Genomic DNA, 56815 nt, shown 5'->3' with positions numbered 1-56815 from the left:
CAGCGCAGCGAGAACCGTGGACCACCGTCGAGGAGCTTCGAGAACTCCGGTTCCGAGGCCCCGAACACGATGCGTGTGACGCCGGCCCACACCATGGCGGCACTGCACATGGGGCACGGCTCGCCACTGGCGTATATGGTTGCGTTCTCGGCCGTCGCGGCGCCGCGGATCGCGACCAGCTCGGCGTGGGCGGTGACGTCACCGCCCGACGCGACTTCGTTGCGGCCCTCGGCCAGCACGGTGCCGTCGGCGCCGACGAGCACCGCCCCGAACGGCCGGTTCCCTGCCTCGCCCGCCTCGACGGCGAGTTCGATCGCGCGGCTCAGGTGTGTGCTCATGCCGAAAGGTCCACGGTCGTACCTACTTTCAATTCGTATGCTCTGTCGATCAGCGTGCGCGCCGACACCAGATCCTGCAGTCCGATCCCGACGGAGTCGAACAGCGTCACCTCGAACATTCGGCCTGTCTCGAAGACTACGACGAACAGCGGACTTCAGTCCGAGTCTCGACGCGGACGAACCTTCGCGGAATCCGTGGATTTTCTGAAGCGCATGTGTTTCACTTTTGGCTGTGACTCAGGCCACCCCGAGTTCTGCGGACATCGAAAGAGAGTGCACACGGTGAAGAGACTTGCGACGGCGCTTCTGCCCGTCGCGCTGGTCGGTCAGCTGATGGCGGCAACGCCCGCGTCGTGGACGGGGTCGACACGATCGCGGAGAGCACGAAGGCGCAGGTCCCCGCCTGGTCGGAATTGATCGACTCGATCCGAGCGAAAGCGCCCCACGCCCGCATCGTCCTCGTCGGGTACGGCACCTACATCAGGCCGGGCGGCTGCTTCCCCGACCAGCCGATGCACCCGGCCGACGCGGATTATCTACAGGCGAAGGTCGACGACATGAGCGACACCCAGCGCACCCTCGCGGCGGAGAAGGGCATCGAATTCTTCGACACCCGCCCTGTCACCGAAGGCCACGATTCCTGCGCGGCGCCGGAGGACCGGTATCTGGAAGGGCTCGTTCCCACGCATCAGGCATTGCCCTTGCATCCGAACGCTCTCGGAGCGGACGCCGTCGGGACAGCGCTGGCCGATTACCTGCGCTGACCGCAGCGGCAGGGATGCGAGAATTCGACGTGTGCAGCCCACTCCATCCCGCGCCTACGGCGGACGCTCGGCCGACGACAGACGGGCCGAGCGGCGGAGTCGATTCGTCGACGCGGCCTTCACCGTGTTCTCGACGACCGGGTACGCCCAGAGTTCGGTACCGCAGATCTGCGCGGAGGCGCGGCTGTCCTCCCGGCAGTTCTACGCGGACTTCTCCAGCCGAGAAGCGTTGCTGAGGGAGGCATACGACCAGGTGAACGAGGCGGCGCGGGCCGCGGTGACGGCTGCTGCGGCGGCGTCCGTGTCCGAGCCGTTCCAGGCTCGGGTGCGGGTGTTGGTCCGGGCGTACCTCGAGTCCGTACTGTCCGATCCGCGTCGACCTCGCTTGGCGTTCGTCGAAGTGATCGGCGTCAGTCCGGAGATGGAAGAGCACAGGAAAGTTCAGATCTCCGAGTGGATCGACGTGCTGCAATCGATCTTCCGCAGTGCCGTGGACCGAGGCGAAATCGACGACCGCGACTTCCGGCTGACGTCGACGGCGCTGATCGGGGCGACGAATGCTCTCGTGAATCTGAGCACCACCGCCTCACCCGCGCTGCCCGTCGACGTACTGGTCGACGAGCTCAGTCGCATCGCCGCCGCCTCCACGCTGCCCCCTCCGTTGTGATTGGAAATGCGCACTGGACTTCACACGCACTGGGGTGCGCATTTCCACTCACGTAGGGAGCGTCAGCGCAAGTGATGCACTTCCTGTAGGCCGTAGACCGGGGTGTCGATGCCCTCGTACCTGGCCTTGATCTGCAGAGCGAGGTACAGCGAATAGTGCCGTGACTGATGCAGGTTGCCGCCGTGGAACCACAGGTTCTCCTGCTGCGTCGGCTTCCACATGTTGCGCTGCTCGCCCTCCCACGGACCCGGATCCTTGGTGGTGTCCGAGCCCAGGCCCCATACCTTGCCGACCTTGTCGGCCGTCGCCTGGTCGATGAGGTCGGCGACCCAGCCGTTCATCGAGCCGTAGCCGGTGGCGTAGACGATCACGTCGGCCGGCAGTTCCGACCCGTCCTCCAGCACAACGCTGTTCTTGCCGATCCGTTCGACCTGTCCGGCAACGAGTTCGATCTTGCCGTCCGCGACGAGCTCCGATGCGCCGACGTCGATGTAGTAGCCCGATCCGCGGCGCAGGTACTTCATGAACAGGCCCGAGCCGTCGTCACCGAAATCGTGCTGGAACCCTGCCTTCTCCAACCGGTCGTAGAAGTCCTTGTCCTTCTCGGCGATCTGTTGGTACACCGGGATCTGGAACTCGTGCATGATCCGGTACGGCAGCGACGCGAACGTCAGATCGGCCTTGCCCGTGGTCATTCCGGATTCCACAGCCCGCTCGGAGTACAGATCACCCAAGGCGATCTCGCACAGTGAATCCGATTTGACGATGTGCGTCGAACTGCGCTGCAGCATCGTCACGTCCACGCCGGTCTCGTACAGCGCTTTGCAGATGTCGTGCGCCGAGTTGTTGGAGCCGACGACGACGACCTTCTTGCCGACGTAGGCGTCGGGACCCGGGTGCTCGCTCGAATGGTGTTGCTCGCCTTCGAAATCCTCCATCCCCGGGAAGTTGGGTACGTTCTTCTTGCCGGACATGCCGGTGGCCATGATCAGCTGCGTGGGGTGCAGGATCACTTCCTCGCCGTTGCGGTCGAGGACCACGGTCCATTTCTTCGCCGCCTCGTCGTAGGTCGCGGTCTTGGCTGTGGTGCGGCTCCAGTACGGAACTTCCATGACCTTGGTGTACATCTCGAGCCAGTCGCCGATCTTGTCCTTCGGTGCGAACACCGGCCAGTTCGGCGGGAACGGCAGGTACGGGAGATGGTCGTACCAGACCGGGTCGTGCAGACAGAGGCTCTTGTAGCGTCCGCGCCACTGGTCTCCCGGCCGGTTCGCTCGATCGACGACGATGGCAGGGACACCCAGCTGGCGGAACCGGGCGCCGAGAGCGATACCGCCCTGGCCGCCACCGACGATCAGCGCATACGGCTGCACGGTGTAGCCGAGCTCCTTCTCCTCGATCTCCTTCTTCTCCGCCCAGTTCTGGGTGTCGGCGTTGGAACCGTGGACTGCTCCCTTGATGCGGGTGTGCCCTTGACGCTCCTCGTGGCCTTTGAGCTCCTGCATGGTGGTGAGCAAGGTCCACCCTTCGTCGCCTCTCAGGCGGAGGTGCCCCTTGCCGCGGCTGGTGGCGGTCTCGAACTCGATCCACGCCGACGTCACCCCGTCGGCCTCGTCGGGTGTCTCGGTGGTGTGGAACCCGGACGGATCGGTGTCCTCCAAACGTTCCGCGAGCATCCCCTCGATTCCGTCTCGGCCCTCGACGGTCTTGAGGTTCCAGGTGAACGTCACCAGGTCGCGCCAGAAGCTGTCGACGGCGAACTTGGCCGCGACACGGCCCGGGTCACGAGCCTTCAGCGCGGCTTCGAAATCCGCGAGCCAGGCGTCGACCCGCTGCTGCGGTGTCTGCGAGAGAACGGGCGGTTCGATGGTCTGGGTCATGGAGACTCCCTTGTCGTTCGTTCGTGTGCTGTGACCCAGCACACTCCTTTCTACGACGAGCGGTCGAGAGTTGCAGTGGGTTGCATGTGACCGGCGTCACCGACGAAGCGCGTGATCTCCGACGCCAATTCCTCCGGCCGGTCCTCGGACACCCACGTACGAGACCCCTCGATCACGGCCAGCGTCGAGTTCGGAAAGTCCCGCGCCAGGCGCTCCGCGTGCTCGAACGGAAAGAACTTGTCATCCGACGCCCACGCCACCAGGACGGGTTGCTCGACGCCGCCGAACCGTCGGGCAGCGTCGAGCGTGTACGTCGTGTCGACGGATCGGAGGAACGTCGCGATGTCGCGGCGGATACCAGCGTCGAGGATGGGCATCGCGAAGTGATCGAGGAGCTCGTCACCCAGTCTCGCGTGGCTCAGCCAGCCGAACCCGATCGGTGAGCGTCCGTACAGCCGGCGCAGCCACGGCACCCGCAGGGCGAGGGCAATGAGGTCGAGGGTGATCGGGACCCGCGCCAGCCGGCACAGGTAGGCGAAGAACGGCGGCGGAAAGTTCTCGTAGGCGTCGCACGGCGTGAGGACGACGCGACCGATGCGCTCCGGACGACGCGTGATCACCAGCTGCGTCAGCATTCCGCCGCCGTCGTTTCCGACGAGAGTCACATCGCGCAGATCGAGTCGCTCGATGACGTCGGCGACGACGTCGGCAATACCGGTGGCCGTCATGTCACCTGCGGGACCTACCGGGATCGCGTGACTGCCGAAGGGCCAGTCGGCGGTGATGCACCGGTGGTTCGCGGCGAGCAACGGAACGACCTTCCGCCAGATCGCGGCATTGGCGAACAATCCGTGGACGAACACGATCGGGGATCCGCTCCCTCGCTCGTACACACGGACTCCGTCGACGATCCTCGAATCACCCAAAGCAGAAACGGTGCTCATGTTCCAGACCTCTTCCCTGTTGCCGGATGTGGTGCAAGCATGTCCGGCATGCGAGATGCGGCGCTTCCAGAAACGTGCTGTACCGAGCCGACGCTGTGGCTGTGGGCGGGCAAAGCCGTGTACGTCGGGCCGTCTCTGAACATCGACTACCACTCCGGTTCGATCCTGTGCTTCGCGGTCGGGGCGGACGCGCCGTTCACGCTGCGCGACGAGCACGGCGAACAGTGGAGTGTGCGCAGTGCAGCCGTCGCGCCTCGGACGGTCCATCGTGTGGAAGCGCACGGTGAGCGAATGGTGTTCGCCTACAGCGATCCTGGCGTATCCAGATCCGACCGTATCCTGGATGCGGCGAGTACCCGTACCGGCGGATTCGGCCTTCGACTTCCCTCCGAATCAGCACTGTTATAACTCGCGGCCGCGGGCTCGCCCGACCCGCGGGCACTCGTCGAGACGCTGTGCGGCCCCGAGCCGCGGCAAGTCGACGAGCGCATCCGTGCGGCCGTACGCATCGTCCGCGAGAAACCGGGCGCCGTTGTCGCAGCAGCCGACCTCGCCGCTGCCGTCAACCTGTCGACGTCCCGATTTCTGCATCTGTTCTCCGCCGAAGCGGGTACGAGCTTCCGGCGGTACCGCCTGTGGGCTCGGATGCTGCACGTCGGCGAAGCCGTGGCGCGAGGAAGCGATCTCACGACCGCATCGGTCGAAGCCGGATTCTCGTCACCCTCCCACTTCAGCGATTCCTTCCACTCGATGTTCGGCCTGTCGGCCGCAGCGCTTCTGGCCATGGGAACGCGCATCGAGATCCTGGACAGCGAACCCGCACCCTGACACTCGAATCGTGCTGATCGAAAGGGTTTCCCGCAGGCCCGAGTCCTCCTAGTCTTGCGAGGCAACGACGTCGGACAGAAAGTGACTCACTGCTGTGCCAGTATCGAGAACCGTTCCTGTGGGAGTGCGTCTGCGCGACGTACCGTCCGGCGGGGTAGCAGAACTCGCGCGGGCTGCATCCGCTCTCGACGCGTCGGGCACCGGGTTCGTGGTCCTCGGCACGCAGGTGGGCGGACTCGATCCCAGCACGGTCGCAAGCTTTCTCGCACGACGCACGTTCGGACTGGGGCTGGTGGGTGTTGTCCGACGACGATTCCACCGAACTCGGACTGGGGGTGCGTAGTTCGTGGGTCGATGCACCACGGTCGACGCGGAATCCGGACGCCGTGACGGCGGTACGAGCACTGTGGCGGACGTGGCCGGCGGCCGCGGTCGTCGGTGATGTCGAGTCCAACATCTTCACTCGTGCCGAGGACATTCGGTACGCCGACCACCGGGGGGTCTTCGCCACGGCCGGTCCGCTCACCGTGCCGACCACCCCGCAGGGGGAGCCGGTGATCTTCGGACCGGGCACGTCGGACATCGCCGTCGAGGGAGACACCGCCTTCGCCTCGGTGTCCGTGGACGCGATCGGCAGTGCACTCGACGCCGGCGCATCGGGCGTCGTCGTCGACGTGCACGACCTCGATGCTTGGTTGCACGACGTCCTCCCCGGTCTGATCCAGGACGGCGTCGTACGTCCCCGGCGATCGACGACGACGCTGCGTGGCTATCTGAACATCGGACTACCCGCGGAACCGGACCTGTCCGCGAACAGGCCCGTCTACACCTGACGACAGGGAGCAGTGACACATGTCAGCGGAACACGTCGTTCTCAACGTGAACGTCCTCGATATCGGCATTCACCTCGCCGCGTGGCAGAATTCCGGGTTGGCGCCCACGGCGTTCGTCGACCCGGACTACTTCGCGGACATGGCGCGTCTGGCAGAGCACGGAACCCTCGACGCCTTGTTCCTCGCCGACGGCCCTGCGCTACGAGAAGACCCACGGCTCAAGCCGTCCCGTGCGCTGGAACCGTCCGTGATTCTGGCTCTGGTCGCCGCGGAAACCGAGTACCTGGGCGTCATCGGAACCCTGTCGACCACGTTCAACGATCCCGTCGAACTGGCACACAGGTTGTTGTCGCTCGACCACCTCAGCAACGGACGAGCCGCGTGGAACGTCGTGACCACGTATTCACCACAGGCCGGCCACAACTTCGGCCTGAACGACTATCCCGAAAGGAGTGTGCGGTACCGCCGCGCCGCCGAGTTCGTCGACGTCGTACTCCAGTTGTGGAGTGCGGCAGGCACTGCTGTGCCCGTCGCGCATCACGGCGAGTTCTTCGACGTCGAGGGTCTTCTTCCGCTCGGGGCGTCGCCGCAGCGGCATCCGTTGATCGTGCAGGCAGGTGGATCACCACAAGGCCGCGCACTGGCCGCACGTTCGGCGAACGCGGTGTTCAGTGCCGAGTTGACGCTCGATGCAGGACGTCACCACTACCGTCAGGTCAAGGACGACGCGCGGGGGCAGGGGCGCAGTCCGGACGACGTGGCCATTCTTCCCGGCCTGATCACGGTGTTGGGCAAGACCCGAGAGGAAGCGGTCCGCCGCTTCGAACATCTCGAAAGGTATCTGCCCGAGTACTATTCGCTCGATCGCTTGTCCACCGTGTTGGGCTACGACCTACGCGGTCACGACCTGGACGCTGCGGTGCCCGACGAAGCGTTGGCCGACGTCGACCCGGACAACTTCACCGCCTCGTTGGGGTTTCGCGAGTCCATCGTGCGTTCGATCCAGGAGAGCGGTGCCACCGTCCGCGACGCAGTTCGCGAGTTCAGCGGTGGAGGTCACCGCATCGCCGTCGGTTCCGCCGAGGACGTGGCCGACACCATCGAGACCTGGTTCCGCGCAGGCGCCGCAGACGGTTTCAACCTGATGCCCGACGTGTTTCCCTCCGGTCTGGAGGATTTCGTCGAACATGTCGTGCCGATTCTGCGCGATCGGGGCCTGTTCCGGCGGGAGTACGCCGAAACGACACTACGAGAGCGGTTCTCCTCGGTGAACAGCCTCGATCGCGCAGTCGGCTAGAAGAAGCCGGCTTCGGGGAGTTCCGCGTCGTTGACGACGATGTCGCCCAGGACCCGAGCTTTGTACGACGTCGGGTTGTGCGAGAACAGTGTGCGCAGATTTCTCCAGTGCACGTCGAGCGCGCGACCCTGCCGTGTGGCCGATGCGCCGCCGACCTCGAACAGTCGACCCGCAGCCGACAGTGCAAGCTCTTCGACGGCTACTTTCGTCTTGGCGGCAGCGATGGATGCTCGCTCCTCCAGCGTTCGGTCGACGCCGGCGGTCCGAGCAGCGTCGGCGGCGAGATCCTGTGCCGACGCTGCGGCGGCGACCGCCGATTCGACGACGAACGCAGCCGAACTCAACCTGCCGACGACCTCCAGCAACTGTGGATCGTGCCGGGGCGACTCGGCGGCCGCGTAGGTGAACGTGCGCTTCCTGCTCCGCAACAGCTCGGCGGCGTCGTCGGTCACCGACCGGAGAATACCCGCGGCAATGGCGTGCAGGAACAGTTGGACGAGCGCCTGGCGAGGTCTGCGCTCGATGGGTTCGTTCCGGAACGGCAACGTGTCACCTTCGGCCACGGCCACGGCCGAGAACACAGTGGTACCGCTGCCGGTGTGACGCTGACCGATGCCGTCCCAGTCGTCACGGTGTTCCACACCGGGGCCGTACGACTCGACGATCGCCGAGAGCACGTCACCGTCCGGCGTGTTGGCCGAGACCCTGATGAAGTCCGAGTAGATCGAGCCGGTGCTGTAGAACTTCACACCGTCGACGACGTAGCCGCCGTCGGCGGGTGTGAGAGTGGTGTCGAAGGTCCCTCCGCCGACGTTGTGTGAGCTCAGCTCGGAGTTGGCTCCGCCGAACAGCTTTCCGTCGACCACGTGCGGTAGCCATTTCAATTTCGTCTCGGACGACGGAACGCGCAGAATGTCTTCCACGAAGGCCAAATGGACACGCAGGATGTGCGGCACGTCCGGGTCGGCTTCGGCCAGGTCGATCACGAGATCGAACAGCTGGGCCAGGGTGTACCCAGCTCCGCCGAGCTGGGTCGGTACCCGCACCGCACCGAGCCGATGCTCCTTGACCAGTTCGATCGCAGTGGTCGGAGGTTCGTGTCCGCCGTCGGATCGGCGTCGCCGGGCGTCCTCGGCGATGGCGGACACCAGCTGCCGCAATTCGTCCGAGCCGTGTGCCGGTGGGGTGCGCCGGAGTGTGGAAGTCATGGTCGAGGTCCTCTCTGTCGTGATGTGGCGTGGCTGGTGGTCACTGTTCGATCCAGGTGTCGTAGAAGAACGGCGGTGAGTTGGCCGCATTGCGGAATCCCCGAACTTCGGGTGCCACGCCGAAGATCTGAGTGTCGGCCAGTAACGGAATCGTGTATGCGTTGTCGATGATCCGGTTCTGGGCCTCGCGCAGAATCGTTTCTCGCACCAGTGGATCGGTCGCGGTGATGTGGTCTCGAAGCAAACCGTCGAGCACGGGGTCCTTGCCCTGTAGTTGAAAGAGGTCGCCTCGATCACTGTCGTAGTTGACCGACAAGCGCACGGGGTCGGGTGCGGGCCAGCCGTTGCGTCGCAGGCTCAACTCGGGGGCCGTCGTCGCCTTCGGGTAGTTGGCGAAGTCGGTCTGTTTGATCGTCAACGAGATTCCGATTCTGCGGAGCTGCCGCTGGACGAACTCGTACAGCGGTTTCGACGTGTGGTCGTACACATCGACGTAGACGCTCAGATCGAGCGGCCGACCGTCGCGGGTACGGATTCCGTCGGCGTTCCGGTCGGTGAATCCTGCGTCGTCGAGGAGCCGGTTGGACTCGTCCGGATCGAAGCGCACCTCGTCGGATCGATCGGTCCACCCCTGCACACCTTCGGTGGTCACGTTGGTGGCCACTTTCCAGTTGTCGGTGTAGAGCGTGTCGATGATCTCGTGACGATCGATCCCGTACATCAACGCTTTGCGCACCCGGATGTCGTCGACGAACTCTGCGGTCTGACGCACGTCGAGGACGTTGGCCAGACCCGGGTTTCGAAGTCCGAGAACGGTGAAGCCGCGATCGGACAACACCTTCTCGTCCGGTGGCTGCGTGTACCGCAAGGCGTGAGCCTGACCGGACAGCAAGGCTCCGACGCGGACGCTGTCCTCGCGCACCGGGACGATCGTCAGCGAATCCAGGTACGCCTCACCCTGATGGTCGGCAGTCGGGGGTGCCCAGTCGTATCCGCGGCGCTTCACGAGCCTGATCTCCTTGGCTGGAATCTCCGATTCCGCGACGAAGGGGCCGCTGCCGATCAAGTTCGTCACCACGGACTGCTGCTCGTTGGACGCGTCGATCGTCGCGTCGGCGACCAGCCCTGCGGTGTTCATCGACAACGTCGGAACGAACGGTGCATCGGGTCTCGCCAACGTGACGACGACCGTGCGCGCAGCGTTGTCGGCGTCGGCGGACAGTACTTCCGGGAAGATCGAGTTCCGCGGAATACCCTTGTCTGCATCGCCATTGGCGAACCACAGGAGGTTTCGGGCTACGGACGCGGCGTCCAGTGCCTGACCGTTGCTGTAGCTGACGCCGTCGCGGATCACGAAGGTGTAGACGGTCCGGGTCGGATCGACACTCCACGATTCGGCGATCCAGGGAACGAACTCGAACGTCTTCGGGTCCTGGTACACCAGGCGGTCGAGCATCTGGTCCTTCACCGCGGAGTTCTGCCAGTAACTGACCTGAACCTGCATCGACGCGGTGACCTCTGCGTCCAGGTAGACGAAGTCGCCGCCGCGCGTTCCGGTGCCCGCGGTCGGTCCGGCCGAGGCGTCGGAGCAGGCGGTGGCGGCGAAGAGCGATGCTGCGCCGAGGCCGAACGTGCGCAGCGCAGTCCTTCGGGAGATCGGGCTGGACATGACATCCTTTTCGGGAGAAACGTTCACGCGCGTACGTGCGCGCGACCGGGAATGGACTCGATCAAGCGCTGGGTGTACTCCTCGCGCGGGTCGCGGAACAGATCGGCGGTGTTCCCCGACTCGACGTTTCGTCCGTGCTCGAGGACGGTCACGGTGTCCGATACCTGGCGCACGAGGGACAAGTCGTGCGAGATGAACACGTAGGTCAGTGACAGATCACGCTGCAGTTCCACCAGTAGGTCCACGATCCGTGCCTGGACGCTGACATCGAGGGCCGACGTGGGCTCGTCGAGTACGAGGATGTCCGGTGCCAGAACCAGCGACCGAGCCAGCACCACACGCTGACGCTGTCCGCCGGAGAGATCGAACGGTCTACGCTCGAGAATGTCTCGCGGTAGGGCGACCTTGTCGAGCACATCGTGGACCCGATCTCGCCGCTCGGCTCGCGACCGAACGCCCGCGATCGACAGCGGCTCTGCGACGATGTTCTCGACGGAGTAACGAGGATCCATCGCCGCCAACGCATTCTGTTGGACCAGCTGCAGTCGTCGGGCGTTGCCGCGGCGTGCTCGCCGCGAGGTGTCGAGCGGCGAGCCGTGCACGAGCACCTCACCGGAGTCCTGCCGCTCCAGTCCGCTGACGATGCGCGCGGCTGTGGTCTTCCCGCTTCCGGACTCACCGACGACCGCATGGGTGGTGCCCCGAGCAACGGTGAAGGACACACCGTCCAACGCGGTGGATCGTTCGGTACGAGAGCCGTTGACGGCGAACGTCTTCACGAGGTCTCGCACTTCCAGTGCGGTCTCGACGCGTGCAGCCGGGCGCGAGGCGTACTTGTCCAGCGACGGCGCCGGCGCGTCGGCGATCAACCGACGCGTGTAATCGTCGGACGGTGACGCGAGAACCTCGGCGGCGCGGCCCTGCTCGCGGACGATTCCGTGGTTCAGAACCAGGACGTCGTCGGCATGATCTCGCGCCAGAGCCAGATCGTGGGTGATGAACAGGACGCCGAGACCCAGATCGCGGCGAAGATCGTCGAGCAGGTCGAGGATGCGCGCCTGTACCGTCACGTCGAGAGCCGACGTGGGCTCGTCGGCCACCAGGATCGACGGCCTGGCCGCGATCGCAATGGCGATCAGGACCCGCTGCAGTTGCCCGCCGGACAGTTGATGAGGGTAGGCGCCTGCCCGCTCGGCGGGGTTGCGGATGCCGACTCGATCGAGCAGGGCCACGGTCTCGTCGACGACGCGGCGGCGCTGGACGATCCGATGCAGCAGAAGTGTTTCCGCGATCTGATGGCCCACCTTCTTCAGCGGATCGAGGGAGCCCAGCGGGTCCTGAGGCACGAACCCGATGGTCGAGCCTCGTAGCCTGCGCCAACTGGACTGGGTGTACCGGGTGACGTCGGTACCTGCGATCCGCACCGACCCCGACGTGATCCGCCCCTCTCCTGCAAGCATGCCGATGGCCGCGCGGGCGATGGTCGTCTTGCCCGAGCCCGATTGTCCGACGACAGCGAGCGTCTCACCGTTCCGGAGTTCGAAATCGACGTCGGTGACCACTGGATCTGCGCCGTAGGAAATGGTCAGGCCTTCGACGGATACAGCGGTGGCGGTGCGAGCAGTTACCGGGCTGTCGACAAGTGTCACTATCCCACTCTCTTTCGGACGATGTGGCTGACTCGGCTGATGCTCAGAACCGTGATCACGATGGCGGCGCCCGGCGCGACGATGAGCCACGGCGCGGTGTGGATGTAGTTACGCGCCTCGGAGATCATCAGTCCCCATTCGGCGGTCGGGGGATTGGCGCCGTATCCGAGGAAGCTGAGTGCCGCGATGGACAGGATCGCGGTCCCGAACTGCAGTGCGGCCAGGGCGAGCACCGAAGAGTAGGCGTTGGGCAGTATGTGTCGTACCAGTAGGCGGCCACTACCTGCACCGAGGTGTTCGCTCGCTTCGACGAACGGAAGGTTGCGCACCGTCAGAACTTCCGAACGCATGAGTCTGAAGAAGACGACGATCGACGACACCCCTACTGCGATGGCAGCGTTGACGGTACCGAACCCCAGAGAGACGATGATCGTGATCGACAGCAGCAGAGTCGGAATGGACAGCAGCACGTCGGCGATTCGGCTGGAGATCGCGTCGACCACCCGGCCGAAGTACGCGGAGACGAGTCCCAGCGCGGTTCCGAGGACGAGTCCGATGACCACGGCGATGACCGAACCCAGCATTGTCACGGCGGTTCCGTGAATCAGCCGACTGAGCTGGTCGCGGCCGAGGTAGTCGGTCCCCAACCAGTGGACGGCACCCGGTCCTTGCAATGCGGCGTCGGGAAACTCCTGAAGGGGATCGAACGGGGCGATGACCGACGGTGCGACGACGAAGGCAGCGACGACGAGCAGGGCGGCGACCGCCGCCACGTCGCCCGGTGTCCACCCGCGCAGTCGGGAGCGCACCGTGATGGGGCTCGCGAGGGTGGGAAGTGCGAGAGTCATGCCGGCACAGCCTCCTTGGTCGGTGCGGCGGAAATACGTGGATCGATCACGGGATAGACCAGGTCGACCACGAGGTTGGTGATGACGAAGACTGCCGACACCGCGATGACGATGGCTTGGATGACCGGGAGATCTTGATTGCGTACCGCGTCTTCGACCAGATAACCGATTCCGGTCCGCGAGAAGATCGTCTCGGTGATCACCGAACCCGCCAGCAGCTCACCGACGGTGATCGCGGCGATGGTGAGAGTGGGAATCGATCCGTTCTTGGCGATGTGGCCGAACACGATGCGGTCCTCGCGCAGGCCTTTGGAGCGCAGAATGTCCACGTACGGCTGACGCGCCGCTGTGGACAGTCCCTGGACGAGCACCTGGGCAATCGGCGCGGACACCGGAATCGCCAACACAACCGCGGGCAGCCACAGAGACTTCACCCCTTCGTCGGAGACAGCGGAGACGAGCCCGAGCTGGAACGAAAAGACCTGCAGAAGAACGAGTCCGACGATGAACGACGGCACCGACAGGAAGATCGGCGGAACGGCCCGGGCCGTCTCACGCACCGTGGACGACGGTGCGAAGACCGCCGTGAAGGCGATCACGACGGCCAGCGCGGCCGCGACGAGGAAGGCGAGTGCGGCCAGCGAGGCTGTTTGTGGAATCGCGGTGCCCAGCAGAGAGGACACCGATTTACCGCTGGTCAACGAGTATCCGAGGTCACCGTGTGCGAGCCGCTGGACCGAGATCCAGAACTGTTCGAGTGCCGACTTGTCGAGCTTGTAGTACGCGGTGAGAACCTCGGCGTCCTTCGCGGAGATGGGGTTCTCCGGACTGCGTATCCGACTCTCGATCGGGTTGCCGGGCAGGACGTTCAACACGAAGAACACGAACGTGTAGGTCAGTGCAACGACTATGAACGCCTGAGCAATTCGGTGCAGCACGTAGCGTGCGCGTAATGACATCGAAGGAGTACCTGTCGTAGAAGACGATTGCGAGTATTCAACAAGACCGAGGTTGCCGATGTCGACGGATCGGATCGCCGTGATCTTTTCTCGCTGTCACCGACTCGGCCGCAGCGAATGCAACGCTCTGCAACCCTGTCCCCTGTGGCTGGGGTCACATAGACATGACTGCATCGTTCAACGCTAGGAGAAACACGATGCGCGCAGCTGTCTACTACGGTCCGAACAAGGTCGAGATCGCCGACGTACCCGAGCCGTCGCCCGGGGAAGGCGAGGTCAAGGTGAAGGTCGGCTACAACGGAATCTGCGGCACCGATCTGCACGAGTACTACGCAGGACCGATCTTCGTTCCCACCGAGCCGCATCCGTTGACGAACCAGCAGCTGCCGCTCGTCCTGGGGCACGAATTCTCCGGCACGGTCACCGAGATCGGTACAGGCGTGACGGGAATCGAGGTCGGGGACCGCGTCGCCATCGAGCCGCTGTACCGCTGCGGACACTGCGGACCGTGTCGCGCCGGGAACTACAACATCTGCCAGCAGATCGGCTTCCACGGACTCATGTCCGACGGTGGCATGGCCGAATACACCGTCGTGCCGACGAACATGATTCATCACCTGCCGGAGAACGTGTCCCTCGAACTGGGCGCACTCGTCGAACCGATGTCCGTGGCCTTCCACGCTGCGACACTCGGCGATCCCGATCCGGACGACACCGCAATGGTGTTCGGCGCAGGCCCCATCGGGATCGGGCTGTGGTTCGCGCTCCGCGGTAAAGGCCTCGAGAACGTCTTCGTCGTCGAACCGTCACCGACGCGCCGCGCCTCGATCGAAGCGCTCGGTGCCAGAACCCTCGATCCGACGTCGCTCGACGTACCGGAGTTCGTCGCCGACTTCACGGACGGCCGCGGCGCCGACGCCATCTACGACGCGGCGGGCGTTCAACCTGCCGTCGAGACGGCACTCGGCTGCATCGGAGCTCGCAAACCACTCGTCAGCGTCGCGATCTACGAAAAGCCTTTGACCACACCGCTGCAGAAGCTCGTCATGAACGAATCCCGCATCCAGGGATCGCTCTGCTACACCTCGGCGGACTACGACGCCGTCATCGAGCTCATGGCCCAGGGCAAGTACGACACGACGGGATGGGTGGACAAGATCGCGCTCGAATCGGTCATCGACGACGGATTCGAAGCTCTTCACGCAGGCACCAAGATGAAGGTTCTGGTGGATCCTGCAGTGGGACGCGGCAGCGAGGGTCTGGCATGAGCGTCGCACTCGTCACCGGAGCCGGCCAGGGCATAGGCCGCGGTATCGCACTGCGGCTCGCGGCCGACGGCCACGATGTCGCGCTCGTTGATTTGGGCTCGGACAAGATCGAGCAGGTCGCCCGCGAGATTCGGGAAATCGGCACCGACGCAACCACGTTCGTGGCCGACGTCAGTGATCGCGATCAGGTCTTCGCAGCCGTCGACCATGCGCACGAGGCCCTCGGCAGCTTCGATGTCATGATCAACAATGCCGGCATCGCACAGGTCGCCCCGCTCGACGACGTCCGTCCCGAGGACACGAAGAAGATCTGGGCCGTCAACGTCGACGGTGTGTTGTGGGGAATTCAAGCTGCGGCAACCAAATTCAGGTCACTGAGCCAGAAGGGCAAGATCGTCAACGCCTCGTCCATCGCGGGTCATGACGGCTTTGCCATGCTCGGTGTCTACAGTGCGACGAAGTTCGCCGTTCGTGCCCTCACCCAAGCCGCGGCCAAGGAGTACGCCGTGCACGGCATCACCGTCAACGCGTACTGCCCGGGCGTCGTCGGAACGGACATGTGGGTGACCATCGACAAGCGTTTCGCCGAGCTGACCGGTGCTGCCGAGGGCGAGACGTACGACAAGTTCGTCGGTGGTATCGCGCTCGGTCGAGCCCAGACGCCCGAGGACGTCGCAGCCTTCGTGTCCTACCTGTCGGGTCCTGATTCGGACTACATGACTGGTCAGGCGGGGTTGATCGACGGCGGCCTCGTGTTCCGCTGACCCGGCTTTGCATGTTCTGAGTGATCTGGAGCACAATTGTCGGTGATGACGCAGACGACAGGACCGGAACCTGCGCTGGCGGCCGGAGAGGACCCGCGCCGCTACGCGCAGATTCTGACTGCCGTGTACGACGCGACGATGGCGGGCGGCAAATCCCCCGCTCGTCCCCGCGACGTGATAGGTGATTCGTGGCGACGCCTGCAGACCCTCGGTATCGACCCCGAGCAACGCAGCGTGGCCTCACCGCAGATCGACGTGTCCGATCTGGAGCTGAGCCGTCGGGAATCGGGCTTGTTCGACATCCTCGACGACCTGGGTCGCGGACTCGAATCCGTCGTGCAGGACGGCGACAACATCCTCGTCGTCGCCGATCGACACGGACGGGTCCTGTGGCGGAGTGGGTCGACGTCGGTGCTCGACCGCGCCGACGGCCTCGGGTTCGTCGAGGGTGCCAGCTGGGCCGAGGATTCGGTCGGAACCAACGCGATCGGCACCGCGTTGGTGTCGCGGCGGGCGGTACAGATCTTCTCCGCGGAACATTATGTGCGCAGCCACCATCCGTGGACCTGCGCGGGTGCACCGATCAAGGACCCGCGTACCGGACATGTCATCGGGGCCGTGGACGTCAGCGGGCCCGCCAACACCGTCCACCCGACGACCCTCGCGTTGGTCGACGCCATCGCTCGACTAGCGGAATCTCAACTGCGCGAACATCACCGGCAGAACCTCGACCGTCTCCGGTCGGTCGCAGCGCCGATGCTCGCACGCCTGCAAGCGCCCGCACTCGCCGTCGACGCCAACGGATGGGTCGCTGCCGTCGAGTCCGTGGCGCTGCGCAACCGAGTACTGCTGCCCGAGGACGTCGTCGCCGGGCGGTTCTGGCTGCCGACCCTCGGGGTGTGCGACTTCGAGCCGCTTCCCGGCGGGTGGCTCGTCCGCCCGACCGGAGACGAGGCGTCGGAAACCGGTAGAACGACTGTGTCCCTGGATCTTCGGCACCACCAGCACGTGCGGGTGCAGATACGAAGCGAGGTGGGGGAGTGGACGCACGAACCCACTCCCCGGCACGCCGAGATCCTGTATCTCCTCGCGTCGAGCAGGGAAGGCCGAAGTGCAGCACAGCTGGCCGCGGACCTGTTCGGCGACGACGGCCGAGCCATCACCGTCCGCGCCGAGATGTCCCGGCTGCGCAAGCACATGTCGGGAATCGTGCAGACGCAGCCCTACCGGTTCGACGAGACCGCCGTCGTGGACGTGCTGCTGCCGGAAGACCCGAGCCGACTCCTCCCGCACTCGACGGCGCCTGCCGTGGTGCGGATGCGTCGCTCCTGAATCCATCCGTTCACGGCCGTAAGCTGGCCGAATGGGTTATCGGATCGTATCGGAGACGCTGCGGTTCCTCGCAGTCTCCGACCCCGGCAGGCTCCGGCTACGGGCAGCCGCGACGACGACGATCACCGTCGTCCTCGCGATGGCGATTCTGATTCCCGGGTCTCATCTCGTCGGCCAGCCGTTGACGGTCGCGCTGCTGGGCGCTGTCGTCGCCATGCAGTCCTCGGCGGCGGTGAAGGACAAGGACCAACGCAGCCGAGTGATCACGACACTCCTACTGGTGTTTCCGGCGATCCTCGCAGTGTCGCTGTCGGCGGTGCTCTCCCAGTTCGGCAAGGTCGCCGACGTCGGGTTCATCGTCGTGCTGTTCGCCGCAGTGTGGGTGCGGCGGTACGGCCCGCGCGGCACTGCGCTCGGCATGGTCGCGTTCATCTGCTATTTCTTCGCACTGTTCCTACGCGCTCAACCGAGCCAGATTCCTGTCCTCGCGGTGTCCATCGTTCTCGGCGTCGGGATCTCGCTCGCCGTGCGCACTCTCGTCCTTCCCGAGCGGCCGGGGCTGGAACTGCGGCGTCTGGTGCGAGCACTGCGAGCCGCGTCGATCGACGTCCTCGAGGTCGCGTCGAACAGAGTCGATCGCGATCTGGACCTGCTCCGCAAGCGTCTGGACCGGCTCGGCAGTACAGCGCTGATGATCGACGACTGGCTCGACCGCAACGATGCCTCGCAGCTGCTGAGCGTCACCAACGAGGACCTCTCGCTCCGCATCTTCGACGCGCAGATAGCCACCGAACAACTCGTGAGCGCGCTGTGGGCCCTCGACCCGATCCCATCGGGGGTCACCCCGCAGGCTGCGCTCCCGCCCAATTCTTGGCCCTCGTCGCTCGTCCAGGCCACCACCGCCCTCTCGTCGTGTCTGCAGAACAACCCGTCCGACGACCAACTCCGTGCGGCCAGGCGCCTCGCTGCCGCCGCCGCGGACGAAGCGGATCCGTCCACCCAGGCGGGCATCGCCACGACGGTCGCGATGCGAGCAGTGCAGGCCCACATCGCCATTCACCACATCACCAGCAATGCGCTGCACACCGAATCCGCACCCAAGGAAAAGCCGGAGAAGGACGGCGACACCGATTCGGGGCTGAACCCCAGCACCAAAGCGGCGATCCAAGTTGCCGTCGCGACCAGTGCGGCGACCGTACTCGGCGAAATCATCTCACCGGACCGCTGGTACTGGGCGGTCCTGACGGCATTCCTGGTCTTCACCGGGGCGTCGACTCGCGGTGAGATCCTCTCCCGCGCCGGACACCGCGTCGTCGGTACCGTCGGAGGTGTGCTGGCCGGAGTTCTGCTGTCCGCGTTGGTCGGTCGCAATCAACCGCTGCAACTGCTCCTGCTGGTCGTCTGCATCTTCTTCGCGTTCTACCTCGTGACGGTGGCCTACGCGTTGCTGTCGTTCTTCGTCACCGTCATGCTCGCGATGCTGTACGGACTGCTCGGCACCTTCAGCATCGAAGTGCTCGAACTACGAATCTACGAAACCGCGGCAGGAGGACTCGTCGGGATAGCGTCGGCGTACTTCGTCTTCTCCACCGGCACCAGATCGACGATGGTCGAGAAAGTCGACGACTACCTCGAACAGATGACGGCCATCATCGACACCGGCATCGACGCCGTCATCACGCCCGGCCGCCCGACGGACCTCGTCGTCGACATGCGCAAACTCGACAACGCGTTGAAAGACCTCGTCGCGGCCGGAAAACCCCTCGAGATGGGGCCCACGACACGCACACGCAAAGGCGTCAAACGGCTGCTGCGCATCATGACCGTCAGCAACCGATCCAGCCACGCCCTGGCCCGCGCCGGTGTCGGCGCCTCTCACGCCGAACCCGACACCGGTCCGTCACAGGAGACCGCCGACGCACTACGCCGGGCCGCCGAGGTAACCAAAGCCACCATCGCCGACGTCGGGCGTGCACTCGCAGGCGAACACGTCGACCCACCGGAAAAGTTGACGGAGACCTCGGCCCCCGACGTCATGCTGAAGTCCACCACGACCCCCGGTCCCGTCCGCAGCGCCGTCAGGTCACTGAGCACCCTCAACCGCACCATGGGTGAGGCGCTGACACGCGTCTGACACCGTCCGTGCATACTGCGATGCGAAGCACGAAGCTGACCTGACGCAGGGGGAAGCCGGTCCGAATCCGGCGCTGACCCGCAACGGTAGGCTGCCCTCGCCAGAGGGCAGCGAGCCCGATTACCCGGCGTCGAGGTTGTGCGACAACCCATTCGTCGTGGTCTACGAATCGGAAAGTCCAGCGCGTGGCGTTCCATGCTGCGCACCGGGCCGAACATTTCGTGGCTCTGAGCTCCAAGAGGTACTCATGTCACGCTCCATCGCCTTCGGCGCCATCGCCGCCGCAACCATTGTCGCCCTTACTGGCTGTTCCCGCGGTGACACCGCACAGGACGCTCGGCAGGCGGACTCGTTCGACGACCCGGTCTCCATCACCAACTGCGACAGCACCCAGCAGTTCGACTCTCCACCTCAGCGCATCGTGTCCATGAACGACCACGTCACCGAGGTGCTCATCGAGATGGGCGTTGCGGACCGCATCGTCGGCATGGGCTATCGAAACGCAACGCCTGCGCCCGAGTTCGCCGAGGATTTCGCACAGATCCCCGGCCTCGCCGACGAGTACCCGACGAAGGAACAGATCCTCGATCTGGACCCGGACTTCGTCGTCGGCGGCATGCGGAGTGCATTCAACGACAAGGAAGGGCGTTCGAGAGAGTCGTTCACCGAGGCGGGCATCCCGACCTTCCTGTTCTCCGAGTACTGCGGATCCGGATTCCCGGACATCGGCATGCTCGAGAACGACTACAGCCAGCTCGGTGGCGTCCTCGGCGTTCCGGAGGAGGCTCAGGCCGTCACCGACGGCGTCCTCGACGGTTTGGCGGCCATCGGTGCCGAACTCGGCGACGCGGAGCCGACGCCGACCTTCTTCTACGACTCCGGTGAGGACGTCCCGACGACCATCGGTGGTGTGGGCGTCGGACAGTTGATCGCCGATCGGTCCGGCGCATCGAACATTTTCCCCGAGGGTGAGCGCCCCTACCTGGACACGACGTGGGAGATCGTCGGAGAGCGCGCCCCTCAGGCCATCGTCGTCCTCGATTACGGTGACACGCCGGCGCAGGGAAAGATCGATTTCCTGAAGAGCCAGCCGATCATGGCGACCACTCCGGCTGTGCAGCAGGACAACTTCATCGTCGTACCGCTCGACGACTTCTTCGAAAGCCCGCGACTGGTCACGAGCGTGGACACCATCGCCCGTGCATTGCATCCCGACCGGTTCACCTCCTGATGGTCACCGTTGCCGACACCGACAGGCCCAGGGCCACGGCGAAAGCGGAGGTGTCCACTCGGTCGAGAATCGGGTTCGGTGCGTTGATCGCAGTTCTGACGGGCGCCTTGCTGATGGTGATCGCCACTGCGGTGTCGTTCGGGTCCGTACAGATTCCCGTCGGCGACGTCTGGGCGATCGTCGTGCACCGGTTGATGCCGGGCGCATTCGACTCGTGGTGGTCCGAGGCGAGGGCGGTGATCGTCGTCGACTCGCGGTTGCCGAGATCGCTGACGGCGGCCGTCGTCGGCGCGTCGTTGGCGATCGCGGGTGGTGTGGCGCAGGCAGTCACGCGCAACCCGTTGGCCGATCCCTATCTGCTCGGAGTGTCGTCAGGTGCCGGATTCGGCGTGGTGCTCGTGATGGCGATGGGAATCGGGGCCGGGGCCCTCGGGGTGTTCACGGTCCCGACCGCCGCGTTCGTCGGGGCCATGATTCCGCTGTTTCTGGCTCTGATGATCGGCGGGCGATACCCACAATCGACAGCCATCGTTCTCGTCGGCGTCGCACTGGGCAGTATCTTCTCCGCTCTGATCACCTTCACACTCCTGGTCTTCGCCGACGAACACACGCTCAGTGGCGTGATGCACTGGCTAGCCGGTGGATTCGGAGACGCGCGGTGGTCCACGTTGACACTGCCCGCACTCGCGCTGCTGATCATCGGCACTGGACTGCTGCTGAGTGCACCCCGGATGGATCTGTTGAAAACCGGTGACGACGGTGCCGCTGCCCTCGGTCTGAACGTCCGACGCTTCCGCGTCGTGCAACTCCTGGCGATCTCCATGCTGGCCGGCGCAGCGGTATCCGTCGGCGGCGGAATCGGATTCGTCGGTCTGCTGGTGCCACACCTCGCCGGATACATCGTCGGGACGCGAGCGATCAGACTTCTGCCGGTCGCCGCGCTGCTGGGCGCGATCGCATTGGTCGGCGCCGACACGCTGGCGCGGTCGGTTTCACGGAGCACAGAGGTGCCCGTCGGGGTCGTCACCGCGCTCGTCGGCGCACCGATCTTCGTCTTCATGCTCTACCGCCAGTACGGAAGGGCGGCTCGATGACACTCGTGGCCAATGCCGTCACCGCCCGACTCGGATCACGGGAGGTGTTGCACGGAATCGATTTTCGAGTTCGACCGGGTGAAGTTCTCGGACTCGTCGGACCCAACGGGTCCGGGAAGACGACGGCGCTCCGGTGCTGCTATCGCGCGCTGACGCCGACCGCCGGGACCGTTCTAGTCGACGGCGTCGACGCGCATGCGATGAAGCGCTCGGAACTTGCGCGCACCGTGGGCGTCGGCACCCAGGAGCCGGAAGCGTCGGTGGGACTGACAGTTCGGCAGTCGGTTGCGCTGGGCCGTGTCCCACACCGGGGCTGGTTCGACCGTCCGACGGGATCCGACGCGGACATCGTCGAACAATGCCTGGACCGGGTCGACTTGACCGGGCTCGCGGAGCGCGATGTCGGGGCACTGTCCGGCGGCGAACGTCAGCGTGTCGCCATAGCTCGGGCACTCGCACAGCAACCTCGCATACTGCTGCTCGACGAGCCCACGAATCATCTGGACCTGCGCCACCAACTCGTCGTCATGAACGCAGTCCGTGATCTCGCCGCGGAGGGCCTGGCCGTCGTCGTCACCGTGCACGATCTACGGCTGGCCGTCGAATACTGCACCTCGCTCGCCGTGCTCGACAACGGATCCGTGGTGGCGACGGGGCCGACGGCCGAGGTTCTGACCGATAACCTCCTCTCGGACATCTTCGGAATCCGAGCCATCGTCTCTGCGGTCCCACGCCCGTCCATCGACATCATCGGCCTCGCATGAGCGTCTACACCGAAGCTGCGGAGAGGGTTCCCGGACTCGCGGAGTTTCTGCACGGCCCGTTCGATCTGCCGGCGTCGGCGATGACCGATGCGGACTGGCTGCGGGAGCGGATTGCCGACACAGGCAGGCGCTGGAACTGCACCGACGACCGGATCAACGGGACGCTGTGGTGGTACTCCGCCAGCTCGACGATTGCCTTGCTGGCGGTGTCGACGGCGATGGTGACGGGAACGGCGGCCGATCCGTCGCTCGAGCATTCTCGGTGTTTTCTGCGCGGCGACGGTTACCTCGGCGGGGTGCGGAGCGATCGCACGGTGACGCCGGAGCAGTTGCCCGGTGCCCTTGCCGGCACGTTTCGCGCGGTCGTCGACGCTCTCGCGGCGGCGTCGGGAGCGACGACCAACGCGCTCTGGGCGATCACGTCGGACTCGATAGCCAACCGGTGCCTCGACGTCGGCACGGCCCTCGGAGACCGAGAACGAGGCAGCGCGTTCGCCCAGGAACTCGTGGCCGCGATGTCCTCGCCGCTACCCGCTCCCCGGTTCGTCGACGTGGGAGGCCGACGCTTCACACGCCGCAGCTCGTGTTGCCTGTTGTACCTGACGTCAGCGTCGGACAAGTGCACCAGCTGCCCACGCCGGACACCGTCGGATCGGCTACGAGGGCTCCGCGCCGCCGCGCAATACTAGGAAGCGTAGTAGTCGTCTAAGGTGTCCCCATGACTTTCCGCCCCGACGCTCGTGCGCGTATGCGCGGCGCGTTCGTCGGGGCTGCCTCCGGTGCGCTGAGCATCGCAGCACACGGCGTGGGCGGCGGAGTCATGGTGCCGAGCGAATCGGCCCTCGTACTGCTCGTGGTCGTCAGTGCGGCGCTCGGCGTCCTGACCGCAGCCCTCGGGGACCGCGTCCCGACGACGGTCGTGCTCGTGCTCGGCCAAGTCGTCGGACACACGGTGCTGACGGCGGCGAGTGGGCATCACCACGGCTCGTCGCTCAGTCCGTCGATGCTGGCGGCGCACGCATGCGCGACGGTGGTGTGCGCCCTGCTCATTCGTGGTGCCGTGCTCGGGCACAGTCGAGCGTTGGCCGTGTTGCGCCGGATCCTTCCCGTGTTGTGTCTGGTTCTGCCCGTGCAGGATCGGGCTCGCACCGAGAGCACCGAATACCGGCCGAACGTCGTACTCCGACTGTTGGTGTCGTCGGGAACAGGAACTCGCGGGCCTCCCTGCCCTGCTTGATCTTTCGTTCCCTCACACCCGGTGATCCCTCGCGCGTGAAGCGCCGTCGATCACCGGGGTCTTGCGACACCCGACAGAACTGGAACACCTATGTCCACAACCGGCACAGTCGTGCCCGACATCGGGCCGGGCCGACCCGATCGATCACCGCCACGTCCCTCTCTGGTCATGCGCCTGCACTTCTACGCAGGCATCTTCGTCGGACCGTTCATCCTGATCGCCGCGCTCACCGGTGGTCTCTACGCGCTCGCGCCGACGGCCGAGAACATCCTGTACTCCGACCTGCTGACCACCGACTCGGCTGGGCCCACCGCCTCGGTGGCCGAGCAGGTCACGGCCGCGACCCAGGTCAGGCCCGACCTGACCCTCGACGCCGTACGCCCGGCAACAGAACCCGGCACCACCACCAGGGTCATGTTCACCGATCCCTCACTCGGCGAGTCCGAACGGCGAGCAGTCTTCGTCGACCCGGTCACCGCGGAATCCGTCGGCGAATCGGTGGTGTACGGCAGCAGCAACGCACTGCCGGCCCGCACCTGGATCAGCGGATTCCACCGGCATCTTCACCTCGGCGAACCCGGCCGCATCTACAGTGAACTCGCCGCATCCTGGATGTGGGTCGTCGCCCTCGGCGGCGTCGTGCTCTGGGTGCGACGGTATCGACGCGGCGGACGACTCCTCACCGTCGACCGATCGTCGAAAGGTCGAGCCAGGAACCGCAATTGGCACGGAAGTGTCGGTATCTGGATAGCCATCGGTCTCGTTTTTCTGTCCGCAACGGGACTGACCTGGTCCAAGTACGCCGGTGAGAACATCACCGAACTGAGGTCCTCCTTGAACTGGGCCACGCCGGGAGTGAGTTCGTCGATCAGCGGTGACGCGCCGGCACCGCCCGGCGACCACGCAGGCCACGACATGTCGGCCATGGCACCGGAGGCCGACGTGGTGTCCGCTGGAATCGGCCGCCTCGACGCCGTCATCGGAACGGCTCGGGCGGCGGGGCTCGCCGGCGCAGTGGAAGTCACCATCCCTGGTACGGCCGACACAGCCTTCGTCGTCGCGCAGACGCGTGGGCCGTGGGTGTTCTCCACGAGTTCCCTTGCCATCGACGGAAATACCAACTCGATCGTCGATACCAACTGGTTCTCGGAGTGGCCGCCGGCCGCGAAGCTGGCCGCCTGGGGCATTGCGCTGCACATGGGCATTCTGTTCGGGATCGCCAACCAGATCGCGCTGGCACTGCTGGTCGTGGCCTTGGTGACGGTGATCGTCCGCGGATACCTCATGTGGTGGCAACGTCGTCCTTCGGCATCCGCCCCGCCCGCAGGCGGGCTGCGCCGGTTGCCGGTCCGGCAGCTCGTCCCGCTCGCTGCGATCACTGCCGTGATCGGCTGGTTCGTACCACTTCTCGGCATCAGCATCCTCGTCTTCCTTCTCGTCGATGCCCTTCTCGGGCTTCGGCGCCGCGCATCGACATCGGAGTCGCCATGAAAAAACTTCTCGTAGCCCTCGCATCGTTCGCCCTGCTCGCCGGATGTAGCTCGGAAACTCCTGCAACGGAGTCGAATTCGGTCACCATCCGCGAGGCCTGGATCAAATCTGCCGACACGGGAATGACCTCCGCGTTCGCGGAGATCCAGAACACCGGAGACACCCAGGTCCGGGTGGTCTCCGCGCAGTCACCCGCCTCGTCGATGATGGAACTGCACGAGGTGGTCGCCAGTGCCGACGGAACGATGGTGATGAAGCCCAAGGAAGGTGGATTCGCCGTCGGCGCACAGGAAACCAAGGTGCTCCAGGCGGGCGGGGACCACATCATGTTGATGGACGTGACGTCGCCGTTGACTCCGGGAGCAGACACCGACATCACGCTGACATTCGAGGACGGATCGTCGTCCACGTTCACTGCGCAGGTCCGCGAGTTCGCGGGCGCGCAGGAAAACTACGGTGGCTGACGCGGCACCACGCCGCAGTCCCGGAATCAGCAGGCGACGCCTTCTCGGTGGAGGCGTCGCCGCGCTGGGAGCTGCGGGTGTGGCGTACGGATACACAAGGGAGCCGGAGGAATTCGTCTTCGGTCGACAGGTCGTTCCGTTTCACGGGAAACATCAGGCCGGTGTCTCGACTCCGCCGCAGGCGCACGGGACGTTCGTTGCACTCGACCTGGCAGGCGGTGCAGGACGCGAACACGTGGTGTCGGTGTTGAAACTGTGGACGACGGACGCCGGCAGGCTCACCCAGGGCATGCCTGCCCTGGCCGACACCGAACCGGAACTCGCGGCCGACCCGGCCAATCTGACGGTCACCGTCGGGCTCGGACCGGGCGCGTTCGCGGCGGCGGGAGTGGCGTCACCCGTCCGGCAGTTGCCTCCGTTCGGCATCGATCGACTCGAGGATCGGTGGAACGGCGGAGACCTTCTGCTTCAGGTGTGCGCCGACGATCCGTCCGCAGTGAGCCATGCGGTGCGGGTGTTGACCAAGAACGTCAGGTCGATGGCGTCGATTCGCTGGGTCCAACGAGGGTTTCGGTCCTCCCGCGGAGCCAGGACGGAAGGTACGACGATGCGCAACCTGATGGGTCAGGTCGACGGCACCGTGAACCCGGATCCGACAACGGATTTCGACACCCTGGTGTGGAACGACGACGGCAGTACGTCGATGATCGTGCGCCGTATCTCCGTCGAGCTCGACACCTGGGACGAGTTGGACCGCGGCGGAAGAGAATTCGCGGTCGGTCGGAAGCTGGACACGGGAGCGCCGATGACCGGCGAATGCGAGCACGACGAGGCTGATTTCGATGCCACCGATCGGTTCGGCATCCCGGTGATCTCGCCTGCGTCGCACATTGCACGTGCCCGGCACACGCACGACGGGGAGCGGTTCTTCCGGCGTGCGTACAACTACGACGATGCACCCGAGGGAGGTTCGACGAGCAATTCGGGGTTGATCTTCGCGACGTATCAGCGCGACATCGACACGCAGTTTCTTCCCGTGCAGCAGCGGTTGGACGAACACGACGCGCTGAACGAGTGGACGACGCCCATCGGCTCCGCGGTGTTCCTCGTGCCCGCAGGAACCTCGGAAGGGGGATACCTCGGCGAGGCGCTGGTCTAGCTCGAGACCACTCACATGGCGGCGGAGCCGCCTACGGAACCCACCAGTTTCCCTGCCCACGGACAAGGGTGAAGCCACCGGGAATGTCGGTCCAGGCCGAGACGTCACCGGAGCCGGTGCGGATCGGCCCGGACGGCAGGGGACCGGGGAACGCGACCCCGCCCTGCTGTGTGGTGTGGTTGAACCAGTTGATGGCGCAGTTGCACCAGTTGTTCAGCGAGAAATCGGTGAGGCCGGGAAAGTACGGGTCGACACGAACGAAGATCGGCTGGTTGACGATCGCCTGATCCAATCGCCACTCGATGACCGCAGCCGGATCGAAGCCGATGGTCGGGCTGATGGCGCCTGCAGGGACGAACTGGACCGGCCTGGCTTGCGCGGACGCGGTGCCGAACAAGGTAGTCGCGAGGAAGATCATCACGGTCGCGAACAGCAGGGTTGCCGACGATGCAACGCTGGTGCGGGCACGTCGTGTCGTCATGGACAAGCCTGGCCTTTCGGTCGATAGGTGAACGGCGGTGATGTTACCCGAGCTCACGAGATGCCATACGGTTGAAACTGTGAGACTGAAGCTCGGCGTAGCGATCGTGGCCCTGACCGTCGCAGGATGCACTTCCCAGCCCGCCCAGGAGACGGCTGCGCCGCCGGTGAAGAACCAGGTCACCGTGGCCGATCGTGCGTACACGCCAGCCGACATCACCGTCTCGGTGGGGGAGACCGTCACCTGGGTGTTCGACGACGGTGGGATGGCTCACGATGTCGTCGCCGACGATCGGTCCTTCCGCAGCCCCCTCGCCAAGGAAGGCTCGTTCTCACACACGTTCACCGAACCGGGCACCTTCACCTACCACTGCACTCCTCACCCGGACATGATCGGCAGCGTCGTCGTCGTGCCGTAGACAAATGTCTTTGTAAACCTGTGGTTCACAACGTACCCTCACCGGTGTGAACCAAAAGTTGTCAGTATTCGACCCCGGTGACAAGCCGACCGACATCGGCGACGAGCGGTCCCGTCGCACCCACGCGCTCGTGCATCTCGGGCAGGCCATCGAGAACGAAGCCCGCGTCGTCGCCGAGGCTGCCGCGGCGACGGAGAAAGCTGCGTCCACTGCAATGTGGCTCGGTGCCAGCCTGGCCGACCTCGCCGCGGTCACCGGCAAGACCCGTCAGGCGGCCAGGAAGAGGTGGCCGGCTCTGGGCGTCGTGCATCGCCGACGCCTGTGGCTCGCCAACCATGTCGACGATATTCGCTGGGCGGTGCGGGTGCTGTTGGACAACGAAGCCGACATCACCGTCCCGGACACGTCGATCTTCGCCGAGATGACAGACCTCGACGCATCCGTCGGACGCAACTTCGACGAGTCGGCAGTTCACGAGGAGGCCGGTCCGGCGGATCGATGGTTCGCCCTGGACCGCTTGGTCGAGGTCGTCCTGCGCCGGATCGTCGACGACGCCGTCACGTCCGGCGGTCAGGCCGAGTTCGCGGTGTTCGGAGCGCGCGGGGTGGTCGGCTACTACGACCACGCAGTGGACAAGCCCGAGACCGACTCGGGACTCACTTAGTCTGGATGCATGACCGAGACAGGGGCGCGACGTCGACGACGCTTCGCTGCTCCCGCGGCGGTTGCGGGACTGACGGTTGCGGCGGGAGCTGTGCTGTTCGTGCGTGATCCGAGGTCGTCGACGTATCTACCGTGTCCGTTTCATGCGCTGACCGGCGTGTGGTGTCCCGGGTGTGGTGCGACGAGGGCGTTCGGAGACCTGGTGCACGGCGACGTTGCGTCGGCCGTGTCGACCAACGTGCTCGCCGTGACACTGCTCGTGTTCGGAGTGCTCCTGTGGGCGACGTGGGTTCGCGGCCGGGCCGTTCACGCGCCGCCGAGGTGGGTAGTGCTGCTCTCGGTGATCGTCGTAGTTCTGTTCACCGTGGTCAGGAATCTGCCGTTCGGTAGCGCCCTGGCGCCTTGAGGAAAGAGGAAGCACATGTGGCTCGAAGCGTTTTCCGTGGTCGTTCTCGTCGGAGCTCTGGTGGTGCTGATCCCGACGGCTCGGCGTGTGTTCAAGAAGGGTGACGACGAATGACCGACTCGTTGAAAGCGCGAGTGCGCGCGAAGCTGCTCGATCAACTCGCAGGTGACGGCGCCACCGACGCGGAGGTGGCCGAGGGCGACGACCCACGGTTCACAGCGATCCGCGACGACCTCGCTGCTCTGGACGACGCAGCAGACGACGACCCCATCGTCGACGTCCTCGCCACGAGGTACTGGGTGCCCTAGTTCGACGCCGACCGCGGTTCATCTAGTATCTATGTTGTGTCTAAGGAACCCACTGCCGCCGAGCACGCCTATGTGACGGTCAAGGAAATGATCGTCACCGGTGAGCTGCCCGGTGGGGAACTGGTCAGCGAAGGCGACATCGCCGGCCGAATGAACATCAGCCGCACTCCCGTCCGTGAGGCATTTCTGCGCCTACAGGTCGAAGGATGGATGCGGCTCTACCCCAAGCGCGGCGCACTCGTCGTGCCCATCGCTGCCGGCGAGGCGGAACACGTCGTGTCCGCGCGGTGGCTCGTGGAGACCGGCAGCGTCCGAGTCGTCGCCGCGTCGCCGCACGTGCGCGAGCGGCTTCTGCCTCGGCTACGCGCGAACCTCGCCGAGCAACGGGAGATCGCCGCGACGGGTACGCGAGCCGACTTCAGCGCCGCGGACGCGGACTTCCACCGCCTGATCGTCCGAGCCGGTGCCAACCCACTGCTCGACGCCTTCTACGACGGACTTCGCGAGCGCCAGCGGCGGATGACGACGCATTCGCTCGCCCGTGATCCCGATCAGATCTCCCGCATCGTCGACGACCACAGCCGCCTCGCGGACTTGATCGAGGCCGCCGACGTCGACGGTTTCGGCGAGGCCGTCGACACCCACATGAGACGCACACACGGATTGGACGAAGGAGGCGCGACATGACCGAGAATTCAGTGAAGGGGTCCGAAGCAACGACTCCGACGCGGACGACCGATACCAGGACGGGACGGTGGATTCTCGTAGCCGCCGGGATGTTCGCCGTCGCGTGGGGCGGAAACGAGTTCACCCCGCTACTGGTGATGTACCGGCTCGAACACGGATTCTCGGCGATCACCGTCGACACGTTCCTGTTCGCGTACGTCATCGGCATCGTTCCTGCGTTGCTCGTCTGCGGTCCGTTGTCGGATCGGCTCGGCAGGCGTCCGATCATGTTGCCGGCGACGGCCGTCGCCGCGGCGGGATCGATCCTCATCGCCATGGGTGCGGACACCGCCGCGATACTCTTCTTCGGCCGCGTGCTCAGTGGTGTGGCACTCGGTATCGGCATGGCTGTCGGCGGCAGTTGGATCAAGGAACTGTCCGCTCGGGCAGGTTCCTCGGCGGGCGCGAGGCGCGCTGCCATGAGCCTCACCGCTGGATTTGCGCTCGGCGCAGGCGTGGCGGGCGTTCTCGCGCAATGGGGTCCGTGGCCCACGCATCTCGCGTACCTGGTGCATGTCGGGATCTGCGTCGTCACCGGCCTCGGCATGATCTCGGTTCCCGAGACGCGGCCCGCAGTGCCACCCGCCGATCGGCGTCGACTCGTCGACGACCTGAAGATCCCGTCCGCCGGGCACAAGCGGTTCCTGCTGGTCGTGGTTCCGCTCGCGCCGTGGGTGTTCGGTGCGGCCAGCGTCGCCTACGCCGTTCTGCCGTCGCTGATGGCAGACCACAGCGGAGGTCATCCGATTGCGTTGTCCGCGTTGATGTCCGTGATCGCACTCGGATCCGGATTCGCGATTCAGGCGGTCGGGCGCAGAATCGACACGCCCGACGCTGCTCGCGGCGCACTCGTCGCACTGACGATTCTGGTGGTCGGCATGGTGCTGGCCGCGTGGGCTGCCTCGGTGCTGACCATCGTCGCGGCGTTGATCGCGGCAGCTGTCCTGGGTTGCGGTTACGGCATGGCCCTGGTCTCCGGGCTGCAGGAGGTGCAGCGCATCGCCGGACCCGACGACCTGGCCGGGCTCACTGCCGTCTTCTACTCGCTGACCTACCTGGGCTTCGCTGTTCCCGCGATCCTGTCGGCGCTGACCGAAGCGTGGCCGGGGGTGGTGACCTATCCGGCGATCTTCACCGCCGGTGCCGTCATCGCTGCAGTCTGCTGGGCGTTCGTTCGTACCCGTTCGACCCACCACCTCCCGGCCGAGGCGTCTAAGATCAGCTGACTATGTCGGCCTCCCCGCTCGTGACCACGCGGCGGGTCCCACTCCTCGTTCCCGTCACCGGGTTGTCGGTGTGGGATTGGCGCGAGAGTTACGCCGTGTTCCTCGCCTTCGTGATCCCGATCCTGCTGCTCACCACCGTGCCAGTGTTGTTGCCGTTCTTCGCCATCGGGCTGATCGTCGTCGGTCTGGGGCTGCGTGTGCGCCGTATCGTCCGGTGGTGGACCCTGTTGAGATTCGCGGACCCGGTCGTCGTCGATGCCGTCGAGCAAACCGTGGCGTCGCGTGGCACCGTGCGTCTCGCTCATGCGACGGGGTGGCGTGTGCACCGCGGGTGGTTCACCGGCGAGATCCACGACAACACGATCACGTACACCGTGGGCGGAGCGCCGCGCACCCTCGTGGTGCGGGGCCTCCCGTACACCTCGGGGGTCGTACTCGCACACCCGACGCGACCTGATGCACTGTGCGTCAGCGCCTTTCCGTTCGATCTCCGGTTGAGCGACGACAGTCGGTGGTCGGTGTCGGTACCACCGTCGTCGTGGCTCGGTGCGGCGGCGACGGCCGTGCTGTACTCCGCGCTGGTGTTCGTCGTGTGGTGGACCCTGTAATTGCCGTGGTTCGAGAACTACGGCAGAGCGGGCAGCTGTTCCTGCCCCAGCCAGGCGTCCCACAGCGACCGCGGGGCTCCGAAGCGCGACGCCAGATCCGTGAAATCGGCGGTACTGACGGTCGAATAGCGGTACTTCGACGTCCATTCCTGGATCAGTTCGAAGAACTTGTCGTCGCCGATGGTGGTGCGCAGCGCATGCAACGTCAACGCGCCGCGCTTGTACACACGGTCGTCGAACATCTTCGCGGGCCCCGGATCTCCCAGAATCAGATCCCGCGGAAGCCCTCGCTGCATGGTGTGTACGCGTCGGGCCTTCTCCGCTGCGGACGAGCCTCCCGAGTTCTCCGCCCAGATCCACTCGGAGTAACAGGCGAACCCCTCGTGCAGCCAGATGTCCTTCCACTTGCCGAGAGTGAGGCTGTTGCCGAACCACTGATGGGCGAGCTCATGCGCCACGAGCCGCTCGAAATACCGTGTGCCGGAACAGTGATTGGCGCCGAAGATGGACAGTCCCTGCGCTTCGATGGGGATCTCGAGGTCGTCGTCGGTGACCACCACGGTGTACGCGGCGAACGGGTACGGACCGTACAGGCGGGTGAAGGTCTCCATCATCTGCGGTTGACGGCCGAAGTCGTGCTCGAAATTGGGCCTGAGCCGGTGCGGCAGCACGGCTTTCATGCGGACGGGAGACTCGGTGATGGTGTGCTGGCTGTACGGGCCGATCTGGATGGTCGCGAGGTAGGTGGCCATCGGCTCCGGCTGCTCGTACACCCACGTGGTGCGGCTGGCACGAGTCTGCTTGCGAACCAGTGTCCCGTTGGCGATGGCGTAGTAAGGCGAATCGGTCGTGATGGTGATCCCGTAACTGGCCTTCGACACGGGGTGGTCGTCGCACGGAAACCACGACGCCGCGCCGTTCGGCTGACTCGCGACGATGGAACCCTCGGTGAGCTCGTCCCAGCCCACTTCGCCCCAGAACCCGTCGATGGGCTTCGGGGTTCCGCTGTACTGAATGTTCACCACCAGCGCCGCCCCCGACGCAACCGGCTTGGCGGGGGTGATCTTGAGCTTGCCTCGGTGCTGGCTGAACTTCACCGACCGTGAACCGTTGACGGTCACCTTGGACACGCGCAGTGCCGGGCCGAGATCGAACGCGAACTTCGAGACGGTGTCGGTGGTGACCGCCGTGATCTTCGCCTTACCGGCGAGCCGGTTGCTCTCGACCTTGTACTCGAGGTCCAACTCGTACCGCGACACCCGGTAGCCGCGATTGCCGTTCTGTGGCAGGTAGTCGTCGATCGGTGGGTCTGCGCCGTCGATGTCGAACGTCGGCGTCACCAACTTGGAGCCACCGAATTTCATAGGCCGGCCCCGGAGTGGAGCCCGCCGGAACGATTGTCGTGGGGGGAGTGGAGCCCGCCGGAACGACTGTCGTCGGGGGCCGCGGTCACGATGCGTGCGAAGGGGTCGCCCTTGGCCCAGGGAGCGATGGGGTTGCCCTGCCAACGGGTGTGATGGGGAACCGTGTCTCCGCGCATGACCAATGATGCAGGACCGACCGTCGCGCCGTCACCGATACCGGCGGCAGGCAACGCGACGCAGTGCGGTCCCAAGGTTGCTCCTCGTCCCAGAGTGACGCTGTCCATGGACATGATCCGATCATGGAACAGGTGTGTCTGCACAACGCACCCTCGGTTCACGGTCGCGCCGTCGGCGAGAGTCACGAGATCAGCCTCCGGAAGCCAGTACGTCTCACACCACACTCCGCGTCCGATGTCGGCGCCGAGCCAGCGCAACCACATGTTCAGCACAGCAGTACCCTCGGCGGCCCGTGCGAACCACGGTGCGGCAACGGTCTCGACGAACGTGTCGGCCACCTCGTTGCGCCACACGAACGAACTCCACAACGGATGCTCGACCTTGTCGATGCGGCCGACCCACACCCATTTGGCGGCGGCCGACACTCCGGCCGCGACAGCTCCGGCGAGCAGCAGGACGAGGCCGCTGAGCAGCGCGGCCAGCCAGAAGCCCACGGCGTCGGCGATGGCGGTCAGCCCGAACAGAACGCCGAGCCCGATTCCGAACGTGACCATCACCGGGATCAGGCGGCACGTCTCGACGAGTGATCGCGCGATCTTCAGCTTCACCGGCGGATCGAACGTGCGCGACGAGTCGGCCCGGCCCGCTGCCCGGCGCAACCTCACCGGCGGGCTGCCGAGCCACGAGGATCCGGATTTCGCCTTGTCCGGCGTCGCCGACAGGACCGCGACGAGGCCGTTCTTCGGTACGGTGCGGCCCGGCCCGGTCATCCCGGAGTTGCCGAGGAACGCACGCTTGCCGACCTTCGCGTCACCCAGGTGCATCCACCCGCCACCGAGCTCGTAGCTCGCGACCATCGTGTCGTCGGCCAGGAATGCGCCGTCGGCGACGGTCGTGAACTTGGGAATCATCAGCACGGTCGATGCCTCGACGTCCTTGCCGATCTTCGCGCCCAGCAACCGCAGCCAGTGGGGCGTGAGCAGCGACGCGTACAGCGGGAACAGGAACGTGCGGGCCGAGTCCATCAAGCGTTCGGTCGCCCACACCTGCCAGCCGATGCGGCTCCGTACCGGGTGATATCCCTCGGTGAGGCCGATGCCGAGCAGGCGGACCGCCACCAGAGTGATCAGCGCGAACACACCGAGCGAGACGAGCGTGGCGACCGGAAGCATGATCGCCGCGCGCCCGACGGCACCCAGCAGGGTCGTCGCGGTGTGCAGCCACCACCCCATCAGTACGAGAGACACACCGAGGGAGAAGATCGCCATCCCGGACAGCATCAGCGACGCGACACCGTAGGCGAGGACCCAGCGCGTGGCCCGCGGGGGAGTCTCCTCCGGCCACGGATGCTCGGCCTTGCCGACCTTCTGCGCGGGCGATCCGGCCCACAGCTGCCCCGCCTTGACCCGGCCGACGACGGCCGAGCCCGCACTCACCACGGCGTTCTTGCCGACGGTCGTGCCCGGCAGGAGTGTGGACCGAGCCCCGACGGTAGCGCCCGCACCGATCTTGATACCGCCGATGTAGACGATGTCGCCGTCGATCCAGTGGCCGCTGAGATCCACTTCCGGTTCGACCGAACAACCGTCGCCCAGCTCGAGCATCCCGGTCACCGGGGGAAGGGTGTGCAGGTCGACGCCCTTGCCGATCTTCGCGCCGAGCGCGCGGGCGTAGTAGACCATCCACGGAGCACCGGACAGGTTGGAGGCGCCACTGGCGTCGGTCAGCCTCGTCGCGGTCCACAGACGAATGTGTGCGCTACCGCCGCGTCGATACGCGCCGGGCTTCAGACCGGCCAGCAGGACGCGCGAACCGACGACCGAGATCGCCATGCGGCCGACCGGAGTGATGAACGCGACGAACGCGACCAGAATCCACCACCACGACACCGTCGGCGCCCACGGAACCTCGGCGAACCAGCTCATCACGTTGAACAGGATCCCCAGCCACGTGATCCACTGCAGACCCGTCAACGTCGTCAGCGGGACCGTGGCCGCGATCTGCGTCCACTGGGCCGACCTGGACGTCGGCTCGACTTCACGCGGAACCACTTCGACGGGCGGCTTCAACTCGTCGAGATAGCGTGCGAGCGACCCGAGACGAGGGTGGTCGTAGAGCTGCGCGACGGTGATCTCCGGGAATCGCTCGCGCAGTGCCGTCACCAGCTGAGCCGCGGACAGGGATCCGCCGCCGTTCTGGAAGAAGTCCGCGTTCTCGTCGGAGACCTGCGCGCCGAGGATGTTGGTCCACAGCTCGGCGACCCATCCTGCGGTGCCGGCGAGATCGGAGCCCTCACCCATGCCGGGCAACGGCCACGGCAGGGCGTTGCGGTCCACCTTGCCCGACGTCCTCGTCGGCATTTCCTCGACGAGCGCGAGCCGCGGAACGAGTGCCGACGGCAACTGTTCGGCCAGAATCCGGCGAGCAGCTTCCAGGTCGAAGTGAGGATCGGTGCTGGCCAGATAGCCGACGAGCACCGAGTTGCCTGCGCCGGTCTTGCGCACGGCAGCGGCCGCACCGCCGACACCGGGAAGCGCCTGCAGTGCGTTGTCGATCTCACCGAGCTCGATGCGTCGGCCGCCCAACTTGATCTGATCGTCGGCGCGGCCCTGGAACAGCAGGCCTTCGAGCTCGAGCTTCACCAGGTCGCCGCTGCGGTAGGCGCGGTCCCATCCGAGCGTCGGCATCGGCGCGTACTTCTCGGCGTCCTTGGCCGGGTCGAGATAGCGGGCGAGGCCGACGCCGCCGATCACCAGCTCACCGACTTCGCCGACGGCAACAGGGTGGCCCGACCCGTCGACGACGGCCAGATCCCACCCGTCGAGCGGGAGGCCGATCCGAACGGGTCCCTTGCCGTCCATGATCGACGCGCAGGCGACGACGGTGGCCTCGGTGGGTCCGTAGGTGTTCCACACCTCGCGGCCGTCGACGGCGAGGCGCTCGGCCAGTTCCGGCGGGCACGCTTCTCCGCCGAAGATCAGCAGCCGGACGGCTTCCAACGCGACGGCAGGCCACAGGGCAGCGAGCGTCGGGACGGTCGAGACGACGGAGATGTCGCGGGACACCAGCCACGGCCCGAGATCGAATCCACTGCGCACCAGGGACCGGGGAGCGGGCACCAGGCATGCACCGTGCCGCCACGCCAGCCACATCTCTTCGCACGAGGCGTCGAAAGCCACCGACAAGCCGGCGAGGACACGGTCGCCCGGTCCCAGCGGATCGTCCTGCATGAACATCCGAGCTTCGGCGTCGACGAACGCCGCCGCGTTGCGATGACTGACCGCAACACCCTTCGGGGTGCCGGTGGAGCCGGAGGTGAAGATGACCCACGCGTCGTCGTCGGGAGTCGGGGTCGTCAGAGCATCAGGGGCGGGGGTGTCCTGCTTCTCGGCCGTACCGGCGGCGATACCGCCTGCCGTGACGACGGCGGTCACCTTGGCCTCGCCGAAGACGAGCTCGGCCCGCTCGTCGGGGTCGTCGGCGTCGACCGGCACGTAGGCGGCGCCTGCGTTCAGGATCGACAGAATCGCTACGTACAGGGAGAAGGAACCGGACGGCATCCGGATGCCGACGCGATCGCCGCGCCGGACGCCGGCCCTGGCCAGCCACTGAGCGCCTTCGTCGATGTCCTCGAGCAGTTCGCGGTAGCTGACGGAGACGGTGCCGTCGTCGATGGCCGGTGCGTCGGGAAACTGCGACGTCGTGGACCGCAGGATGTCGATGAGCGTGCGTTCCTGTGGAGCACGCTCACCGCGCAGGAACTCGGGCGGAACCCCGTTGCGGGTGTCGGCCGTTTCCGATGGTGATTGCACAGACAACCGGGTGTCCTTCTTCTCGTGTGGTACCGAAATTCGAACGAACGTCGCGCGTCGTTATCTCATGTTCGGTTGTCCAGAAGGTGAACAGTCTCGGCTGTCCCCTTCCGACACAAGTCGTAGCTCGGCATTGCGCGGATTCTACTAGGAAGGGCCCCGTTCGCCCCTGTCGAAGGGTTTCCTACCTGGGAGGTTGACAATCCCTCGCCGCGTTTGCCATCCTCTTTTCAGGTCATGAGTACCAGCATCGAGCCCCGGCTTGCTGGTCGGCAACCCTCCTCCGCGGTGGGGTGCTCCGGGTGACGACCTGGCTGGCGCCGGAAAACCGGTGCAGCAAGCGCGGACTCGATTTCCGACAGGTACGTCGGGTCCCTTGATCGACAAGGGGTTATTTGTCATGACTGCTGTTCTGAACAACTCGTGTGCGTCTTTCGCGGCCGTCAGCGGAGCTGACCTTCAGGTCCCGCTGGTCGACGGAACGAGTTGCACATACGCCAATTTCGACTACGCGGCCAGCGCGCCTGCGCTCGCCGAGGTCACCGCACGGATCGCCGAGTTGCTTCCGTACTACTCGAGCGTGCACCGCGGAGCCGGGTACGCATCCCGTGTGTGCACGGCCGCGTACGAGAAGGCCCGGGTGACGGTGTCCGATTTCGTGGGCGCACAACCGGATTCGGTCGTCGTCTTCACCAGGAACACCACGGATTCGCTGAACCTGCTCGCGGGATGTGTACCGGGTGACACCGTGGTGCTGGACATCGAGCACCACGCGAACCTGTTGCCGTGGAGGGATCGTCGCGTTGTGGTCGCCGCCGACTCGATCGCCGAGACGCTGACGCGCATCGAGGTCGAGCTGGAGACGAAACCCGCTGCGCTGCTGGCGATCACCGGCGCGTCGAACGTCACCGGAGAGGTGCTGCCGATCCGCGAACTGGCCGAGCTCGCGCACTCGCACGGTGCGCGCATCCTCGTCGACGGCGCGCAGTTGGTGCCGCATCGCCGCATCGACATCGGTGATCTGGGTGTCGACTACCTCGCGTTCTCCGGCCACAAGCTGTACGCGCCGCACGGTGCAGGCGTCCTCGTCGGCAAGCGGGACTGGCTCGACGCGGCCGAGCCGTACCTCGCCGGAGGCGGCGCCGTGCGCTCGGTCTCGATCGATCGGACCGAATGGGCGCCGGTGCCCGCACGGCACGAGGCCGGAACTCCGAACGTCCTGGGAGTCGTCGCACTGGCCACGGCATGCGAGGCGCTGGCTCGGCACGAGTCGGCAGGATCGATCTCGCACGAGCGCGAACTGTCCGACCGTCTGCGCGACGGTCTGTCGTCGATCGACGGCGTCGGCCTTCTGACGGTCTGGAACGACGCACCGGACACTGTGGGCATTGTCACATTCACGGTCGACGGGTACGGCCCGGGCGAGATCGCCGCGTACCTGTCGGCAGAGCACGGAATCGGTGTGCGCGACGGCAAGTTCTGCGCGCATCCACTGCTGTCCAGGCTCGGCCACGCAGGCGGGGCCGTACGCGCCAGCCTGGGGCTCGGCAGTTCCGGAGGCGACGTCGACAGGCTGATCGACGCGGTCCGGACCCTCGCAACCGACGGACCGTCCTGGACGTACGAGGAGGACGGCGGATGGTGGAATCCGGTGCCGGATCCCCGCCCGTTCCCCGATCTGGCCGACGGTGCCGCAGGCGTGGGATCCCCATGCGCCACACAAACGGTTAGCATCGCTTCATGACAGCAATTGCTCTGTCGCAGAGCGGACTCTGGTCGGATCGCTACGTCGATCTGTGCCGTACCGCCTCGGGGTCGTGTAGGCGTTCGGGCTAGGCCTCAGCCGTCATATCCCTGCTTGCACCAGAAGGACTTCACCTTCATGTCGAACAGTTCAGCCGTACGCGTAGCACTCGTCCACCCGTCGCAGTGGACCGAAATCACCGACGCAGCCCCCACCGAGACGATCGTGCGGATCGAAGCCGCAGACCTTCGTGAAGGGCAGCAGGCACGAGCTCGTGCCCGCGCCGAGGCCGTCGAGGCGGGCAAAGACGCGGACAGCGTCGCCGTGTTCCTCGACATCGAAATCCACATCGCCGACGACGCGAGGACGGCTCGCCGCGAGTTCGCGGCCCTCGACGCGCCTACGGTGCCCGGGTCGATTCGCTATGTCGGCACACCCTCCGGACTGGCCGGCCTGATCGCCGATGTCAAGGCCGCCGACGTCGCCGACGGTGTGACCCTCCTGCCCGTCGGGCCCACGTCCCGGAATCTGGACCGCGTCGCCGACGGCGTCGTGCCGTGGCTGGAGGACCGCGGCGTGGTGTTCGCAGCGGATGCAGTTCTCGAAGGTGCAGGCGTCGCTCGTCGCAGCCGAGTGCTGGCGTCCTGATCCAGGTCACCCTCGCGGTCGGGTCACGCGTTCAGGTGACGTCGACCGCGAGTCCTGCGGTGATGCGCAGTAGTTCCGCGCTGGTGGTCCGGAAGACAGTGTTCGGATGCCCCGCCGCCGCCCACAGTTCTTTGTGTTCGGCCAGCGACTCGTCCACGTAGGTGGGCAGGTTGGTGGGGTGCCCGACGGGCGCGATGCCGCCGATCGGCTGCCCGGTCGCGTGCTTGACGAGGTCGAGCGGGGCACGCGTCAACGTTCCGTCGAGGCGGGCGCCTGTCGCCTCCAGGTTCACCTGATGCGCACCCGACACGAGCAGAAGAACCGGATCGTCGTCGAGCAGGAAGACCAGCGATTTCACGATCGCGCCGACGGCGACACCCAACGATTCAGCGGCGGCCTCGGCCGTCGGTGTCGGCTCGGGCGAGGTGACGACGACGCCGTGGTGTCCGCGCGAGATCAGAATGTCCGCGACGTGGGCTGCGTTCGGGTGAAGTAGCCGGGGCATCTTCCAATGGTATTGCCACTCGGCCCCGTTCGCAGTTACTCGTTGCGCAGTTCGCCGAACAGCCTGAGCCTCGCCATGCCGCCGTCGGGGAAGATGTCCATGCGCACCTCGGACACCGGCTCGGAGTGATCGAGCAGGAAGCGATGCCTGGTGTCCGGCTGCAGACGAGTGCGCGGCAGCAGTTCGATCCATTCACCGTTTCCGAGTTTGCCCGTCAACGACGCAGCACCGGGAGCGTTTCCGAGGAAGCACGACGTGTCGAGCTCGGCCAGATGGATCGTGCCCGTTCCGGCGAGAGTGACCTGGACCCAGTCGTTGGCGTCGTTGCGGCGGCGTGATGTCTCCCATCCTTCGCCCATCGAGCGAGGCGGTCCGGGGAACAACAGATTGTTGGGTGAGCTGTAGAACATGTTGGAGCACGCCGAGACGTACCCGCCGTTCTCGAGCGCCGCAAGATCGAACGGGCCTGCGGCGATGAAGCGCGGATCCGGCTTTCCTCGGCCCAGCACTCGCAACCGCGCGACACCGCCGTCCGGGTAGATGCTGAGCTTGACGTGGGTCCAGCGCTCCTCCGAGGCCACCTTGAAACGGTTCTCGGAGTCGCCCTCGACGGCGCTCTTCGGGACGATGGTCTCCCACGTGGTGTCCTCGTACAGTTCCTTCGCCGACGGGAAGCCTTCGACGGACGCCGCTTCGACGGAAATCTCCGGCGGGTAATTGCCGGTGAACCAGGCGGTGTCGACGACGACTGCGTCGACGACACCCGGCGCTCCGAGCCGCACGATGGCCTCGTCGTAACCCGATTCGCGACGCCGCCGCGTCTCCCAGCCGTCGTAGATCTGCCCTTTGTGACCGAAGGTGGCGGTCTGGTAATCGGCCTTCCCCGGCTTGACCAGATTCTCCTTCTCCGCGAACGTTTCGTCGTTCGCCCACACGACTGCGCCACCGAGAGTACGTACCGCGAGATCTGGCAAGGGGAGGGGGAAGGTGGTTGTCATGGTGGTCAGGATACTGGGAGTGCGTCCGGTTGCTCGGTGCGTGCGGCCTTCGTGAAGGCGAACAGCAGGGCGATCCCCACCGCCGAATACGCCGCGAGGGCCAGTGCAGGCTGACCGAGGCCCGTCCCGGAGAAGTACACGATGCTGCGCACACCCTCGGTGCCGATTCCCGGCGTGATCCACCGCCCGACGGCGGCGTAGAACTCGGGGAGTACGTAGGGTCCGAACGCGCCTCCGGCACTGGGGTTTCCGAGGATCACGAACACGATGATGGCGATCGGTACCGCCGCCACTCCGATGGCTGCGCGCAGCCCGAGCGTGAACATCGACGTCGCGAACACCACTCCGGTGCCGAGGAGCCACAGCGGGAACCAGTGACCGGCGAACGTGCCGAGCAGGTGGGTGACGATCAGCGCTCCCAGCGCACCGGACAGCACGGAGTACGCGGCGAAGATTCCGAGTTGGGCAGCGGCGTCGCGGCGGGACTTCGGGGCGCCGACGAGCAGGCCGATCGCGGCGGCCAGCAGGTATCCGCCGACGACCCAGCCGACGGACAGATAGAACCCGGACAGTCCGCGGTTGTCGTGGATCCCGACGGGGATGTCGTCACGGACGACGAACTGGCGGCCCTGTGAGGCCTCGACCTCGGTGAAGATCGACTCGAGGGCAGCGGAGATGGAGCTTCCCGCGGCGCTCGCCGTGATGACCGTGTCCGTGCCCGAGGCGCTGACGACATAGGCGCCCAGCACCTCGCGGTCGCGGATCAACGACCTGGCATCTTCGGTGCTGGCGACCGCGCGCGCGTCGAGCGGTGTGCCGTCGATGGCGTTGAGCTTGTCCGCGGTGTCGGTGTCGATTCCTGCGGGCAGACCTTGCTCGGCCACCACCGCGATGGGTATTTCCCGCGGGGTGGGCTGATGGAACGCGGCAACATAGCTCGCGATGAAGCCGAGTTGGAGCAGTAGTACCCCGAACGCGATCCAGACGACCTTGCGCATGCGATCTCCTCCGACACGATTGTGAATACCTCAGGTATTGAATACTCTAGGTATCGTGAACCGACAGGGTCAAGCAACGTGGGCGCCGACACAACGTCCCGGCCGCGAAAACGTGCGCGAACGACTGCTCGACGCCGCCGCCGACGAATTCACCGAGAACGGCTACGCCGCAGCCAAACTGCAGGACATCGCCCGCCGAGCCGGATTCACCAAGGGCGCCGTCTACTCCAACTTCGAATCCAAACAGGCACTCTTCGCGGAGTTGCTGTCCAAGAAGTCGATGGACCTCGCCACCCGCGTCATCGACACCGTCTCCGGCCTCGGCCCGGGCGACGCCGCAGGCAGAAGCGGCGACGCCATCGCCTCCTGGGTCGTCGACGAACCGCGCTGGCCACTGCTCGTCACCGAATACGGGATCCAAGCCGGCCGAGACCCCAGCCTCGCCGACGGATATCGACACGAACGCCGCCGACTCCGCGACGAACTCGAACGACTGATCGCCGAACGAGCCGACGACTGGGGCGTCGGCACCGGAATCGACGCACGCCGCGTCGCAACATCACTGCTCGCCCTGATCTCCGGCCTCGCCGTCGAACACTCCGTCGACCCGGAAGAGATCGACCACGACGCCATCGGCGACGCCATCTCCGCCCTCTTCACCGGCGCAATCGCACGCGCCGCTCTCGAACGTTGAACCCGGGCATCCCGAAATCTCGCAGGCTCCACTCCTGATTGGAGCGGACAGGGATGGGTAACTACGACTCATGACTGCTCAAAATCCTGAACCCGACGACACTGCAGGCCTCGAGGCCGGCGGCGGCGTCACGCCGGGCGATACCCCTCCCGCCGAGACGGGAGTGAGCGGACCGCAGCACGAGCCCCCGCAGCGCAGCCTGGCCATGCCCGTTGTTGTTCTCGGTGTGATCGGACTGATCGTCGTGATCGTCGTGCTTGCCTTTGTCGGCCGGACGCTGGACCTGTTCTAGCGCCGATAGAGCTTCAACCCAGGAGCCGAATCAACGATTCGACCAATTCGCCTCTCCAGCACAGCCATTCGTGACCGCCGTCGAACTCGGAGTATCGAACGTCGATGCCCCGAGTTCGCAGCATGTCCGCAATGCGCTCGTTGTTCGCCGGCATGTGCCCTTCGTGAATCCCCACCGTCATGTCCACGCGGAACGGCGAAACCGCCTGATCGGCAATCATGTCCGCGATGCGCCCACCCAGTGGGCCCTGCGTGTCGCCGTGCGGCATCTGCGGCCACCAGAAGGAGCCCGACTGGCTCGCCACCAGCGCGAACCGGTCCGGCCGGGTCAGTGCGGCGAACATCCCTGCCAGGCCGCCATAGCTCTGCCCGGCGACAACAGTGCGCGTCGGATCGTCGGTGAACGGTGTGATGTCGGCCACCAGCGGCAGCAGCTCGTCGGTGATCGCTCGCCAGAAATCGGCGTTGCAGGGGAGTTCCCTACCCCGTGTGTCGTTGTCGATCGTGTGAACAAACACCAGGACGGCCGCGGGGAACTCGCCCGCCTCGGTGGCCAGGTCCAGAACCGGCGCGAGCGGATTGTCCTCCACCCAGCGCTCGCCGTCGAGAACGATCATCAGGGGGCGTCGTGCATCGACGTCGCCCGGGGTCCGGTGTACCCAGACGCGTCGGCTGTTGCCGAGAACAGTGCTGTCCCAGACCAGTTCGTGCGGACCCTCGCCGGTCTTGTCCGCCTCGTGCCACCAGCGTTGGACGGGCGCGTCCGGCATCTCGGCCAATGACGCCCGGTCCGTGCCCGACGCCGAGGACCGTCGTGGATTGAACTCGTCGGCCACCGCATGATCGAGAAGCCCGAGGAACCTCGATCGGACCCCCGCTACCGTGTCGGCTATCCCGGGCGGATCCACCTGCGCAACCAACTCCGCCGATGCTGGCACGAACCGGTAACTGCCGCGCCACGTCGATGCGACCTCGGTGGACCAGAACCAGATGCCTGTGTTGTCCAGTCGACGCATCGTCGTCAACTGCGCACTGTGATGGTCGGTCAACGAGCTCGCGTCGAAGTACACGCGCGCCGGATCCGCGCCTCTGGAGTGCCTGTACAGAAAGCAGACCTGCACGCGACCGTCGGCCACGGACTCGATTCGCGGAGTTCCCGCGCGCGAGACGCGTTTCCAGAACTCGGGCTCGGATCCGGCCTCCGCGAGCTGGGAGCGCACTGTCGTTTCCACATCAACTAACATCAGGCAAGCCTAACCTCAGATCGAAAGGTTCATTCCTCGTGCCCACCAGCCGTACCTTCACCCGCGCCGCGGCGGTACTGATCGCGTCGACGGTCGCCCTCGTCGGTTGCAGTTCGTCCGCCGACGACGCGGCCGAGAACTCCGAGACAACAGCAGCAGCGTCCTCCGACGGATCCTGGCCCCGAACGGTCGACACCGAACAGGGGCCGGTGGAGATTCCGGCGCAGCCGGAGAGAATTCTGTCCACGGCGGTCACCCTCACCGGCAGTCTGCTGGCGATCGATGCTCCCGTGGTCGCGAGCGGGGCGACGTCGCCGAACACCGACGTCGCCGACGGTCAGGGATTCTTCACGCAGTGGGGTGGCATCGCGGCCGAACGTGGCGTGAAACCGCTTCCCGCGACGGACATCGACGTCGAGCAGGTGATCGGTCAGAACCCGGACCTGATCGTCGTCTCCAAGACCGGTGCGGACTCGGCGATCGACCTGTACGACCAGTTGAGTGCAGTCGCGCCGACCATCGTCGTGGACTACGGCAACAACTCGTGGCAGGACGTCACCGAACTTCTCGGCGAAGCGACCGGCCACGAGGCGCAAGCGCAGGAGAAGATCGCGACGTTCGAGGATCTGGTGGCGTCTGCGAAGGCGGAGATGGCCTTGCCGCCGCAGCCGACCACGGCGTTGGTCTACAACGGCGCCGAGGGGTCCAACGTGTGGACGGAAGAATCCGCGCAGGGAAGTCTGTTGACCGAGCTGGGATTCACTCTCGCCGACATCCCCTCGGCCGCACTGGGTGACACGTCGATGGGTGCGCGCAAGGACATCGTCCAGATCTCGCCCGAGAACTACTCGCTCGCCTTGGCCGGGCAGACAGTCGTTCTCGTGACGGCCGACGACACCGACGTGGCCGAGTACCGAGCCGACCCCCTGCTCGCACAGACTCCCGCCGTGCAGCAACAGCACGTCTACGCCGTCGGACTGGACACGTTCCGGCTCGACTATTACAGCGCAACCAACTTCGTCGAGCGCCTGCAGGAAGAACTGTCCTGACGAGTGGCCGCCGTGCGGATCGTCCGAACGTCAGTACGGCGGCCAACCGTCCTCGGGGCCGAGTACGCGCTCGATGCGCGTGCGGTTGATCTTCGCCAGCTCGTCCCGCATGACCTTGCGTTCGGTCTCGTCGGAATTGTCGAGGCGATGCCCCAGGTCGACGAGCACAGCGCGGGGGTCGAGACGGAAGGAATCGTCACCGAGCATCGTCGAGCACACGATGTAGCCGTAACCGAACCTTTCGATGTACATGCGGCACGCGTCGATGAACACACTCTGCGTCGCCGGATCCATCCCAGCGCACGTACGTCCGACAGGCCGGAGCGTCGACGCCAGGTAGTCCACGTCTGCGTCGGACAGCTCCGCAAGTTCTGCATCCGCCCGCGCGAACAACTCGGAGTACGACCCGTACGGCCGCGCGTCGGCGACTCGTGATGCCCACGTGTGCGAACAGCTGCACTCGTACAGCGCGTGCACCGCTTTGCGACGCGGCAGATCGTTGAACGTCTCGAGCCCGAGTCCCTGGTGCATCATCATGAAGAAATCATGAGCCGCCGAGGATGCGAACTCCAGGCCTGAGCAGGGTCTTAGCCCAGGCGTAACGCGGCGTAACACGGTGCTGCACTTCCAGCCCTCCCCACCCGAGCCCCTGCGCCGTTCGGAACGGTGCGGGGTCGTCGGTGTCGTTTCGTTCGTGGGGTGTGGGTCAGCATGTGCAGGGCGAGTGGAGGACGAGCAAACTGCTGTTGCTGCGACCTACACCGACAGCCGAGGTGGGCTGCCCCAGGCTTGTTACTCTCGGGTTCATGACGGAACGGAACTGGAACGCATTCTCGGTCGAGATTTCCGACCATATCGCGTCGGTGACGCTGCTCGGGCCGGGTAAGGGCAACGCGATGGGCCCCGATTTCTGGAGCGAGTGCCCGCGGTTGTTCGCCGAGCTGGACGCCGACGACGAGGTGCGCGCAGTTCTGCTCACCGGATCCGGCAAGAACTTCACGTACGGCCTCGATCTGGCTGCCATGGGCGGGGAGTTCGCGCCGCTGATGGCGGACAAGGCGCTCGCGGGTCCGCGCACCACCTTCCACGACACCATCAAGCGCATGCAGCTGGCCTCGAACGCCGTCGCCGACTGCCGCAAGCCCGTCGTCGCGGCGGTGCACGGCTGGTGCATCGGCGGTGGCCTCGACCTGATCAGCGCCGCCGACATTCGCTACGCCAGTGCCGATGCCAAGTTCAGTGTTCGAGAGGTGAAGGTCGCGATCGTCGCGGACATGGGTTCGCTTGCACGTCTACCCGCGATCATCGGCGACGGACACCTGCGTGAGCTCGCGCTCACCGGCAAGGACATCGACGCCGCTCGTGCGGAGAAGATCGGGCTCGTGAACGACGTCTTCGAGGATCAGGACGCGTTGCTCGCAGGCGCTCGGGCGACCGCGGCGGAGATCGCCGCCAACCCTCCGCTCGTCGTACACGGGATCAAGACGGTTCTCGACCATTCGCGGTCCGCCGCCGTCGACGACAGTCTCCGCTACGTTGCGGCCTGGAACGCAGCGTTCCTGGCGTCGAACGACCTCACCGAGGCCATCACCTCCGTGTTCGAGAAACGGCCGGCGAACTTCAGTGGCAGCTGACATGAGCGGTACCGCCGACATCGACACCGCCGAGGAACTGGGCACTCAGCTCGTCCGACTGCAGCGCATTCGCGAGCGCAAGTTGGCTCAGATGTCCGTCGAGTCCGGTGGAGTGGAAGGCGCAGCGTTCGTCTGCCTCTTCCGGCTGCTGCGCGACGGGCCGATGCGATCGAGTGAGCTTGCGACTCTGGTGAACTCGGACCCGTCGACCGTGAGTCGGCAGGTTGCGCAGCTGGTGGAGCACGGCCACGTACAGCGAGTGCGTGACGAGAAGGACGGCCGGGCGTACGTTCTCGCGGTCACCGAGACCGGCCGCAGCGTCGCCGACCGGATGCACCGCAAGCGCACCGACAGCCTCGGGCTGGTACTGGCCGATTGGACTCAGGAGGATCGAGTTGCGCTCGTCGACCTGCTGGACCGGTTCCTGACCGACTACGAGCGAGTCAGGCCCGACGCGCCCTCCGGCCGCGACTGAACGAGTCGATCGCTCGGAGACATCGAATCCCGGGCACGCTGACCACAAGGGAGGACGCGGTGCTGTACGGCACACGACGGTGGTTCCCGCGTACCTTCCGTCCGCACTCAGGCTCCGCCCCGGCGGATCGACTCGAGCGCAGGGTCGGTCTCGGTATCGCGGTTCTCGTTCCCGTGTTCGCCGTCATCGGCGCCGTGGTGATGCTCTCGGACGAAGGCCCGTCGTCGGATCTCCGGCGCATTCTGTGTGGTGCCGTGCTGCTCTCGACTCTCCCGGTCGGGGGGTGGTGGTGGGTGCACGGCCGCGAAGTCGTGCGCATGCCGGGATGGTTCGTCCTCTACGCCGACGTGGGCGTGGCCACCGTTCTGTTCACGTTCGACGAGCGTGGGCTAGCGCTGTACGCGACCGTGTTGTTCGCCGTGATCGGCATCTACATCGCGTACTTCTCGTCCACCACGGTTCTACGGCTGCATTCTCTCTTCGTCAGCGCGGTGATCGTGGTCCTGGCCGTCGGCACCTACATCGAGGGAGTGCACGACGCCGCGTCCGTCGTGGCCCAGGCGCTCGTCGCCCTGGTCGTGGTCAACTCCGTGATCGTGTTCCGAGCCGTCATCAAAGCTCAGTTGGAACTCGCGGTCACCGACTCGCTCACCGGGTTGCTGAATCGACGCGGATTCGAAGTTCGGATCGAACGACTGCTCACCGAGTCCGGCGACGGGGACGACGTCGCAGTGTTCGTCGTCGATCTCGATCGGTTCAAGTCCGTCAACGACAGTCGCGGCCACGCAGCGGGAGACCGGGTGCTGAGGTCGACGGCGCACCGTCTCGAAGCCGTCGTGCCCGACGAGTCCTGCGTCGCCCGCACCGGTGGTGAAGAGTTCACGGCTGCGGTACGAGTGACCAGGTCGCAGGCGCCCGAAGTCGCGGGCATGATCCTCGAATCTCTGCACGAGCCCGCCGACGAAGTGTCGATCACGGGAAGCGTCGGAGCCGCCGTCGTGTCCGTCGATCGGTGGAAGAGCCTGCAGCCACAGGATGCGTCGGCGATGATCCATTCAGCCCTGCTGAAGGCCGACGCCGCCATGTACGAGGCGAAACGGTCGGGCGGCAATCAGGTGCGTGTGTTCGACAAGTGAACAGCCCACGTCAAGTGAACAGCCCATGCCAAGCAGACAGCCCACGTCCCGCGGGCCCCTGTCGAGGCATGCGGAACGTGGGCCGAGCCGTCAGCGCAGTGCGCTCTTCGGGTCGTTCCAGAGCTGATCGGTGAAATCTTCGAGTGCGACGAGCACCAGGTTGTCCTCCGCACGCCGAAGGATCGACTTGCTGGCCCGGACCTGAACAACGTCACCGGTCTTGTCGGTCATGCGCCACAGTGAGTCGGCGCGGGTGGCGACGGTCGTCAGGAACATGTCCGCGACGTTGACGCCCTCGGGCGCCTGGTCGGGGAAGATGTCGTGCAGGTGGAAGTCCGCGGGCTCGGACCGGTCGGTGCCGAAGAGCTCGTCGAACGCCTCGTTGGCGAACACGATCGCGCCACTGGGGTCGACGGCCAGAATCGGCACCGGGATCCGGTCGAGAACGACCGTGACGGGAAGATCGGGAAACTGTGCCGGATCGGAAATGGCTCTCGATTCCGAATTACGACGCTCGCCTGTCGTGTTGCTGTCGGTCATGTTTCTCCCCACCTGATGCTTTCCCTGGTTTACGTTGCTCGAAGTTCTCTCTTCACCCCACGATGGCCGAGCATCGTGTGTCAGTGCTCCGGATTGTCCGCCAAACGTTTGAACGATGCAGCGATTTCCGCTTCTGCCTCGGCGCGCCCCACCCAGTCGGCTGCGGTGACGTGCTTGTTCGGCTCGAGGTCCTTGTAGTGAACGAAGAAGTGCTTGATGGCGTCCAGCTCGAACGTCGACACGTCGGACAGGTCCTGGATGTGATCCCAGCGCTTGTCGCCTGCGGGAACGCACAGCACCTTGTCGTCGCCGCCCGCCTCGTCGACCATCTTGAACATCGCCACCGGGCGTGCCTCGACGATGACGCCGGGGAACACCGATTCCGGGAGCAGAACGAACGCGTCCAACGGATCGCCGTCCTCGCCGAGGGTGCCTTCGATGAAGCCGTAGTCGGCCGGGTATGCCATCGCCGTGTAGAGGTAGCGGTCAAGCCGAACGCGACCCGACTTGTGGTCGACCTCGTACTTGTTGCGCTGACCCTTGGGGATCTCGATGGTGACGTCGAACGACACGTGCACGCCCTCGCTCTTCTTCTACGTTGGGTGCGCCCGAAGTGACGCACGATGGTGGCGGCGCAAGCGTACCGGACAGGGCGATAGTGTTGAGGGACTGTCGCCGAGCCGTTGTGAGCAGAAATGCGTCCTGGGGGACACATTTCTGCTCACATGGCGAGATTGAACTGACGGAGGAATGGTGGCGGGGTTGACCAAGCGTTCTCTCGGCCCGACGGCGGGGCGCAAGCGCCGACGGACCAGAGTCCTGCTCGTGCTGGGCGTGATCGTGGCCCTGGCCGCGGGCGGAACCGCGGTCGCCGCGATCGTTCCCGGCATCTCGGGCGACGAGTCGCAGGCCGCGTCCGCACCCGAACCGGATCCGATCCAGCTCGATCCGGCGTTCACCCCGGTCTCCGATGCTGCAGTCGCGCCCACCGCAGCAGGCGTGGCGGCCGCCCTGGCGCCGGTCGTCGGAGTGGACGCACTCGGCGCGTTCACCGGAGTCGTCGCCGACGCGGTCAGCGGCGATGTTCTGTGGTCCTCCGGCGGCGACACCCCCATGACTCCTGCGTCCACGACGAAGGTGCTGACCGCGGCCGCGGCGATGCTGTCCATGCCGTCGAACCACCGAGTGACCACGCGGGTGGTCAAGGGGCAGAACGACGGCGAGATCGTGATCGTCGCCGCGGGCGACCCGACCATCACCGCCCAGCCGAAGGGAAGCCCCGGCTTCTATCCGGGAGCGGCACGGATCGACGATCTCGTGGAGCAGATCCAGAGTTCGGGTGTGCCCGTCGACCGCATCGTCGTCGACACCTCGATCTACTCCGGCCCGACGATGGCGCAGGGATGGTTCGATCCGGACGTTGCCGCCGGTTACATCACGCCCATCGAACCGATCATGATCGACGGAGGCAGGTCGGTACCGCTCGAGGACGAGTCGCCCCGCAGTGCCCAGCCTGCCCTCGACGCCGGTCGCGCGCTTGCCCGTGGGCTCGGGATCGACCAGGCGCGCGTCACGATCGGAACGGCGCAGGACGGAGCCGACCAGGTTGCCAGTGTGCAGTCGGCGCCACTGCGTGAGCGACTCGGTCAGATGATGGGCCGGTCCGACAACGTCCTCGCCGAAGCCATCGGACGCGAGATCGCGATCGAGACGAACACGTCGGCGTCGTTCACCGGGGCGGTGGACTCGATCGGGCAGGCGCTGTTCTCGGCAGGCTACGACCTCACCGGAATGACACTGCACGACGCGTCCGGCCTGTCCGTCGACGACCGCATACCCGCCCGAATCCTCGATCAGATCCTGACGTCCGCCGCCGGTACCGAGCGCGAAGAGCTTCGCCCGATGCTCGACTACCTGCCGGTCGCCGGTTCCACCGGAACCCTGTCCGACCGGTACGCGAGCGACGACCGCATCGGAGCCGGATGGGTCAGGGCGAAAACTGGCACACTGTCAGCAGCAAGCGCTCTCGCCGGATACGTCGTCGACGTCGACGGAAGGGCACTCACGTTCGCTCTGATGTCCAACGACCGACCGCCGGAGATTTCACGGCCGGCACTGGACGCAGTGGCGTCGACACTCAGGATGTGTGGTTGCCGGTGACCCGCTCGAACACGGATTCACAGCGCGAGGACGACACCCAGGCTCCCGGCGGGATCGGGGCGTCCGTCGACTGGGCGTTGGCGTCGAAGACCGGCGCCAAACTCGCCCCGAAGCCTCCGTCGACGTCCCGGTACACCGCCGATGCCATCGTCGCCGAACTCGCCGAGGCGTCCGTCCGTGCCGAGGGTCCGGTTCGTGACACCACCGGACTGGCCGACGGCCTTGCGGTGCCGCAGGCGCAGATCGTCGACCGCGCGGGCTGGATCGAGGCCGCCGCCGCGTCGATGAAGCACCTGACCGGGGAGGCGGACACCGAGCCGTCCGGCCTGCTCGGTGGCAAGCCCGCGGGATTGCAGGCGGGGGCGATGCTCGCGTTTCTGTCGAGCGCCATTCTGGGACAGTATGATCCGTTCACGGGTGAGAACGGAACGCTGCTTCTCGTCGCGCCCAACATCATTGCCGTCGAACGCGCACTTCGAGTGTCGCCCAGTGACTTTCGCCTGTGGGTCTGCCTCCACGAAGTGACTCACCGCGTGCAGTTCTCGTCGGCGCCGTGGCTGGGCGAGTACATGCGCAGCAACGTGGCCCTGCTCTCCGACGGCGTCGACGAGCCGGTGAGCGAGGTCGCGTCCCGGCTCACCACTGCGCTCAAGAACCGCAAGGGATCGGACAAGGCCGAGGACGCCGGAATCGTCGGGCTGCTCCGCGCGACGCAGCCGGCGCAGACGCGCGACGCGATCGATCGTCTACTGGTGCTCGGCACCCTCCTCGAAGGCCACGCCGACCACGTCATGGACGCAGTCGGGCCCGCGGTCGTCCCGTCCGTCGCCCAGATCCGCAGTGCGTTCGACGGTCGTCGGAGACGAAAGCAGAACCCTCTCCAGCGAGTTGTCCGGGCGCTGCTCGGCGTGGACGCGAAGATGGCGCAGTACGTGCGCGGCAAGGCCTTCGTCGACCACGTCGTCGGCGCAGTCGGGATGGAGCGGTTCAACACGATCTGGACCGATGGTGACACGTTGCCGCTGCTCCCCGAGATCGAGGACCCGGACCGGTGGATCGCGCGCGTCCTCGGCTGAGTCGGTCCGATCAGGCGCAGCCGGTGCTGCTTCCCGAGGAACCGGCGATTCTGGGCGTCCGGCATGCCGTCCGCTCGTGGTCGGCCGATCATGGCGGGGGACCCGTCGCCGTTGCCCTGTCCGGTGGCGCGGATTCGCTGGCCCTGACCGCAGCCGCAGTCGCCGAGGTACCGGATGTTCTCGCCCTCGTCGTCGATCACGGTCTGCAGCAAGGATCCGCCGACGTCGCGGCTGCGGCGGCGGCGCAGGCCGTGGCCTTCGGATGCAGTGATGCGGTGGTCCTGACGGTCGACGTCGGAAATTGCGGTGGGATGGAGGCGGCCGCCCGGCGCGCCCGGTACGACGCGTTGGGCGACGCGCGTGCAGGCAGGCCGGTTCTGGTCGCGCACACGCTCGACGATCAGGCCGAGACCGTGCTGCTCGGCCTGGGTCGGGGATCCGGTCCGCGTTCGATCGCCGGAATGCAGGCGTGGGACGACCCGTGGGGACGTCCGCTGCTGGGCGTGCGTCGATCCGTGACCCGTCAGGCGTGCCGCGAACTCGGCGTCGTCCCGTTCGAGGACCCGCACAACACCGACGCTGCGTTCACCAGGGTCCGGCTCCGGCACGAAGTCCTGCCGCTGCTCGACGACGTCCTCGGCGGCGCTGTCGCGGAGGCCCTCGGCCGGACGGCCGCGCAGATACGGGAGGACGCGCAGGTTCTCGACGACCTGGCCGCCGAGCTGCTCGACCTCGCGCGCGACGGTGACGCGGTTCTGGTGACGATGCTCACCGAGCGCCCTGCTGCGCTTCGTCGACGAGCACTGCGGCTGTGGCTGTTGGAGCGCGGCGCGAAAGGACTGTCGGACAAACAGTTACGGCTCGTCGACGATCTCGTGGGTGCGTGGCGCGGGCAAGGGGGAGTCGCAGTGAGCGGTGCGCCGACGGGTGCGAGGTTGGTGGTGGGGCGCCGACATGGCAGGCTGAACGCAGAGCTCGAATGGAACTGAATCCGACCACGAGAAACACCTGAAGGGACCCGGCGTGTACGAGGGCGACATCGAATCGATTCTCATCTCGGAAGAGCAGATCAGAGACCGCACCGCCGAGCTGGCCGAGACCATCGCGAAGCGGTACCCGGTGGATGCGCCGGAGGGTGATCTGTTGTTGGTCGGTGTGCTCAAGGGCGCCATCATGTTCATGACGGACTTCGCGCGTGCCCTCCCCATTCCGACGCAGCTGGAGTTCATGGCCGTCAGTTCGTACGGATCGTCCACGTCGTCCTCGGGCGTCGTGCGGATCCTGAAGGACCTGGACCGCGACATCAACGGCAGGCACGTGCTCATCGTCGAGGACATCATCGACTCGGGCCTCACGCTGTCCTGGCTCAAGCGCAACCTCGCGACGCGCAACCCGGCGTCCCTGTCGGTGGTGACGTTGCTGCGTAAGCCCGACGCCATCAAGGTCGACGTCGAGGTCTCCGATGTCGGCTTCGACATCCCCAACGAGTTCGTCGTCGGGTACGGCCTGGACTACAACGAGCGGTACCGGGACCTGCCGTACATCGGGACGCTCGCACCGCACGTCTACAGCTGATTCGTCGGCTTACGCGACACCACTCGACGTAGCGCACCGAGGTCGAGCTCCACCGACCGGAAGATCGCGTACGACGCCACGAAGGCGGCGATGCCCCCGATGCACACCACGCGCACGACGTCGAGGACGCCGGGGATGTCCGACGCCGGAACGAACGTGAGACCGGCGACGGCAACCAGTGGGATGGCGGCGGCGACCGTCAGGTAGCCGACGCTTCGACGGCTCAGTGCGTCGAGCAGCGCGTGATCCCTGTCGCCTGCGCTTCCGTACGGAAGAAGTGACGGGTACAGGCATCGGACGGTGAACAGCGACACCAGGAAGAACGGATAGGCCGTCGCCATCGCGCCGCAGACCACCAGTGACGCGATGAAATGGACGTACGCCTGACCCGGTACCGATCCGGCGGCGATCTGCAGGGACACCGGAAACGCAATTCCGGCACATATCCACAGTCCGAGGCACACCGCCACGACCCTGCCCGCCGCACGAAGGGTGTCTGCCCGAGCCTGCGCCAGTCGGTCGTCGGACACGTCGCGCCCGCCGCGCAGGGCGGCCGGAACCGCCAGGACATGTCGGAAGAAGTAGACGATGAGGGCGAGCCCGATCGGCCAGAACAAACCGTTGATCACCACCGTGACGGTCTCGAATCTGTCCTGCGCCACCGGGATCAGATCGCCGATGATGAGCGCCTTGTTGTGCTGGTAGTTGTAGACGGCCGCCGTCACGTTGGGGATCCCGATGGCGGCGGTCATCACCGGCACCGTGAACGATCGAAGCCGGGCGCGAGCACTCGTCGGCGGCGGGTCGACCAGAGCACGCGCACGACGATCCAGGCACAGATCCAACTGTTGGGCCACGTCGTGACCGCCCGGCAGGCGCTGGTCGACGTCGGCGGACAGGCAGGTCAGCAGTACGCGACGCAACGTGGCCGGACAGTCCGCAGGCAGCGACGCCTGCGCGGCCGCCGTCACGCCGTCCTCACGGGCAGTCAGCAGCGCGTCGATCACCGTGCGGTCTCCGTCGACGTTCGCCGCCGCTGCGTCGTCGAACGGTTTGCTGCCGGTGAGCAACTCCCACAACACGACACCGAGGGAATACAGGTCGCTGCGGGTGTCGAGTTGGTCGGCACGTCCCGGTCGCGACGGGTGACACGCCTCCAGCTGTTCCGGGGACATGTAGGACAGGGATCCGCCGAAGTAGGCGACGGGGCTGTCACCGTCGACCTGGTCGGAGAATCCGATGTTGAAATCGGCGAGTTTGGGCACGCCTTCGGCGGTGAGCAGAATGTTTGCCGGTTTGATGTCGCGGTGCAGAATTCCATGCTCGCCGGCGTAGTGCAGCGCGTCCGCGAGTCGCCGCCCAAGCCACGCGACGGTCTCCGGCCACGAGAGGGTCGAAATGTGTTCGCGGATGGACGAATCCGTCGGAACAACGCTTCCTCGCGATTCGAGTGCGGCGTCGACGGTGTCCAGCAGCAGCTGACCGCTGCGCGATTCGACCGGGCAGGCACGCACCCGACGAAGAAGATCGAGAAGTGTCCCGCCTGGCAGATACTGCATGTACAGCAGACGCAGCCCTCGACCGGGAAGTATCCGTTGGTCGAAGACTCGGACGATGTAGTCGTGATCGAGCTGGGCGAGCATCTGCGGCTCGCTGCCGTGGTTCGAGGAGATCTTCACCGCGACGATTCGCTGCATCGAACGTTGCCGGGCCAGGAACACGCGGGCGAACGCGCCGCGGCCGAGGCCCATCAGCAGATCGAAATCGTCGACGCGATCACCCGCGTCGAGATCCTCCAACTCGTCCGAAGATCCGGGGTGTGTCGGCGCCGCCCCCGGTCTCGTGTCCTGGGATCTCGTGTCCTGGGATCTCGTGTCCTGGGGGCTTGTGTCCTGCGAGATCGTCTCCTGTGGTCCCGTCGCGTCCAGGTCGGGGGACTGCATCTCGGTGTTCTCGCCGCTGCCGATGTTCAACAACCGAGCCAACGCGTCCTCGTGCGCCGGATACTCGCGGACGTACTGGGCGGGCGTCACCGAATCCCCGCTCTGGCGGCGGATGCAGAACTCCTCGTAGACCAGGTCGACCGGAAGTGATCCCACGTCGAAATCGGTCAGGATCGAGCGGAAATCAGCGCAGTACTCGGCCAGCCGCTTCGGTCGATGCGCCCGCAGCCACCGCTCCTGAAGGTCGACGGCGATCAACTGCATCAGACACCGGCGCCGGATCGACTCAGAATCGGGGAGATAATCCGCCAGGTCGGGCACCACCGACCCGCCCTCGGCCCGAGCGGTACGCCAATCCCGCCGCAACCTGCGTTCTGCGTCTCCCGGTATTAGCCGGGCAGCGGCAACCGTCCGGACGGCGTCCGCACTGGCCGGAACGTCGTTCGCGAAGGCACTGACTCCATCCGGGCCGGGCTGCACGGACCAACGATAGACCCGAAGTTGCCCAAGCACTGCTGGTATTTTTTCGTGACCGGCACGGGGAACCGGAAAGGCGTGATGCGCGTTGGATGGGGGAGAATCGTGATACATCCGTCGGGCGAACGGCGTGGGGGATGTATCGCCGGGTTACCGCACCACGAGTACGCCGCGGCCGCTCGCGGTAACCTGGGGCATCCGGTGCTCGAGCTGAACCAGCAGAGTGGCCCGGTAACTGGAACTGGAAAGGACGAGGCCGTCTCGGCTGAAGCTGTATGAATCGGAAGACAGTTATACGGAACCTGGCCATCGTGTTTGCGATACTGCTGGCGATTTTCGCTTTCAGCTACTTCGGAAACGACACGAGGGACTGGAAGTCCGTCGACACGTCGGTGGCCATCGCCCAGCTCGACGACAACAACGTCGAGAAGGCCCAGATCGACGACCGCGAGCAGCAGGTCCGCCTCACCCTGAAGAACGGCAACGACGCCACCGAGAACGAAACGCAGATCATCGCGAAGTACCCGGACTCGGCGTCGCAGACCATCTTCGACAAGGTCAGCGCGGACGGCCTCGAAAGCTACAACACCGTCGTCAGCCAGGACAGCTGGGTGTCG

General features: G+C 65.8%; 59 protein-coding genes, 1 pseudogene and 2 riboswitches (2 of these 62 running past the window's edge). Of the genes and pseudogenes, 39 read left to right on the top strand and 21 right to left on the bottom strand.

Annotated features, from left to right (window positions below; all coding sequences use genetic code 11):
- A protein-coding gene (locus tag BH95_RS16110; RefSeq protein ID WP_037183121.1) for a nucleoside deaminase crosses the window boundary here: on the bottom strand, positions 1-338 show its 5' portion. 88 nt of this gene lie to the left of the window's left edge; only the first 338 of its 426 coding nucleotides appear in the window; its start codon is at positions 336-338; its stop codon lies beyond the left edge, outside the window.
- Positions 335-457 carry a hypothetical protein gene (locus BH95_RS29815; protein ID WP_254924957.1) on the bottom strand — a complete coding sequence of 41 codons (123 nt, stop codon included), beginning with the start codon at positions 455-457 and terminating at the stop codon, positions 335-337. Before BH95_RS29815 ends, BH95_RS16110 begins: the two co-directional genes overlap by 4 nt.
- Positions 458-691: 234 nt before the next feature.
- Here BH95_RS29815 and BH95_RS16105 point away from each other — a divergent pair, with 234 nt between their 5' ends.
- Both BH95_RS16105 and BH95_RS16100 read left to right on the top strand, forming a co-directional pair.
- The gene (locus tag BH95_RS16105) at positions 692-1102 is read left to right on the top strand and encodes a GDSL-type esterase/lipase family protein (RefSeq protein WP_037183118.1); all 411 of its coding nucleotides are present in this window, start codon (positions 692-694) and stop codon (positions 1100-1102) included.
- 31 nt (positions 1103-1133) lie between these two features.
- On the top strand, positions 1134-1769 hold the full coding sequence (locus tag BH95_RS16100) for a TetR/AcrR family transcriptional regulator (protein WP_037183115.1): 636 nt from the start codon (positions 1134-1136) through the stop codon (positions 1767-1769).
- 62 nt (positions 1770-1831) lie between these two features.
- Here BH95_RS16100 and BH95_RS16095 read toward each other — a convergent pair whose 3' ends face one another.
- Both BH95_RS16095 and BH95_RS16090 read right to left on the bottom strand, forming a co-directional pair.
- Positions 1832-3649 carry an NAD(P)-binding domain-containing protein gene (locus BH95_RS16095; protein ID WP_037185174.1) on the bottom strand — a complete coding sequence of 606 codons (1818 nt, stop codon included), beginning with the start codon at positions 3647-3649 and terminating at the stop codon, positions 1832-1834.
- A 50-nt stretch (positions 3650-3699) separates the two neighbouring features.
- A complete protein-coding gene (locus BH95_RS16090; RefSeq protein WP_037185171.1) occupies positions 3700-4593 on the bottom strand; it encodes an alpha/beta fold hydrolase in 894 nt (297 codons plus the stop codon).
- A 39-nt stretch (positions 4594-4632) separates the two neighbouring features.
- Here BH95_RS16090 and BH95_RS29585 point away from each other — a divergent pair, with 39 nt between their 5' ends.
- Entirely contained in the window at positions 4633-5001 is a 369-nt protein-coding gene (locus BH95_RS29585) for a hypothetical protein (protein WP_244164995.1), read from the top strand.
- Here BH95_RS29585 and BH95_RS29580 read toward each other — a convergent pair.
- On the bottom strand, positions 4996-5184 hold the full coding sequence (locus BH95_RS29580; RefSeq protein ID WP_244164993.1) for a hypothetical protein: 189 nt from the start codon (positions 5182-5184) through the stop codon (positions 4996-4998). The two genes, BH95_RS29585 and BH95_RS29580, sit on opposite strands and share 6 nt — an antisense overlap.
- Here BH95_RS29580 and BH95_RS29575 point away from each other — a divergent pair.
- The 4 genes from BH95_RS29575 to BH95_RS16075 all read left to right on the top strand — a co-directional run bounded on the left by BH95_RS29575 (position 5101) and on the right by BH95_RS16075 (position 7551).
- Positions 5101-5421, top strand: coding sequence for a helix-turn-helix domain-containing protein (locus BH95_RS29575; protein WP_347876824.1), 321 nt, complete (start codon positions 5101-5103; stop codon positions 5419-5421). The two genes, BH95_RS29580 and BH95_RS29575, sit on opposite strands and share 84 nt — an antisense overlap.
- Positions 5422-5515: 94 nt before the next feature.
- Entirely contained in the window at positions 5516-5764 is a 249-nt protein-coding gene (locus BH95_RS29570) for a hypothetical protein (RefSeq protein ID WP_244164992.1), read from the top strand.
- Complete coding sequence (locus BH95_RS16080) at positions 5721-6254, top strand: hypothetical protein (RefSeq protein ID WP_244164990.1); 534 nt, start codon at positions 5721-5723, stop codon at positions 6252-6254. Before BH95_RS29570 ends, BH95_RS16080 begins: the two co-directional genes overlap by 44 nt.
- 19 nt (positions 6255-6273) lie before the next feature.
- Positions 6274-7551 carry an LLM class flavin-dependent oxidoreductase gene (locus BH95_RS16075; RefSeq protein ID WP_037183111.1) on the top strand — a complete coding sequence of 426 codons (1278 nt, stop codon included), beginning with the start codon at positions 6274-6276 and terminating at the stop codon, positions 7549-7551.
- Here the strand turns inward: BH95_RS16075 and BH95_RS16070 are convergent.
- The 5 genes from BH95_RS16070 to BH95_RS16050 are packed head-to-tail and all read right to left on the bottom strand — an operon-like array spanning position 7548 to position 13884.
- On the bottom strand, positions 7548-8759 hold the full coding sequence (locus BH95_RS16070; protein ID WP_037183108.1) for an acyl-CoA dehydrogenase family protein: 1212 nt from the start codon (positions 8757-8759) through the stop codon (positions 7548-7550). The two genes, BH95_RS16075 and BH95_RS16070, sit on opposite strands and share 4 nt — an antisense overlap.
- A gap of 40 nt (positions 8760-8799) precedes the next feature.
- Positions 8800-10428, bottom strand: a complete 1629-nt coding sequence (locus tag BH95_RS16065) for an ABC transporter substrate-binding protein (protein WP_244164989.1) — start codon at positions 10426-10428, stop codon at positions 8800-8802.
- A 23-nt stretch (positions 10429-10451) separates the two neighbouring features.
- On the bottom strand, positions 10452-12077 hold the full coding sequence (locus BH95_RS16060; protein WP_037183103.1) for a dipeptide ABC transporter ATP-binding protein: 1626 nt from the start codon (positions 12075-12077) through the stop codon (positions 10452-10454).
- Entirely contained in the window at positions 12077-12925 is an 849-nt protein-coding gene (locus tag BH95_RS16055; protein WP_019663009.1) for an ABC transporter permease, read from the bottom strand. The genes BH95_RS16060 and BH95_RS16055 overlap by 1 nt, the downstream gene beginning before the upstream one ends.
- Positions 12922-13884: an ABC transporter permease gene (locus BH95_RS16050; protein ID WP_244164988.1), complete on the bottom strand. Its 963-nt coding sequence runs from the start codon at positions 13882-13884 to the stop codon at positions 12922-12924. Before BH95_RS16050 ends, BH95_RS16055 begins: the two co-directional genes overlap by 4 nt.
- Before the next feature lie 197 nt (positions 13885-14081).
- Here BH95_RS16050 and BH95_RS16045 point away from each other — a divergent pair, with 197 nt between their 5' ends.
- From BH95_RS16045 to BH95_RS15990, 12 genes are all read left to right on the top strand, one after another.
- Complete coding sequence (locus BH95_RS16045; protein ID WP_037183099.1) at positions 14082-15152, top strand: 2,3-butanediol dehydrogenase; 1071 nt, start codon at positions 14082-14084, stop codon at positions 15150-15152.
- Complete coding sequence (locus BH95_RS16040; protein ID WP_037183097.1) at positions 15149-15916, top strand: acetoin reductase; 768 nt, start codon at positions 15149-15151, stop codon at positions 15914-15916. Before BH95_RS16045 ends, BH95_RS16040 begins: the two co-directional genes overlap by 4 nt.
- A 45-nt stretch (positions 15917-15961) precedes the next feature.
- A complete protein-coding gene (locus tag BH95_RS16035; protein ID WP_019663013.1) occupies positions 15962-17248 on the top strand; it encodes a GAF domain-containing protein in 1287 nt (428 codons plus the stop codon).
- Positions 17249-17279: 31 nt separating this feature from the next.
- Positions 17280-19382: an FUSC family protein gene (locus tag BH95_RS16030; RefSeq protein WP_037183095.1), complete on the top strand. Its 2103-nt coding sequence runs from the start codon at positions 17280-17282 to the stop codon at positions 19380-19382.
- Positions 19383-19398: 16 nt separating this feature from the next.
- Positions 19399-19528, top strand: a riboswitch (cobalamin riboswitch).
- 101 nt (positions 19529-19629) lie between these two features.
- Positions 19630-20613: an ABC transporter substrate-binding protein gene (locus tag BH95_RS16025; protein WP_037183093.1), complete on the top strand. Its 984-nt coding sequence runs from the start codon at positions 19630-19632 to the stop codon at positions 20611-20613.
- Positions 20613-21707, top strand: coding sequence for a FecCD family ABC transporter permease (locus BH95_RS16020; RefSeq protein ID WP_019663016.1), 1095 nt, complete (start codon positions 20613-20615; stop codon positions 21705-21707). The genes BH95_RS16025 and BH95_RS16020 overlap by 1 nt, the downstream gene beginning before the upstream one ends.
- Positions 21704-22471 carry an ABC transporter ATP-binding protein gene (locus BH95_RS16015; protein WP_019663017.1) on the top strand — a complete coding sequence of 256 codons (768 nt, stop codon included), beginning with the start codon at positions 21704-21706 and terminating at the stop codon, positions 22469-22471. The genes BH95_RS16020 and BH95_RS16015 overlap by 4 nt, the downstream gene beginning before the upstream one ends.
- Complete coding sequence (locus BH95_RS16010) at positions 22468-23160, top strand: (2Fe-2S)-binding protein (protein ID WP_037183090.1); 693 nt, start codon at positions 22468-22470, stop codon at positions 23158-23160. The genes BH95_RS16015 and BH95_RS16010 overlap by 4 nt, the downstream gene beginning before the upstream one ends.
- Positions 23161-23219: 59 nt before the next feature.
- Complete coding sequence (locus tag BH95_RS16005) at positions 23220-23708, top strand: hypothetical protein (protein WP_020110938.1); 489 nt, start codon at positions 23220-23222, stop codon at positions 23706-23708.
- A gap of 90 nt (positions 23709-23798) precedes the next feature.
- On the top strand, positions 23799-25199 hold the full coding sequence (locus tag BH95_RS16000) for a PepSY-associated TM helix domain-containing protein (RefSeq protein WP_244164986.1): 1401 nt from the start codon (positions 23799-23801) through the stop codon (positions 25197-25199).
- Positions 25196-25663, top strand: a complete 468-nt coding sequence (locus BH95_RS15995) for a copper chaperone PCu(A)C (protein WP_019663021.1) — start codon at positions 25196-25198, stop codon at positions 25661-25663. The genes BH95_RS16000 and BH95_RS15995 overlap by 4 nt, the downstream gene beginning before the upstream one ends.
- Complete coding sequence (locus tag BH95_RS15990) at positions 25656-26822, top strand: Dyp-type peroxidase (protein ID WP_037183085.1); 1167 nt, start codon at positions 25656-25658, stop codon at positions 26820-26822. The genes BH95_RS15995 and BH95_RS15990 overlap by 8 nt, the downstream gene beginning before the upstream one ends.
- A 31-nt stretch (positions 26823-26853) precedes the next feature.
- On the opposite strand, the gene BH95_RS15985 is transcribed toward BH95_RS15990, so the two are convergent.
- Positions 26854-27303 (bottom strand): hypothetical protein, encoded by a 450-nt coding sequence (locus BH95_RS15985; protein ID WP_019663023.1) that lies wholly within the window; start codon positions 27301-27303, stop codon positions 26854-26856.
- A 79-nt stretch (positions 27304-27382) separates the two neighbouring features.
- On the opposite strand from BH95_RS15985, the gene BH95_RS15980 reads away from it, so the two are divergent.
- The 7 genes from BH95_RS15980 (at position 27383) to BH95_RS15950 (ending at position 31658) form a co-directional block, all read left to right on the top strand.
- Complete coding sequence (locus tag BH95_RS15980) at positions 27383-27721, top strand: plastocyanin/azurin family copper-binding protein (RefSeq protein ID WP_037108624.1); 339 nt, start codon at positions 27383-27385, stop codon at positions 27719-27721.
- A gap of 46 nt (positions 27722-27767) precedes the next feature.
- Complete coding sequence (locus BH95_RS15975; RefSeq protein WP_037183082.1) at positions 27768-28385, top strand: hypothetical protein; 618 nt, start codon at positions 27768-27770, stop codon at positions 28383-28385.
- A gap of 9 nt (positions 28386-28394) precedes the next feature.
- On the top strand, positions 28395-28790 hold the full coding sequence (locus BH95_RS15970; protein ID WP_019663026.1) for a DUF2752 domain-containing protein: 396 nt from the start codon (positions 28395-28397) through the stop codon (positions 28788-28790).
- Positions 28791-28900: 110 nt separating this feature from the next.
- On the top strand, positions 28901-29098 hold the full coding sequence (locus BH95_RS15965) for a hypothetical protein (protein WP_019663028.1): 198 nt from the start codon (positions 28901-28903) through the stop codon (positions 29096-29098).
- Positions 29099-29134: 36 nt separating this feature from the next.
- The gene (locus tag BH95_RS15960; RefSeq protein ID WP_037183079.1) at positions 29135-29785 is read left to right on the top strand and encodes a GntR family transcriptional regulator; all 651 of its coding nucleotides are present in this window, start codon (positions 29135-29137) and stop codon (positions 29783-29785) included.
- Positions 29782-31050: an MFS transporter gene (locus BH95_RS15955; protein WP_019663030.1), complete on the top strand. Its 1269-nt coding sequence runs from the start codon at positions 29782-29784 to the stop codon at positions 31048-31050. Before BH95_RS15960 ends, BH95_RS15955 begins: the two co-directional genes overlap by 4 nt.
- A 2-nt stretch (positions 31051-31052) precedes the next feature.
- Entirely contained in the window at positions 31053-31658 is a 606-nt protein-coding gene (locus BH95_RS15950) for a hypothetical protein (RefSeq protein ID WP_019663031.1), read from the top strand.
- Positions 31659-31675: 17 nt separating this feature from the next.
- On the opposite strand, the gene BH95_RS15945 is transcribed toward BH95_RS15950, so the two are convergent.
- Both BH95_RS15945 and BH95_RS15940 read right to left on the bottom strand, forming a co-directional pair.
- Entirely contained in the window at positions 31676-33022 is a 1347-nt protein-coding gene (locus BH95_RS15945) for a M1 family metallopeptidase (RefSeq protein ID WP_037143347.1), read from the bottom strand.
- Positions 33019-37017 carry a Pls/PosA family non-ribosomal peptide synthetase gene (locus BH95_RS15940; protein WP_037183076.1) on the bottom strand — a complete coding sequence of 1333 codons (3999 nt, stop codon included), beginning with the start codon at positions 37015-37017 and terminating at the stop codon, positions 33019-33021. Before BH95_RS15940 ends, BH95_RS15945 begins: the two co-directional genes overlap by 4 nt.
- A 227-nt stretch (positions 37018-37244) precedes the next feature.
- Positions 37245-37360, top strand: a riboswitch (SAM riboswitch).
- A 51-nt stretch (positions 37361-37411) separates the two neighbouring features.
- On the opposite strand from BH95_RS15940, the gene BH95_RS15935 reads away from it, so the two are divergent.
- Positions 37412-38755, top strand: a complete 1344-nt coding sequence (locus BH95_RS15935) for an aminotransferase class V-fold PLP-dependent enzyme (protein WP_019663034.1) — start codon at positions 37412-37414, stop codon at positions 38753-38755.
- 138 nt (positions 38756-38893) lie between these two features.
- Positions 38894-39403 (top strand): hypothetical protein, encoded by a 510-nt coding sequence (locus tag BH95_RS15930; protein WP_230594324.1) that lies wholly within the window; start codon positions 38894-38896, stop codon positions 39401-39403.
- A gap of 31 nt (positions 39404-39434) precedes the next feature.
- On the opposite strand, the gene BH95_RS15925 is transcribed toward BH95_RS15930, so the two are convergent.
- Genes BH95_RS15925 through BH95_RS15915 form a run of 3 tightly spaced genes read right to left on the bottom strand, consistent with a single transcriptional unit; the run spans position 39435 to position 41904 of the window.
- A complete protein-coding gene (locus BH95_RS15925; protein ID WP_019663036.1) occupies positions 39435-39908 on the bottom strand; it encodes a YbaK/EbsC family protein in 474 nt (157 codons plus the stop codon).
- Positions 39909-39943: 35 nt separating this feature from the next.
- The gene (gene alc / locus BH95_RS15920; protein ID WP_033190138.1) at positions 39944-40906 is read right to left on the bottom strand and encodes an allantoicase; all 963 of its coding nucleotides are present in this window, start codon (positions 40904-40906) and stop codon (positions 39944-39946) included.
- Positions 40907-40911: 5 nt separating this feature from the next.
- Entirely contained in the window at positions 40912-41904 is a 993-nt protein-coding gene (locus BH95_RS15915; protein ID WP_019663038.1) for a hypothetical protein, read from the bottom strand.
- 112 nt (positions 41905-42016) lie between these two features.
- Here BH95_RS15915 and BH95_RS15910 point away from each other — a divergent pair, with 112 nt between their 5' ends.
- Together BH95_RS15910 and BH95_RS15905 are read left to right on the top strand one after the other, a co-directional pair.
- Entirely contained in the window at positions 42017-42598 is a 582-nt protein-coding gene (locus tag BH95_RS15910) for a TetR/AcrR family transcriptional regulator (protein WP_019663039.1), read from the top strand.
- Positions 42599-42668: 70 nt separating this feature from the next.
- A complete protein-coding gene (locus BH95_RS15905; RefSeq protein ID WP_019663040.1) occupies positions 42669-42890 on the top strand; it encodes a DUF6480 family protein in 222 nt (73 codons plus the stop codon).
- Between the two features lie 13 nt (positions 42891-42903).
- Here the strand turns inward: BH95_RS15905 and fes are convergent, their stop codons facing one another.
- Positions 42904-44133 (bottom strand): enterochelin esterase, encoded by a 1230-nt coding sequence (fes, locus tag BH95_RS15900; protein ID WP_037164185.1) that lies wholly within the window; start codon positions 44131-44133, stop codon positions 42904-42906.
- 38 nt (positions 44134-44171) lie between these two features.
- On the opposite strand from fes, the gene fepB reads away from it, so the two are divergent.
- Positions 44172-45182 (top strand): Fe2+-enterobactin ABC transporter substrate-binding protein, encoded by a 1011-nt coding sequence (fepB, locus tag BH95_RS15895; RefSeq protein WP_037164182.1) that lies wholly within the window; start codon positions 44172-44174, stop codon positions 45180-45182.
- 30 nt (positions 45183-45212) lie between these two features.
- On the opposite strand, the gene BH95_RS15890 is transcribed toward fepB, so the two are convergent.
- Complete coding sequence (locus tag BH95_RS15890; protein ID WP_019663043.1) at positions 45213-45719, bottom strand: 2-oxo-4-hydroxy-4-carboxy-5-ureidoimidazoline decarboxylase; 507 nt, start codon at positions 45717-45719, stop codon at positions 45213-45215.
- Between the two features lie 269 nt (positions 45720-45988).
- Between BH95_RS15890 and BH95_RS15885 the strand changes: the two genes are divergently transcribed.
- From BH95_RS15885 to BH95_RS15875, 3 genes are read left to right on the top strand one after another with little or no spacing between them, the layout of a single operon-like run.
- Positions 45989-46816, top strand: coding sequence for a crotonase/enoyl-CoA hydratase family protein (locus tag BH95_RS15885; RefSeq protein ID WP_019663044.1), 828 nt, complete (start codon positions 45989-45991; stop codon positions 46814-46816).
- 1 nt (position 46817) lies between these two features.
- Complete coding sequence (locus BH95_RS15880) at positions 46818-47291, top strand: MarR family winged helix-turn-helix transcriptional regulator (RefSeq protein ID WP_230594322.1); 474 nt, start codon at positions 46818-46820, stop codon at positions 47289-47291.
- A gap of 59 nt (positions 47292-47350) precedes the next feature.
- The gene (locus BH95_RS15875) at positions 47351-48427 is read left to right on the top strand and encodes a GGDEF domain-containing protein (RefSeq protein WP_037183072.1); all 1077 of its coding nucleotides are present in this window, start codon (positions 47351-47353) and stop codon (positions 48425-48427) included.
- A 90-nt stretch (positions 48428-48517) separates the two neighbouring features.
- Here BH95_RS15875 and BH95_RS15870 read toward each other — a convergent pair whose 3' ends face one another.
- The gene (locus tag BH95_RS15870) at positions 48518-48967 is read right to left on the bottom strand and encodes a PAS domain-containing protein (protein WP_019663047.1); all 450 of its coding nucleotides are present in this window, start codon (positions 48965-48967) and stop codon (positions 48518-48520) included.
- 80 nt (positions 48968-49047) lie between these two features.
- Positions 49048-49539, bottom strand: a complete 492-nt coding sequence (locus BH95_RS15865) for an inorganic diphosphatase (RefSeq protein WP_026347416.1) — start codon at positions 49537-49539, stop codon at positions 49048-49050.
- A 178-nt stretch (positions 49540-49717) separates the two neighbouring features.
- Here BH95_RS15865 and dacB point away from each other — a divergent pair, with 178 nt between their 5' ends.
- The 4 genes from dacB to hpt are packed head-to-tail and all read left to right on the top strand — an operon-like array spanning position 49718 to position 53778.
- Positions 49718-51127, top strand: coding sequence for a D-alanyl-D-alanine carboxypeptidase/D-alanyl-D-alanine endopeptidase (dacB, locus tag BH95_RS15860; RefSeq protein ID WP_037164179.1), 1410 nt, complete (start codon positions 49718-49720; stop codon positions 51125-51127).
- 53 nt (positions 51128-51180) lie between these two features.
- Positions 51181-52203, top strand: coding sequence for a zinc-dependent metalloprotease (locus tag BH95_RS15855; RefSeq protein ID WP_230594357.1), 1023 nt, complete (start codon positions 51181-51183; stop codon positions 52201-52203).
- Positions 52179-53192: a tRNA lysidine(34) synthetase TilS gene (tilS, locus tag BH95_RS15850; RefSeq protein WP_037183068.1), complete on the top strand. Its 1014-nt coding sequence runs from the start codon at positions 52179-52181 to the stop codon at positions 53190-53192. Before BH95_RS15855 ends, tilS begins: the two co-directional genes overlap by 25 nt.
- Positions 53193-53226: 34 nt before the next feature.
- Positions 53227-53778, top strand: a complete 552-nt coding sequence (gene hpt / locus BH95_RS15845; RefSeq protein ID WP_019663052.1) for a hypoxanthine phosphoribosyltransferase — start codon at positions 53227-53229, stop codon at positions 53776-53778.
- Here hpt and BH95_RS15840 read toward each other — a convergent pair.
- Positions 53769-56201, bottom strand: a complete 2433-nt coding sequence (locus tag BH95_RS15840; protein WP_080738024.1) for a serine/threonine-protein kinase — start codon at positions 56199-56201, stop codon at positions 53769-53771. The two genes, hpt and BH95_RS15840, sit on opposite strands and share 10 nt — an antisense overlap.
- 272 nt (positions 56202-56473) lie before the next feature.
- On the opposite strand from BH95_RS15840, the pseudogene ftsH reads away from it, so the two are divergent.
- A pseudogene (gene ftsH / locus BH95_RS15835) lies at positions 56474-56815 on the top strand (ATP-dependent zinc metalloprotease FtsH) (its annotated part continues 1614 nt past the right edge of the window); the annotation flags it as partial.

The sequence above is a fragment of the Rhodococcoides fascians A44A genome (assembly GCF_000760735.1).
GTDB lineage: Bacteria > Actinomycetota > Actinomycetes > Mycobacteriales > Mycobacteriaceae > Rhodococcoides > Rhodococcoides fascians_E.
The sequence above is the reverse complement of the archived record's forward strand: the minus strand, read 5'-3'. Positions and strand labels throughout refer to the sequence as shown.

Coding starts and splice junctions, on each gene's coding strand:
- BH95_RS15945 (WP_037143347.1), bottom strand. CDS start 33,022: ATGAAATTCGGTGGCTCCAAGTTGGTGACGCCGACGTTCGACATCGAC.
- BH95_RS16075 (WP_037183111.1), top strand. CDS start 6,274: ATGTCAGCGGAACACGTCGTTCTCAACGTGAACGTCCTCGATATCGGC.
- BH95_RS16025 (WP_037183093.1), top strand. CDS start 19,630: ATGTCACGCTCCATCGCCTTCGGCGCCATCGCCGCCGCAACCATTGTC.
- BH95_RS15985 (WP_019663023.1), bottom strand. CDS start 27,303: ATGACGACACGACGTGCCCGCACCAGCGTTGCATCGTCGGCAACCCTG.
- BH95_RS15915 (WP_019663038.1), bottom strand. CDS start 41,904: ATGCGCAAGGTCGTCTGGATCGCGTTCGGGGTACTACTGCTCCAACTC.
- BH95_RS16015 (WP_019663017.1), top strand. CDS start 21,704: ATGACACTCGTGGCCAATGCCGTCACCGCCCGACTCGGATCACGGGAG.
- BH95_RS15930 (WP_230594324.1), top strand. CDS start 38,894: ATGTCGAACAGTTCAGCCGTACGCGTAGCACTCGTCCACCCGTCGCAG.
- BH95_RS16055 (WP_019663009.1), bottom strand. CDS start 12,925: ATGACTCTCGCACTTCCCACCCTCGCGAGCCCCATCACGGTGCGCTCC.
- BH95_RS15950 (WP_019663031.1), top strand. CDS start 31,053: ATGTCGGCCTCCCCGCTCGTGACCACGCGGCGGGTCCCACTCCTCGTT.
- BH95_RS15935 (WP_019663034.1), top strand. CDS start 37,412: ATGACTGCTGTTCTGAACAACTCGTGTGCGTCTTTCGCGGCCGTCAGC.
- BH95_RS15970 (WP_019663026.1), top strand. CDS start 28,395: ATGACCGAGACAGGGGCGCGACGTCGACGACGCTTCGCTGCTCCCGCG.
- BH95_RS16010 (WP_037183090.1), top strand. CDS start 22,468: ATGAGCGTCTACACCGAAGCTGCGGAGAGGGTTCCCGGACTCGCGGAG.
- BH95_RS15965 (WP_019663028.1), top strand. CDS start 28,901: ATGACCGACTCGTTGAAAGCGCGAGTGCGCGCGAAGCTGCTCGATCAA.
- BH95_RS16070 (WP_037183108.1), bottom strand. CDS start 8,759: ATGACTTCCACACTCCGGCGCACCCCACCGGCACACGGCTCGGACGAA.
- BH95_RS15995 (WP_019663021.1), top strand. CDS start 25,196: ATGAAAAAACTTCTCGTAGCCCTCGCATCGTTCGCCCTGCTCGCCGGA.
- alc (WP_033190138.1), bottom strand. CDS start 40,906: ATGACAACCACCTTCCCCCTCCCCTTGCCAGATCTCGCGGTACGTACT.
- BH95_RS15885 (WP_019663044.1), top strand. CDS start 45,989: ATGACGGAACGGAACTGGAACGCATTCTCGGTCGAGATTTCCGACCAT.
- BH95_RS15880 (WP_230594322.1), top strand. CDS start 46,818: ATGAGCGGTACCGCCGACATCGACACCGCCGAGGAACTGGGCACTCAG.
- BH95_RS16040 (WP_037183097.1), top strand. CDS start 15,149: ATGAGCGTCGCACTCGTCACCGGAGCCGGCCAGGGCATAGGCCGCGGT.
- BH95_RS16090 (WP_037185171.1), bottom strand. CDS start 4,593: ATGAGCACCGTTTCTGCTTTGGGTGATTCGAGGATCGTCGACGGAGTC.
- BH95_RS15890 (WP_019663043.1), bottom strand. CDS start 45,719: ATGATGATGCACCAGGGACTCGGGCTCGAGACGTTCAACGATCTGCCG.
- BH95_RS16000 (WP_244164986.1), top strand. CDS start 23,799: ATGTCCACAACCGGCACAGTCGTGCCCGACATCGGGCCGGGCCGACCC.
- dacB (WP_037164179.1), top strand. CDS start 49,718: ATGGTGGCGGGGTTGACCAAGCGTTCTCTCGGCCCGACGGCGGGGCGC.
- BH95_RS16030 (WP_037183095.1), top strand. CDS start 17,280: ATGGGTTATCGGATCGTATCGGAGACGCTGCGGTTCCTCGCAGTCTCC.
- BH95_RS15925 (WP_019663036.1), bottom strand. CDS start 39,908: ATGCCCCGGCTACTTCACCCGAACGCAGCCCACGTCGCGGACATTCTG.
- fes (WP_037164185.1), bottom strand. CDS start 44,133: ATGTTAGTTGATGTGGAAACGACAGTGCGCTCCCAGCTCGCGGAGGCC.
- BH95_RS15905 (WP_019663040.1), top strand. CDS start 42,669: ATGACTGCTCAAAATCCTGAACCCGACGACACTGCAGGCCTCGAGGCC.
- BH95_RS16045 (WP_037183099.1), top strand. CDS start 14,082: ATGCGCGCAGCTGTCTACTACGGTCCGAACAAGGTCGAGATCGCCGAC.
- BH95_RS16095 (WP_037185174.1), bottom strand. CDS start 3,649: ATGACCCAGACCATCGAACCGCCCGTTCTCTCGCAGACACCGCAGCAG.
- BH95_RS29580 (WP_244164993.1), bottom strand. CDS start 5,184: ATGCAGAAATCGGGACGTCGACAGGTTGACGGCAGCGGCGAGGTCGGC.
- BH95_RS16005 (WP_020110938.1), top strand. CDS start 23,220: ATGCGCGGCGCGTTCGTCGGGGCTGCCTCCGGTGCGCTGAGCATCGCA.
- BH95_RS16050 (WP_244164988.1), bottom strand. CDS start 13,884: ATGTCATTACGCGCACGCTACGTGCTGCACCGAATTGCTCAGGCGTTC.
- BH95_RS15955 (WP_019663030.1), top strand. CDS start 29,782: ATGACCGAGAATTCAGTGAAGGGGTCCGAAGCAACGACTCCGACGCGG.
- BH95_RS16020 (WP_019663016.1), top strand. CDS start 20,613: ATGGTCACCGTTGCCGACACCGACAGGCCCAGGGCCACGGCGAAAGCG.
- BH95_RS29815 (WP_254924957.1), bottom strand. CDS start 457: ATGTTCGAGGTGACGCTGTTCGACTCCGTCGGGATCGGACTGCAGGAT.
- BH95_RS16065 (WP_244164989.1), bottom strand. CDS start 10,428: ATGTCCAGCCCGATCTCCCGAAGGACTGCGCTGCGCACGTTCGGCCTC.
- BH95_RS29585 (WP_244164995.1), top strand. CDS start 4,633: ATGTCCGGCATGCGAGATGCGGCGCTTCCAGAAACGTGCTGTACCGAG.
- BH95_RS16035 (WP_019663013.1), top strand. CDS start 15,962: ATGACGCAGACGACAGGACCGGAACCTGCGCTGGCGGCCGGAGAGGAC.
- BH95_RS15870 (WP_019663047.1), bottom strand. CDS start 48,967: ATGACCGACAGCAACACGACAGGCGAGCGTCGTAATTCGGAATCGAGA.